This window comes from Thermoplasmata archaeon (assembly GCA_015063285.1).
In the GTDB taxonomy this organism is placed as follows: Archaea; Thermoplasmatota; Thermoplasmata; order Methanomassiliicoccales; family Methanomethylophilaceae; genus Methanoprimaticola.
In genome coordinates this window covers 1-51001 of sequence record SUST01000010.1, presented here as the reverse complement: position 1 = coordinate 51001, position 51001 = coordinate 1, and the positions used below count along the sequence as shown (strand labels likewise).

Annotated in this window: 46 protein-coding genes; 22 read left to right on the top strand and 24 right to left on the bottom strand. The window is 51.0% G+C overall.

What is annotated here, in order from left to right:
• Positions 1-203: 203 nt before the first annotated feature.
• The 3 genes from E7Z62_06620 (at position 204) to E7Z62_06610 (ending at position 5221) form a co-directional block, all read left to right on the top strand.
• Entirely contained in the window at positions 204-2912 is a 2709-nt protein-coding gene (locus tag E7Z62_06620; GenBank protein ID MBE6522780.1) for an MMPL family transporter, read from the top strand.
• 123 nt (positions 2913-3035) lie between these two features.
• On the top strand, positions 3036-4538 hold the full coding sequence (putP, locus tag E7Z62_06615; protein ID MBE6522779.1) for a sodium/proline symporter PutP: 1503 nt from the start codon (positions 3036-3038) through the stop codon (positions 4536-4538).
• 35 nt (positions 4539-4573) lie between these two features.
• Positions 4574-5221, top strand: coding sequence for a hypothetical protein (locus E7Z62_06610; GenBank protein MBE6522778.1), 648 nt, complete (start codon positions 4574-4576; stop codon positions 5219-5221).
• 38 nt (positions 5222-5259) lie between these two features.
• Here E7Z62_06610 and E7Z62_06605 read toward each other — a convergent pair whose 3' ends face one another.
• Positions 5260-7311: an Ig domain-containing protein gene (locus E7Z62_06605; GenBank protein ID MBE6522777.1), complete on the bottom strand. Its 2052-nt coding sequence runs from the start codon at positions 7309-7311 to the stop codon at positions 5260-5262.
• 105 nt (positions 7312-7416) lie between these two features.
• Here E7Z62_06605 and E7Z62_06600 point away from each other — a divergent pair, with 105 nt between their 5' ends.
• Positions 7417-9225, top strand: a complete 1809-nt coding sequence (locus E7Z62_06600) for an ABC-F family ATP-binding cassette domain-containing protein (GenBank protein ID MBE6522776.1) — start codon at positions 7417-7419, stop codon at positions 9223-9225.
• Between the two features lie 125 nt (positions 9226-9350).
• Here E7Z62_06600 and acnA read toward each other — a convergent pair whose 3' ends face one another.
• Positions 9351-11987, bottom strand: a complete 2637-nt coding sequence (acnA, locus tag E7Z62_06595) for an aconitate hydratase AcnA (protein ID MBE6522775.1) — start codon at positions 11985-11987, stop codon at positions 9351-9353.
• Between the two features lie 121 nt (positions 11988-12108).
• Between acnA and E7Z62_06590 the strand changes: the two genes are divergently transcribed.
• From E7Z62_06590 to E7Z62_06575, 4 genes are read left to right on the top strand one after another with little or no spacing between them, the layout of a single operon-like run.
• Entirely contained in the window at positions 12109-12804 is a 696-nt protein-coding gene (locus tag E7Z62_06590) for a helix-turn-helix domain-containing protein (protein ID MBE6522774.1), read from the top strand.
• The gene (locus E7Z62_06585) at positions 12804-13856 is read left to right on the top strand and encodes a hydroxymethylglutaryl-CoA synthase (GenBank protein MBE6522773.1); all 1053 of its coding nucleotides are present in this window, start codon (positions 12804-12806) and stop codon (positions 13854-13856) included. Before E7Z62_06590 ends, E7Z62_06585 begins: the two co-directional genes overlap by 1 nt.
• A 4-nt stretch (positions 13857-13860) precedes the next feature.
• Positions 13861-15030 carry a thiolase domain-containing protein gene (locus tag E7Z62_06580; GenBank protein ID MBE6522772.1) on the top strand — a complete coding sequence of 390 codons (1170 nt, stop codon included), beginning with the start codon at positions 13861-13863 and terminating at the stop codon, positions 15028-15030.
• Positions 15030-15434, top strand: coding sequence for a Zn-ribbon domain-containing OB-fold protein (locus tag E7Z62_06575; GenBank protein ID MBE6522771.1), 405 nt, complete (start codon positions 15030-15032; stop codon positions 15432-15434). The genes E7Z62_06580 and E7Z62_06575 overlap by 1 nt, the downstream gene beginning before the upstream one ends.
• 70 nt (positions 15435-15504) lie before the next feature.
• On the opposite strand, the gene E7Z62_06570 is transcribed toward E7Z62_06575, so the two are convergent.
• Positions 15505-15963, bottom strand: a complete 459-nt coding sequence (locus tag E7Z62_06570; protein MBE6522770.1) for a hypothetical protein — start codon at positions 15961-15963, stop codon at positions 15505-15507.
• A gap of 135 nt (positions 15964-16098) precedes the next feature.
• Here E7Z62_06570 and E7Z62_06565 point away from each other — a divergent pair, with 135 nt between their 5' ends.
• Positions 16099-17031: a homoserine kinase gene (locus E7Z62_06565; GenBank protein MBE6522769.1), complete on the top strand. Its 933-nt coding sequence runs from the start codon at positions 16099-16101 to the stop codon at positions 17029-17031.
• Position 17032: 1 nt separating this feature from the next.
• A complete protein-coding gene (locus tag E7Z62_06560; GenBank protein MBE6522768.1) occupies positions 17033-18250 on the top strand; it encodes a threonine synthase in 1218 nt (405 codons plus the stop codon).
• Positions 18251-18253: 3 nt separating this feature from the next.
• On the opposite strand, the gene E7Z62_06555 is transcribed toward E7Z62_06560, so the two are convergent.
• From E7Z62_06555 to E7Z62_06530, 6 genes are read right to left on the bottom strand one after another with little or no spacing between them, the layout of a single operon-like run.
• Complete coding sequence (locus tag E7Z62_06555; protein ID MBE6522767.1) at positions 18254-20536, bottom strand: DEAD/DEAH box helicase; 2283 nt, start codon at positions 20534-20536, stop codon at positions 18254-18256.
• 5 nt (positions 20537-20541) lie between these two features.
• The gene (locus tag E7Z62_06550; GenBank protein MBE6522766.1) at positions 20542-21105 is read right to left on the bottom strand and encodes a hypothetical protein; all 564 of its coding nucleotides are present in this window, start codon (positions 21103-21105) and stop codon (positions 20542-20544) included.
• A 2-nt stretch (positions 21106-21107) separates the two neighbouring features.
• A complete protein-coding gene (gene hypD / locus E7Z62_06545; GenBank protein ID MBE6522765.1) occupies positions 21108-22196 on the bottom strand; it encodes a hydrogenase formation protein HypD in 1089 nt (362 codons plus the stop codon).
• Positions 22196-22576 carry a hydrogenase maturation nickel metallochaperone HypA gene (locus E7Z62_06540; GenBank protein MBE6522764.1) on the bottom strand — a complete coding sequence of 127 codons (381 nt, stop codon included), beginning with the start codon at positions 22574-22576 and terminating at the stop codon, positions 22196-22198. The genes hypD and E7Z62_06540 overlap by 1 nt, the downstream gene beginning before the upstream one ends.
• 43 nt (positions 22577-22619) lie before the next feature.
• Positions 22620-23306 (bottom strand): endonuclease III, encoded by a 687-nt coding sequence (locus tag E7Z62_06535; protein MBE6522763.1) that lies wholly within the window; start codon positions 23304-23306, stop codon positions 22620-22622.
• A complete protein-coding gene (locus tag E7Z62_06530; GenBank protein ID MBE6522762.1) occupies positions 23285-24517 on the bottom strand; it encodes a bifunctional folylpolyglutamate synthase/dihydrofolate synthase in 1233 nt (410 codons plus the stop codon). Before E7Z62_06530 ends, E7Z62_06535 begins: the two co-directional genes overlap by 22 nt.
• A gap of 27 nt (positions 24518-24544) precedes the next feature.
• Here E7Z62_06530 and E7Z62_06525 point away from each other — a divergent pair, with 27 nt between their 5' ends.
• Both E7Z62_06525 and E7Z62_06520 read left to right on the top strand, forming a co-directional pair.
• Entirely contained in the window at positions 24545-25429 is an 885-nt protein-coding gene (locus E7Z62_06525; protein MBE6522761.1) for a RimK family alpha-L-glutamate ligase, read from the top strand.
• Positions 25430-25433: 4 nt separating this feature from the next.
• The gene (locus tag E7Z62_06520; protein ID MBE6522760.1) at positions 25434-26228 is read left to right on the top strand and encodes an ATP-grasp domain-containing protein; all 795 of its coding nucleotides are present in this window, start codon (positions 25434-25436) and stop codon (positions 26226-26228) included.
• On the opposite strand, the gene E7Z62_06515 is transcribed toward E7Z62_06520, so the two are convergent.
• The 3 genes from E7Z62_06515 to E7Z62_06505 all read right to left on the bottom strand — a co-directional run bounded on the left by E7Z62_06515 (position 26207) and on the right by E7Z62_06505 (position 27735).
• Positions 26207-27034: an asparagine synthase gene (locus E7Z62_06515; protein MBE6522759.1), complete on the bottom strand. Its 828-nt coding sequence runs from the start codon at positions 27032-27034 to the stop codon at positions 26207-26209. The genes E7Z62_06520 and E7Z62_06515 overlap by 22 nt on opposite strands.
• Before the next feature lie 101 nt (positions 27035-27135).
• Positions 27136-27570 carry a tRNA (pseudouridine(54)-N(1))-methyltransferase TrmY gene (locus E7Z62_06510; GenBank protein MBE6522758.1) on the bottom strand — a complete coding sequence of 145 codons (435 nt, stop codon included), beginning with the start codon at positions 27568-27570 and terminating at the stop codon, positions 27136-27138.
• 9 nt (positions 27571-27579) lie between these two features.
• Entirely contained in the window at positions 27580-27735 is a 156-nt protein-coding gene (locus E7Z62_06505; GenBank protein MBE6522757.1) for a hypothetical protein, read from the bottom strand.
• 664 nt (positions 27736-28399) lie between these two features.
• Between E7Z62_06505 and E7Z62_06500 the strand changes: the two genes are divergently transcribed.
• The 4 genes from E7Z62_06500 (at position 28400) to E7Z62_06485 (ending at position 33296) form a co-directional block, all read left to right on the top strand.
• Positions 28400-28810 carry a hypothetical protein gene (locus E7Z62_06500; protein ID MBE6522756.1) on the top strand — a complete coding sequence of 137 codons (411 nt, stop codon included), beginning with the start codon at positions 28400-28402 and terminating at the stop codon, positions 28808-28810.
• A gap of 103 nt (positions 28811-28913) precedes the next feature.
• Complete coding sequence (gene nikR, locus E7Z62_06495) at positions 28914-29354, top strand: nickel-responsive transcriptional regulator NikR (GenBank protein ID MBE6522755.1); 441 nt, start codon at positions 28914-28916, stop codon at positions 29352-29354.
• An 81-nt stretch (positions 29355-29435) separates the two neighbouring features.
• Complete coding sequence (locus tag E7Z62_06490; GenBank protein ID MBE6522754.1) at positions 29436-30866, top strand: hypothetical protein; 1431 nt, start codon at positions 29436-29438, stop codon at positions 30864-30866.
• Between the two features lie 135 nt (positions 30867-31001).
• On the top strand, positions 31002-33296 hold the full coding sequence (locus E7Z62_06485) for a DNA topoisomerase I (protein ID MBE6522753.1): 2295 nt from the start codon (positions 31002-31004) through the stop codon (positions 33294-33296).
• 667 nt (positions 33297-33963) lie between these two features.
• Here E7Z62_06485 and E7Z62_06480 read toward each other — a convergent pair.
• The 7 genes from E7Z62_06480 to E7Z62_06450 form a co-directional block, all read right to left on the bottom strand.
• Positions 33964-35388 (bottom strand): nicotinate phosphoribosyltransferase, encoded by a 1425-nt coding sequence (locus tag E7Z62_06480; protein ID MBE6522752.1) that lies wholly within the window; start codon positions 35386-35388, stop codon positions 33964-33966.
• A gap of 8 nt (positions 35389-35396) precedes the next feature.
• Positions 35397-36662, bottom strand: coding sequence for a phosphopyruvate hydratase (locus tag E7Z62_06475; protein MBE6522751.1), 1266 nt, complete (start codon positions 36660-36662; stop codon positions 35397-35399).
• A 9-nt stretch (positions 36663-36671) separates the two neighbouring features.
• On the bottom strand, positions 36672-37628 hold the full coding sequence (locus E7Z62_06470) for a response regulator (protein MBE6522750.1): 957 nt from the start codon (positions 37626-37628) through the stop codon (positions 36672-36674).
• A gap of 135 nt (positions 37629-37763) precedes the next feature.
• Positions 37764-37913, bottom strand: coding sequence for a 50S ribosomal protein L40e (locus tag E7Z62_06465; protein ID MBE6522749.1), 150 nt, complete (start codon positions 37911-37913; stop codon positions 37764-37766).
• 74 nt (positions 37914-37987) lie between these two features.
• Positions 37988-38929, bottom strand: a complete 942-nt coding sequence (locus E7Z62_06460; GenBank protein ID MBE6522748.1) for a sugar phosphate isomerase/epimerase — start codon at positions 38927-38929, stop codon at positions 37988-37990.
• The gene (locus E7Z62_06455; protein MBE6522747.1) at positions 38929-39480 is read right to left on the bottom strand and encodes a hypothetical protein; all 552 of its coding nucleotides are present in this window, start codon (positions 39478-39480) and stop codon (positions 38929-38931) included. Before E7Z62_06455 ends, E7Z62_06460 begins: the two co-directional genes overlap by 1 nt.
• Positions 39481-39601: 121 nt before the next feature.
• Positions 39602-40834 carry a methionine adenosyltransferase gene (locus E7Z62_06450; GenBank protein MBE6522746.1) on the bottom strand — a complete coding sequence of 411 codons (1233 nt, stop codon included), beginning with the start codon at positions 40832-40834 and terminating at the stop codon, positions 39602-39604.
• A gap of 77 nt (positions 40835-40911) precedes the next feature.
• Here E7Z62_06450 and E7Z62_06445 point away from each other — a divergent pair, with 77 nt between their 5' ends.
• Positions 40912-41475 carry a CBS domain-containing protein gene (locus E7Z62_06445; protein MBE6522745.1) on the top strand — a complete coding sequence of 188 codons (564 nt, stop codon included), beginning with the start codon at positions 40912-40914 and terminating at the stop codon, positions 41473-41475.
• 33 nt (positions 41476-41508) lie between these two features.
• On the opposite strand, the gene rnz is transcribed toward E7Z62_06445, so the two are convergent.
• Both rnz and E7Z62_06435 read right to left on the bottom strand, forming a co-directional pair.
• A complete protein-coding gene (gene rnz / locus E7Z62_06440) occupies positions 41509-42423 on the bottom strand; it encodes a ribonuclease Z (GenBank protein MBE6522744.1) in 915 nt (304 codons plus the stop codon).
• 9 nt (positions 42424-42432) lie between these two features.
• Positions 42433-42648, bottom strand: a complete 216-nt coding sequence (locus E7Z62_06435) for a hypothetical protein (protein ID MBE6522743.1) — start codon at positions 42646-42648, stop codon at positions 42433-42435.
• A 94-nt stretch (positions 42649-42742) separates the two neighbouring features.
• Here E7Z62_06435 and E7Z62_06430 point away from each other — a divergent pair, with 94 nt between their 5' ends.
• The 4 genes from E7Z62_06430 to E7Z62_06415 are packed head-to-tail and all read left to right on the top strand — an operon-like array spanning position 42743 to position 45822.
• Entirely contained in the window at positions 42743-43390 is a 648-nt protein-coding gene (locus tag E7Z62_06430; protein MBE6522742.1) for a ribulose-phosphate 3-epimerase, read from the top strand.
• 4 nt (positions 43391-43394) lie between these two features.
• Positions 43395-44423, top strand: coding sequence for a flap endonuclease-1 (gene fen, locus E7Z62_06425; GenBank protein ID MBE6522741.1), 1029 nt, complete (start codon positions 43395-43397; stop codon positions 44421-44423).
• Positions 44414-45115, top strand: coding sequence for a deoxyribonuclease (locus E7Z62_06420; GenBank protein ID MBE6522740.1), 702 nt, complete (start codon positions 44414-44416; stop codon positions 45113-45115). Before fen ends, E7Z62_06420 begins: the two co-directional genes overlap by 10 nt.
• Positions 45112-45822 carry a tRNA threonylcarbamoyladenosine dehydratase gene (locus E7Z62_06415; protein ID MBE6522739.1) on the top strand — a complete coding sequence of 237 codons (711 nt, stop codon included), beginning with the start codon at positions 45112-45114 and terminating at the stop codon, positions 45820-45822. The genes E7Z62_06420 and E7Z62_06415 overlap by 4 nt, the downstream gene beginning before the upstream one ends.
• 24 nt (positions 45823-45846) lie before the next feature.
• Here E7Z62_06415 and E7Z62_06410 read toward each other — a convergent pair whose 3' ends face one another.
• From E7Z62_06410 to E7Z62_06400, 3 genes are read right to left on the bottom strand one after another with little or no spacing between them, the layout of a single operon-like run.
• Positions 45847-47424, bottom strand: a complete 1578-nt coding sequence (locus E7Z62_06410) for a methylamine methyltransferase corrinoid protein reductive activase (protein ID MBE6522738.1) — start codon at positions 47422-47424, stop codon at positions 45847-45849.
• A 53-nt stretch (positions 47425-47477) separates the two neighbouring features.
• Positions 47478-48293, bottom strand: coding sequence for a methylthiol--CoM methyltransferase (locus E7Z62_06405; GenBank protein ID MBE6522737.1), 816 nt, complete (start codon positions 48291-48293; stop codon positions 47478-47480).
• Positions 48293-49402 carry an MtaA/CmuA family methyltransferase gene (locus tag E7Z62_06400; protein MBE6522736.1) on the bottom strand — a complete coding sequence of 370 codons (1110 nt, stop codon included), beginning with the start codon at positions 49400-49402 and terminating at the stop codon, positions 48293-48295. Before E7Z62_06400 ends, E7Z62_06405 begins: the two co-directional genes overlap by 1 nt.
• Positions 49403-49721: 319 nt before the next feature.
• On the opposite strand from E7Z62_06400, the gene E7Z62_06395 reads away from it, so the two are divergent.
• On the top strand, positions 49722-51001 hold a 1280-nt coding region (locus E7Z62_06395), incomplete at its 3' end, for an isoleucine--tRNA ligase (protein MBE6522735.1).

Sequence of the window (51001 nt, the reverse complement as noted above, 5' to 3'; positions counted from 1 at the left end):
CTGTGCCGCTTGGATTGCTTTCTCGTCAACCATTGTTATCGTGCGTGTGATTGTAATCCACGATAAAAAGGGATGGTCTCAACAATTATTCGTCAATCAGCGAATATCGATAGATTAAAATGACGATGAAATAGGAAAAATCATACAGATCAACCGACATACGTCAAAAAATTTTCTTATATTATAGGGTAGTCACATGCCGCATGATATTTGACCGCTTAGCTGATGGTATTCAGAATCATGCTAAGGTCATCGTCATCGTCTGGGCAATCATCCTCTGTTTCGCCGGATATTTCGCTATCCAGTCCGGAGAGGTCATGAGCTATGACATGAACGATATGGCCCCTACGGATTCTGAATCCATCAAAGGAATTCAGGTGATGACCCAATATTTTCCGTCATCTTCTGTGAACGAGACCCTTACACCCATCCTCGTGATTTATCTGGAGGATGAAGGTGAGTTGGCCGCATCGTTGCAATTCATACAAGCATTGAACGATGCTGCCTCTACCCAGGAAAAAATCAATGGTGTCGTTCCGATGGACCCGATGTTCGGTCCGGACGGCGACGGAATTCTAATGGCCTATGTGATGGTCGACAGCGAGATTAATACAGAAGTCGTCGATATGACTCCTGATATCCGTTCCTTCATAGCAACGGTCAAGGAAACTACTGGATTCACAGGCAGCACCTATCTGACCGGTTCTCCAGCCATAGGTTACGATATGGAGCATGATGCTCTCGAGGACGTCTCCAAGATCGATCCGTTCACCATTCTCATGATCCTTGTTTTGGTCGGTCTGTTCTTCAGATCGTTCATAACTTCTGCTACACCGCCTCTCACGATCGGTGTGGCCTTCGTCGCCACAATGGCCCTGATCTTCTTCATAGGGCACTTCCTGAACATTTTCTTCATCACCAACATGATGATCCTGGTGTCCATGATGGGTGCAGGATGTGACTATTGTATCTTCATAATCGCCCGTTACAGGGAGGAGATGCGTTCAGGCAAGTCGCATCACGATGCACTCCACAGTGCGATCGTATGGGCAGGAGAGTCGATTACGATCTCCGGAGTATCGGTCATGATCGGATTCGGAGCATTGTCCGTTTGTAGTTATTCGATGATATCCACTATGGGAATCTGTCTCGCATTGGGTATCCTTATGGCGCTTTTGGCTGCACTCACTCTAATTCCGTCGATCCTGCAGATCGTCGGCGACAGGATATTCTGGCCAACTCCGATGAAGGAATACAAGGAGGGCGGAAAAGCAACCAAGGGATGGTATGCCTGGTTCGGACGTCTCGGTGACAGGTACTTCCACGCATCCGCGGAGTTCTCCATCAAGCATGCTAAAGCCATCGCTATTGTGGCGATTCTTGTTTCTGCACCGGCCGCATACGTCGTGGTGAACAATGAAGATTCCTACGATATGATCACCGCCATGCTCAGCGGAGAGTCTGGGGATGGAATGCAATACGTCGCAGAGTATGCCGACCAAGGTATGGTCATGCCCAATTACTCCATCATAGAGTATAAGGACCCCATCGCTACCGTCAATGTTTCCGAAGGCAAACAGTTCGGATCATTGCACTGGACAGACAATTGGCATAATATACAACCAGATTTGGACGCTTTGTGCAAGTATCTTGAGGATACGGATGAGAACATAGCATCGGCAGATGGAGCGTTCCTCTGGGATGACATGTTGGCGGAGATCGAGGAAGCGGGCATCACAGATACGGATGCCAAGATCCAATACATCAGAGATAATGTATCGGCAAAGACTGGCCTCGTGTTCAATATGATGCTAGAACAGTTGACCAGCACGCCCATGATGAAGGTCGAATACATCTTCGAAGGACCTGCAGCTCTTATGGACGGTATCTTCGCCAGCCCTACTATAGGTCTTACCATTGATTGGGAAGCAGAGGTGGAGGCGGCAAAGGCCGCTAGCCTCACAGATCCAAAGGCAATGGTGGACTTCGTGGTGGCCGATCTGGAGGACAAGTACCCCGATCAGAAGATGATAATAGAGGTCACAATCAATTTCGGCGTCAGGAACGTCATGGACGATGACATACTCGTGAACGATACTTTCACACCCATGGTCGATTACATCATGAACGTCTTCCCGTCCACGGTAGGGGGAGACTATGTAGTAGATGGTGAACCCACCTCCGGAAACGTCACATTCATCACGATCCTGACGGCAACCACCGAGCCTGCCATGTCGCCTAGGTCCATGGACTCCATCGAATTGATCGAAGAGACCATGGTGAAGTACGTCGCCGATCATGCGGATGTGGTGGTCCAGAAATGGGACACCGGAACCGCTGTGGTCATGTTCGAGGTATCCGAGCAGGTTAAGGAGCAGTTCACCATGATAGAGGTCCTCGTGATAATCCTGATCATCCTGATGCTCTTGGTGGTCATGAGGTCCTACCTGATCCCGCTGAGGTCCGTGCTGACCATCATGATGTCAATCGCATGGACCCTCGCCGTCCTGCACCTGGTGTTCGTGGACCTTATGGGACAGGAGGTCCTCTGGATGATCCCCATCATCCTTCTGGTCATCTGCCTCGGATTGGGAATGGATTACGACATCCTTCTGACTACCCGTATCAAGGAGAACGTCAGGGGCCATGGTATGTCCAACGACGACGCCATACGCCATGCTGTCACCCATACGGGTTCGGTCATCACAATCTGCGGACTGATCATGGGTGGTGCCTTCGGTACCCTTATGATCTCTGGAATGACCCTGCTGCAGGAATTTGGATTCGCATTGTGCTTCGCGATCCTCGTGGACGCGTTGATCGTGCGTACCTACATCGTCCCTGCTATCATGCATCTCCTCGGAGATTGGAACTGGAAAGGTCCTGGCGTGAAGCTCGAGAAGAAGCAGTGAAACCGAGGGGTTCTCACCCCTCATCTTTACCTTTTAAACGCCTGTCCAAACATCTGACAGACACCTACTCATTTTTTATTTGATAATAAGGATAAGGCAGACAGGTGTATTGATTTGGATTTCATGGTTCTAATCGCCTTCATCCTATACTTCGCTTTAGTGTTGGGTGTCGGTTATTACTTCTATAAGAGATCCCACAGCATGGAGGATTACTTCCTCGGCGGACGTTCTATGAACCCTTACGTCACAGCTATGTCCGCACAGGCCTCTGATATGAGCAGCTGGCTGCTCATGGGTCTGCCCGGAGCGGTCCTGCTGTTGGGTATCGGAGAGGCATGGATCGGTATCGGACTCGCTATCGGTTCCTATCTCTCTTGGCTGCTTGTTGCGAAGAAACTGAGGATCCACTCCGAGGTTTCCGGAAACGCTCTTACCGTACCTGAGTTCTTCTCTAACCGTTTCAAGGATGAGAAAGGAGTTCTGAGGATTGTCGCCGCTGTGATCATCCTGTTCTTCTTCGTTATCTATGTTGCATCCGGTTTCAAGGGAAGCGGTGTGATCTTCACCACGATCTTCCCCGAGATAGGGCTCGAGGTCGCAATGGCGATCGGCGGAATAATCATCGTCGCATACACGTTCATGGGTGGATTCAAGGCGGTCGCGTGGACTGACTTCTTCCAGGCGATTCTGATGGTTGTCGCCATAGTCGTCGTTCCCCTTGCCACCGTCGGTAACACCACTGGCGGATGGGACGCCATCTCTGCCGGTCTGGATGATCTCGGCACCGAGTTCATGAATATCATGTACGACGGCGGAGAGCAGATGACATTCATTGGAATCCTCTCTCTGTTGGCGTGGGCCTTCGGTTACTTCGGAATGCCGCACATCATTGTCAGGTATATGGCCATACGCGATGCAAAGGAAGTTAAGGTCGCAAGGCGCGTATCCCTTATTTGGATCGTACTCGCATTGAGTTTTGCTATTCTTGTTGGAGTCGTTGGAAGGGGATATCTCATAGTCCAGTACGGAGGCATTCCAGATGATTTCAACGCAGAGCACATCTTCGTGTTCCTGAGCGGCGATCTGTTCCCTGCACTCATCGCAGGTATCATGTATGCGGCCATCATGGCGGCCATCATGTCCACAGCGGACTCTCAGCTGCTCGTTGCATCATCGTCTATCGTGAACGATATCCTCGGTAAGACCAAGTGGGCGGCGGCTCAGGAGAACATCGAGAACAAGCTCATGTGGATCTCCAGAGGAATTGTCATCGTCATTGCTATCGCGGCACTGCTCCTGGCGCTCTTCGGAGGCAGCAACATCATGGGTCTCGTGTCCTATGCATGGGCGGGATTCGGTGCGGCTTTCGGACCGTTGGTAATCCTGTCGCTGTATTGGAAGAGGATGAATTTCCAGGGTGCAGTCGCATCCATGGCGGTCGGTTTCGCGACCGTCATTCTTTGGAATACTTTCCTCGCCAGCTCCACTGGAATCTACGAACTGCTCCCCGGATTCATATTCGCGCTGATTGCGGGTGTGATTGTCTCTCTGGTGACTGCAGAGCCGCCTGAGGAGATTGTCCAGGACTTCGAGAAGGCTAAGACCCTCGAGCAGGAAGCCCACTAAACCTTTCAGCCGTCCTTCGGGACGGCATCTTTCTTATGAAACGCATAGCAGATTACGACACGATCCTCGAAACGTACGAGGATGAGATCACGCTCAAAGGCTCCCGCTTCATTGGTATCCTAATGCCTTGCAAGACGGAGGATGAGATCCCCGTCTGCTTGGAGAAGGTGTCGGAGAGATACCGTAACGCCACACACTACTGTTACGCGGCCGTATTCAACGGTTCCGAGAGGAAAGAGAAGTCAAGCGATAACGGTGAGCCCTCAGGTACCGCAGGGAAGCCGATACAGTTCATGTTGAAGGGCTCGGAGTTATCCGATATCATCTGCATTGTGGTGAGATACTTCGGAGGCACCCTGTTGGGCACAGGCGGATTGGTGCATGCCTATTCTGAAGCATCGAGGATTGTTCTCGATAAGGTGTCCAGACATACTCGCACCGCATGTGCTGTCTACCGTTTCACTCTCGATTACGGTTATTACAGCACGTTCGAGAGTAAATGTCGCGATCTCATGGCCAGGAATCCTCAATGTGATTACTCGGACAAGGTCAATGTGAAGGCGTGGATAAGGATTGACGATGATGAGGATTTCATCAGAAGAATAACCGATCTCACAGAAAGGCATGTGATGCTCAAGCAGTCTGATGATGAATACATCGAGGATGCTTTTGTTAGAAAGTGATGAAAAGAAGAGGCGGTTACGACCGCCTCAAGGGTTTCTCAACGGTAGTAGTCGTTGTTGTAATAGTCGTCGTACTCGTTCTTTCTGGACCTTCCCGGGAACCTGGGCTTCTTTGGAGGCTTGTTTGGGTTGTCGAAAAGGTTCATGAACTTCTCTGATGCCATGGGGTGGAACTCAAGGAATGCAACTCCTCCGCCCAATCCGAGGACGATTACCAAGAACAGTGCTACGAAGACGATGTCAAATCCAGCCGACGAAATGTACTCGCTGTCATGGAACATGTACATGAAGGTGGACATGTGCGGAGGTTCGAAGACCACTGCACTCTCATCTTCCTCTTCATCGGTTACGAACTTGTAGTTCCTAAGCAGCAATGCATCGCCGTCACCGTAGACCAATGCAACCTTCAGTTTTGCCGCATCCTCGCCCTCTGCGAGTTCATGTGGAATGGCGATCTTAGGTCCAGCTGAACCAAAACTGGTCGGGTTCTTCTGACCATCTTTTGTCATGGAGATCTCAAACACATAGCATTCTCCGAACTTGGGATAGGTCTCCGGAGGAATTTCGGTAAAGGTTATTCCTGCTGTTTTGCCCGAAGCGTCGATGTTGTCGATAGCGTCCTCGTCGAAGTAGATGGACCCATTGAGTGTTACGATGGCCATCTCCCTTCCTTTGGCTTTTTGGAGTGCATGTACGATGTCTGAGCTCATAGAAACTGATTCTTGGAATAGAGCAAGGACTGAAAATGAAGGGTAGAGTCCTTTAGCTGAAATCTCTTGGATCTTTACGATCAGAGCCTCAGGATTGAGAACGTTGCCAGAACCGTCTATGGTTCCCATTATGGTATATGTTTTCAATACAGTTATTGCACAAGAATCTGTGAAGTTACCTTCATCCGTTTTCACTGTTATGGTGGAAGTTCCCGGTGAAACCGCTTTTACATGACCTTTTTCATCCACTGTGGCGACTGAAGTGTTACTTGATGCCCATGTTACCTTTAGATTGGTAGCATCTTTTGGAGAGATTTCGTAAGTGAGTGTTTTTTCTTCATCAACTTCTAATTCTTCGGCTTCTTCTTTTAGATCTACTCCAGTAACCGCGACACGTTCTACTTTTATTGTACTGTTGGCCGTTTTCTTTTGGTCTTCAGTAGTTACTGTTATTGTTGCTGTACCCTCTTTATCTCCCGGGATTCCTTCCAGGACGATTGTAACTTTATTGCCAGATAGGGTCTGAGATACTTTTTTGATTAAGCCTGTGTTGTCAATCGAAACAGTGATGTTCTTATTTGTGGCATCCGCAGGAAGGATTGTAGCCGTCAGAGTGACCTGATGGCGCATTTTGACAGATGCTGTTGACGGATCAAGAGTTACGCTTGTGACGTGGATGTCCTTTACTTCTACTGTGATTTCATCAGTTTTCGATGCATCAGCAGAAGTGACCTTTATTTTAGTCGTCCCTTCTTTAAGAGCCTTGATTTTTCCATCGGTGATCGTTGCCACGGACGGTTCGCTGGAGGTCCAGGTCACATTTTTGTTATAAGCGTTAGTTGGCGTGAATTTTGCTTTCACAGTCTTTTCTGCTGCTGTATCAAGAGTTATTTTTTTGCCAGTTATTGACTGTCCGCTTTCGTTAACGATTTCGACACTTTTGACTCCCACTGTGACGTTTACTGTGAACGTTTTGGATGGTGGAGAAGTTGTCTTGTCATTCAATTGGACCTTGATTGTAGCTGTAATCTTGCCAGTACTGGATGAAATCGTTCCTGATGTGACGGTGATTGTTGACTTTTTGTCTGATGAGATGGGCGATGCATCTACAGAAACTGCGTTACTGCTGCTGGAAACTTCTACTGTGTAGCCGTCACCGACCTCACTAAATGTAGCTATTACGCTACTGTCAAAAGAATTGTCTTTCATGTCCACAACGCTTTTTGACAATGTTATTGATGCCTTAGCATCCACATCTTCTACACCAATAACTGTGAAGAGCGCAATTGAAGCTACGATCAAAACAACGACTAGAGCTGCAATTTTGGGGCCTTTGCGGTCGACAAAGCTCTTAGTTGTCGTTGTCGGTTTTTCTGACATGTATGGCGCTTATTACTAGGTATATTAAGGAATTTTCGGCCGTTGGCACATACTTTTTACAAATCACGGGCCAACTTTTTGTAGGAGCAATATCTATGGCCGTTTATGCTCATAAAAGCCCAGGCGATCACTAAGGCATTTGGACCACAGAAAGTCCTCAAGGACGTCAGTCTGCAGATCAACGAGGGCGACAGCATCGGACTCATAGGTGTGAACGGTGCCGGAAAGAGCACATTCCTGAAAATCATGCTCGGCGAGATGAAGCCCGATACCGGGGAGCTCATCCGCAACACTCACAGGATCGGTTATCTGGAGCAGTTTCCCGAATCCTCACATGAGTACACCGTCCGCGATGTTTTGGGAAGGCCATACGGCCACATAGAGAACATCAAGCGCCGTCTCAAGGAGATCGACGAGATCATGATGGCCGGAGGCGACATAGACTGGAATGCCCTGGCTGAGGAGAACGCGAATTTGGAATCCCAGCTGGCCAAGTGCGATATGGATGACGAGGACAACCAGAAGAGGGCTTTGGAGAAGGTCGGACTTTCTGATGAATTCATGGATAGGACCATGGACTCCCTCTCAGGAGGCGAGAGGGCGAAGGTCATGCTGTCCAGAATCGTTGTCCAGGCAGAGGAATGCGACCTGCTCGTGATGGACGAGCCCACATCGCATCTCGACATCGATACCGTCGAATGGCTAGAGGATTATCTTCTCGATTCCCACTGCGCAGTCCTGGTCATCAGTCATGACAGGTATTTCCTCGACAAGATTGCCACCAGGATGCTGGAGATCGAACACGGCAAGTCCAGGGAGTACAAGGGCAACTATTCCGATTTCATCATGAAGAAGATGCTCGACCTTGAGAGGATGCGCAAGGAATATCAGCACTACATGTCCGAGAAGAGGCATCAGGAGAGCATCGCCAAGCAGATGTACATCGACAATCCGTTCCTCACGGTCCACAAGACCCGTCAGAAGATGATCGACAAGATGGAGGAGAAGGAGAAGCCGGAGAAGATGGAGGAGATCACCGTCAGGATACAGGCGGCACACAAATCTGGAAAGAACGTCCTGATGACCAAGGATCTCTCCGTAGATTATTCGGGGAAGATGATTCTGGAGCATGTTGACCTGGATGTCCACAAGGGTGATAAGATCGGCATATTCGGTGCGAACGGACAGGGCAAGTCCACGCTCCTGAAGGCTATTCTCGAGGAGATCCCTTCCAAAGGAGAGCTTTGGATGGCCCCCGGTGCGAAGATCGGTTACTATTCTCAGAACCATGAAGGGTTGGACCTGAAGCTGTCAGCAGAGGAGCAGATCCTCACCGTAATAGGAAAGGAGCGCAGGGGCGAGGCTAGACAGATGCTCGCCAGATTCCTGCTGTTCGGAGAGGATGTGGAACGTCCGATGTCCACCTTGTCGGGAGGACAGAGAGCCCGTGTGGCGATGTGTCTGCTCCTGTTGGATGAGACCAACTTATTGATCCTGGACGAGCCTACGAACTATCTGGACATTCCCGCGAAGCATGCCATCGAGGAAGCTTTGGTGGAATACGACGGGACTGTCATAACCGTTACCCACGACAGATATTATCTGGACACAGTATGCACCAAGATGATTGAGGTCAAGAACCACAGGGCGATATGCTTCTCAGGAACATATTCCGAGATGAAAGGCAGGAAGAACACTAAGGAGATTGTCATGGATGCTGATGAGTACCGTGTACTGGCGCCATTCACCAATTGGGTGACGGGCAAGAAGTATGTCAAAGGTGACCGCGTCCTCGTCGCACCTGCCGACCAGAAGAGCTTCCAGTGGGCCATGGATCAGGGCAAACTGAAGAAGACCGGCGGACGCCAGCGCAAGAAGGTCAATGTACTGGATGCGCCCAAACAGGGTTCTTGAGGTACAATCGTCTGATAGTTTTCACAAAATTTCTTGAAAAGATTGTCATCTTGGGATGAATGACCTCAATTACAAATCCGTTTGTAAAGGGAGTGAGGCCGCCCAAATGGGCGACCATATTATGATCACTCGTTTGCCATCCTTCTCAGCACATACTGAAGGATGCCGCCGTTGGCAATGTATTCGACTTCTGCGGGTACGTCCACTCTGCAGATGGTCTTGAACTCGAGTTTCTTGCCGTCCTTGTAGGCCGTGACGTATATCTCGCCCTTAGGCTCGAGATCTGACAGGTCGATATCGAATGTCTCTGTTCCGTCGAGCTGGAGAGTCTCGCAGTTCTGTCCCGGGAGGAACTGGAGGGGAACGATTCCCATTCCTACAAGGTTCGATCTGTGGATCCTCTCGAAGGATTCTGCGATGACTGCTCTGATTCCAAGGAGGAACGGCCCCTTTGCCGCCCAATCCCTCGAGCTTCCGGTTCCGTACTCTTTTCCGGCCAGGACGATCAGGGGGGTCATGTCCTCTTCGTACTTCTGAGAGGTCTCGAAGATAGTGCCCACCGATCCGTCGGGCATGTACTTGGATTGGCTCCCTTCGCTGCCGGGGACCAGCTGGTTCCTGAGCCTGATGTTGGCAAAGGTGCCCCTGACCATGACCTCATGGTTGGCCCTTCTCGATCCGTAGGAGTTGAAATCCTCCTTCTTCACGCCTTTGGACAGCAGGTATCTTCCGGCGTCCGAATCCGCGGAGAATGCTCCGGCGGGAGAGATGTGGTCGGTCGTGATGGAGTCGCCTAGTTTGGCCAAAACCCTGGCCCTCTTGATGCTCTTGATCTCCGGTTCCTCGAATATCTCGTCGAAGAACGGGGGGTTCCTGATGTATGTGGACCCCTCGTCCCAGTTGAACAGAGGGGAGTCGCTGCACTGGACCGCATCCCATCTGGCGGATCCCTTGAAGATGTCGTTGTATTTCGCAATGTAGGTCTCCCTTGTGACGTACTTGTCCGTGATCTCCTGGATCTCCTCGTCGGAAGGCCAGATGTCCTTGAGGAACACCTCCTTGCCGTTGACGACGGCCAGAGGCTCTCTGTCCATGTCTATGTCGACCCTTCCGGCGATGGCGAATGCGACTACCAACGGAGGTGATGCGAGATAGTTCGCCTTGACCAAGGGGTGGATACGTCCTTCGAAGTTCCTGTTGCTCGAAGCGATGGCGGCGACTGCAAGGTCGTTAGCTCTGATCGAGTTGCTCACCTTCTCGGAGAGAGGTCCGCTGTTCCCGATGCAGGTCATGCATCCGTATCCGCAGACCTGGAAGCCCAGTTTCTCCATGTAGGGGAGCAGTCCCGAGTTCTTCAGATACTCGGTGACCACCCTGGATCCGGGTGCGAGGGAGGTCTTGACGTACTCCTTCGGTTTCAGTCCGAGCTCAGCTGCCTTCTTTGCCACCAATCCAGCTGCGATCATGACCGAGGGGTTGGCGGTGTTCGTACATGATGTGATGGAGGCGATGACGAGTGAACCGTCGCCGAGCTGGTCGGAGAAGGGCTTCCTCTGTTCCTCCACACCCAACGCTTTTAGCGTCTCTGCGAATTTCTCCTTCATCTCGGAGAGCAGGATCCTGTCCTGGGGCCTCTTGTGTCCCGCAAGGCATGGCTGAACGGTGGAGAGGTCGAGCTCGATGGTATCGGTGTACTCGGGTTCTCCGTCGTACCACATCGTCTGCTCTTTCATGTACTTCTCTATCGTATCGATGTGCTTCTCATCCCTTCCGCTGAGCCTGAGGTAATCGATCGTCTTCTCATCCACGGGGAAGAATCCCATGGTAGCCCCGTACTCGGGACCCATGTTTGCGATGGTAGCCCTGTCGGCGAGGCATAGATTCTTGTAACCGGGCCCGTAGAATTCCACGAACTTGCCGACAACGCCCTTCTTCCTGAGCATCTGGACCACAGTGAGGACAAGGTCCGTGGCGGTGATCCCGGGGCCGAGCTTGCCAGTGAGCTTGAATCCGATGACATCGGGCAGCTTCATGTAGCTGGGCTGGCCGACCATGACTGCTTCCGCCTCGATTCCGCCGACTCCCCATCCGACAACTCCGAGACCGTCGATCTGTGTTGTGTGGGAGTCCGTTCCGAAGCATGAATCAGGATATGCGATCTTTGCGCCGTCCTTCTCTTTGACATGGACGAGCGGTGAGAGGTATTCTAGGTTGACCTGATGGCAGATTCCGTTTCCGGGCGGTACCGCGCGGAAGTTCTTCAGGGATTTCTGGGCCCACTTGAAGAGTGCGTATCTCTCCTTGTTCCTCTGGAAGTCCAGCTGTTCGTTGAGCTCCTGAGCGTCGTCCCTTCCTGCGTAGTCTGTGTTGACCGAATGGTCGATGACAAGGTCCACAGGGATCATGGGGTTGATGAGTTCAGGGTCTTTGCCCATGCTCTCAACGGCATTCCTCATTGAGGCCAGATCCGTAATGGCAGCTCCTCCGGTGAGGTCCTGCAAGAGTACCCTAGCGGGAATCCAAGGGATATCCCTGTCGGTATTCTTCTCCGGATTCCATGAAGCGGCGGTGAGAACATCTTCATCGGTGATGACGTCACCATCCCTCTGCCTGAGCATCGATTCCACGATTACCTTGATTGAATACGGCATCTTGGAAAGGTCCTTGATGATGCCTTTGGCCTCTAATTCCCTGAGACTGTAGATCCCGAGTTCGCCTTCCTCGGTCTTGATCGTCTTCCTGCATTCTCCGATTTCGGTCATGCCTTTACCTCTTGCGCTCCCTATAATTCTATTATAAATAAAGGGAACGAGGGGTGTGTATCGTCGATTGACGAATCGAATATACGTCATCATTATATATCGACCCTGGCTACCTATGCTCATGGTTGAAGAATTCAAACAGAAGATAGCGGGAGAGATCACGCTGTCTCCTGACCCCGGGAAGACCATCAGGAAATGGAGGGAGGAATTCGGTCTGTCGCAGCACCAGCTGGCGGACAGTATGGGTATCTCTCACTCCGTTGTGAGCGACTATGAATCCGGAAGGAGGAAATCCCCCGGTGTCGCAGTCATCAAGAAGATGGTGGAATCGTTCATCAAATTGGATGAGGAGAGAGGGTCTCCGGTTGTTTCGAAGTACATACCCGAATACAAGCTGGACTGCATCCTCGCATCCGATGAGTTCCCGGTCGGAGTAGATATGAAGACCTTCATCTCCAGCATCGGAGGCAAGGATCTGAATATGGATCAGGTCCCTTCCAAGGTAGTCTACGGATACACAATAGTGGACTCGGTGAAGGCCATTCTCAGTTTGGGTTCTGAAGATTATATGAAGATGTACGGATGGAACATCGAAAGGGCACTGATATTCACGAATGTCCATTTCGGCCGTTCACCGATGATAGCTATCCGCGCCCACCCGCTCACTCCTGCGGTGGTCGTTTACCTTAAACCAGATGCCGTTGACCCGTTAGCGGTCAAACTGGCCCGTTTGGAGAAGATCCCCCTGGTCACTACGGACCTGGAGGTACCCGCTTTAGTAGAGAGACTTACAGCGCTCAAAGAGGTTGAGAACTGATGGATGTAGGAATTGTGAGTTATGGAGCATATGTCCCCAGATACAGAATCAAACCCGAGGAGATCGGAAGGATCTGGGGAGTGGACGGAAAAGGGATGGGAAAGGGTCTGATGATCAATCAGAAGTCCGTACCATCTCCAGATGAGGATGTCGTCACCATCGCCACGGAAGCGGCGAGGAACATGATGGCGAGGGTCCCCGAGGTAGATCCAAGGGATATCGGAGCGATGTATGTCGGTTCCGAATCGCATCCTTACGCAGTCAAACCGACATCCACGATCGTTGCAGAGGCAATAGAGGCGACACCCAACATGACCGCCGCTGACATGGAATTCGCATGCAAGGCGGGTACAGCAGGCATCCAGGTCTGCATGGGATTGGTAGGATCGGGAATGATCAGATACGGTGTCGCAATCGGAGCCGACACCTCCCAGGGAGCCCCAGGAGATGCACTCGAATACTCTGCTTCGGCAGGAGGTGCCGCATACCTGATCGGAACTGAGAAGATCATCGCTAAGATCAACAAGACACTCAGTTTCACCACGGATACACCTGACTTCTGGAGGAGAGAGGGACAGCCCTATCCCAAGCACGGAGGAAGGTTCACGGGAGAGCCTGCGTATTTCAGGCACATCACATCGGCAGCCAAGATGATGCTCGAAGCGATGGGAACGAAACCTGAGGATTACACATACGCCGTCTTCCACCAGCCTAACGGAAAGTTCCCCACGAGGGTCGCAGCACAGCTCGGATTCACCCCCGAGCAGATCCAGTACGGACTGCTCACCCCTGAGATCGGAAACACATACAGCGGAGCCGTCCCCTTAGGACTCGCCAATGTGTTGGACCATGCCAAGCCCGGAGACAGGATCTTCGTAACATCCTACGGATCCGGAGCCGGAAGCGATTCGTTCGACATAACAGTCACAGATGAGATAACTAATTACAAGAGGGACAAGGCACCGGTTCTGGAGAAGATCCTTGCTGACCCGATCTACCTAGATTACGGAACGTATGCCAAGTTCAAGGGCAAGATCGTCATGCCGGAGTGATATCATGAGGGAAGTAGCAATCATTGGAGTAGGAATCACCAAGTTCGGTGAGCTTTGGAACAAATCCTTCAGGGCGCTCGGTATCGAGGCAGGTGCGAAGGCAATCGAGGACGCCAATCTCTCCGGAAGCGAGATCGATGGTGTGTTCATCGGAAACCTCTCCGCAGGACGTTTCATCAACCAGCAGCACATAGATGCGCTGGTTGCAGATTATACCGGAATGGCAACCAGGCATATACCCGCAACAAGGGTGGAGGCCGGAGGAGCTTCCGGAGGAGTCGCATTCAGGCAGGGAGTCATGGCCGTGGCATCCGGAATGCACGACATCGTAATGGTCGGAGGAGCGGAGAAGATGACGGATCTCGACGATGCATCCATCAATTCTGTCATGGACGCGACCGCAGATTCCGAATGGGAGGCCGAGATGGGAGCGACATTCGCATCCCTTCACGCCATGATAGCCCAGAGGATGATCTATGAGGGCACAGCGACACGCGAGGAAATCGCGTCCGTAGCTGTGAACAGTCACTTCCACGGAGCATTCAACCCCAACGCACAGTTCAAGAAGGCGGTCCCTATCGAGACCGTTCTGAGGTCAGGTCCTGTAGCGACACCCTTGGGAATGTTCGATACCGCACCTATCTCGGATGGAGCCGCATCCGTCGTTCTCTGTCCCTTGGAGGATGCCAAGAAGTACACCGATAAATACGTTAAAGTCGCGGCATCCGCTCAGGCCAGCGATACTCTGGCGCTCTTCCAGAGACCTGACATCACATCCTATGGTGCTACCGTGGCCGCATCTCAGAAGGCTTACGAGCTGGCGGGCATCACCGCTGCAGACATCAACGTCGCAGAGGTCCACGATGTCTATTCAGTCGGAGGAATTATGGCCCTTCAGGACCTTGGATTCTATAAGAAGGGAGAGGCCGGAAAGGCGATGCTCGAAGGCCAATGCCACTTCGATTCCGGAAAGGTCGCGATCAACACCTCCGGAGGACTGAAGGCACGCGGACATCCCATCGGAGCCACTGGTGTGGCGCAGATCGTAGAGATCGCCCACCAGCTCAGGGGAACCGCAGATAACAGGCAGGTCAAGGACGCGAAGTACGGTCTTGCACAGAACGTCGGAGGAACCGGTTCTGCTGTTACCGTCAGTATCCTGGAGGCGATCTGATGGCCGGAGTAGCAAGAGAGTGGAGGGAGATCCCCGGAAGGTACAACCTGAAGGGAACGAAGTGCGGTAACTGCGGAAAGATCTTCTTCCCCGCACGCAGCTTCTGTCCCAACTGCCGCAGGGCCAGCATGGGCAAGATGGAAGAGTACGATATCTGCAGGACCGGAAAGGTATTCTCATTCTCTATAGTCCACGAGGCTCCTGAGTCCAACAACCTTCAGAAGCCCTATGCGGTCGCAATGGTGCAGACCGACGACGGAGTGATGATCACCGCCCAGCTTGTGGATGTCGAATTCGACAAGGTCCAGATCGGAATGCCCGTTCGCGCTGTGCTCAGGAAGCTGAGCACCGACGGCGAGTCAGGTGTCATCCGCTATGGATACAAATTCGTCCCGAACGAGTGAGATTCCTTAGGAGGGGGAGACCCCTCCATCTTATTTTACACCTAAGTACGGCATCAGCCCATTCATTGGATCAGACTTTCAGAAGTTCCACCATGGCGACATTCTCAAGTGCCTGATCCTCATAGGAAACAGGTCCTTTGACAAGGCCTAGCTTCTGTGCCTTGGTATCCGTGGCCTCGATGAGCGAATCATCCTGGACCATTTTGATGGAATCCAGTTTGGGATCGTCGATGTCCAGGAGGATGGCCACGTATTCGTTTCTTCCATCCTTCGGTTTCATCTTTGACAGTGCTTTGGAAATCTGCCTTTCCCATGCGGCGTACAGAATGATCTCGGTAAGGAGCGTCTTGGAGCGATTCGTTCCTTCCGAAAATGATCTCTCAGCGTGTCTGGCCGCTGACAGAAGATGATCCTTCCCAGCCACCATATCTGGATCTAGCAGGACAACATCCCCTCCCATGGAGGTGAAGTGCTTCACTATGTCGTCGAAGCCGGCGTCTCCGCGCATGCCGATTACCTTGAAATCCATGTTCACCTCATTCACATGTCGGATATAACCGTCTTCCCTTCCGTATCGACGCTCTATTGCCCTTTCTATTTCGTCTAGAATGCTTCGCCACCCTTTATTTATAAGAAGAAGAATCACGCGAACATACGTGATGCTATGAGCGACGAATGGGTTAAAATTGCCGCACCAGCCACTTCAGCGAACATCGGAGCTGGCTTCGACACCTTCGGTATCGCATTGGAATCTCCCTGCGAGATCATCGAAGGCAGAAGGATCGAGTCCGGGATGAGGATCGTAGAGGTCAAAGGTCCCGGAGCGGAGATGATCCCCACAGACCCTGAGAAGAATTCCGTCACTATAGCAGCAAAAGAGTACCTAAAGCTCGCAGGGGAGGACTTCGGTATCGAGGTGAAGATCACCAAGGCCATCAGACCATGCAGCGGAATGGGTTCATCTGGGGCATCGGCCGGAGGAGGAGCATACCTCGCTCACGTCCTTGCAGGCGAGAAGCGTCCGATCAAGGACGTAATAATCGCAGCGGCAAAAGCGGAAGGTTCTACCTCAGGCGGTTTCCATGCGGACAACGTAGCTCCCTGCATCCTGGGTGGATTCACCATCATAAGGTCCAACGAACCCTTGGATGTTATGTCGGTCAAGCCTCCGGAGAATCTCGGAATCGTTGCCGCACTCCCTGATGTGATGGTCCCCACAAAGGAGGCCAGAGCAGTGCTTCCCAAAGAGGTATCGATAAAGGACATGGTATTCCACATCGGACACTCATCATCGCTTGTCTTCGGCATGATGTCCGGCGACATCGATCTGATCGGAAGATCCATCGCAGATGCGGTAATCGAACCCGCCAGGCAGAAACTCGTACCTCATATCAAGAAAGCAGAGGCTGCAGCTATGGCCAACGGTGCGATCTCATCTTGCATCGGCGGCTCTGGACCGTGCATATTATCACTTTACAACAAGGACAAGACCGACGGCAAGGCAATCGCTGAAGCCGTCGCGAAGGTCTATTCCGACAACGGAATGAAATGCGAAACCTGGATCACGAATTGTGGTCTCGGATGCAGGAGGATTTGAAATGGCAGAACACAAAGTAATCTGTTGGGATTGCGGAGCAGAGGTCTACGACCCCTTCGTCAACACCTGTCCCAAGTGTGGCGGTCTCCTGACCGTCAAGATGGATCTCGAGAAAGTCAAGGAAATGAAGCCCCAGGACCTCCACAAGACACAGATCGGTGTCTGGAGGTACGCACCCTTCATGCCCGTGGACCCCGCCCACAAGGTGTCCATCCAGGAGGGAGGGACACCTCTGTACTCCACTCAGGCACTCGGCGAGGAGATCGGATGCAAGAACACATTCGTCAAGTTCGAGGGACTCAACCCCACCGGATCCTTCAAGGACAGGGGAATGACCATCGGCGTATCCCACGCAAAGGAGCTCGGAGCTACCACAGTCGGATGCGCATCCACTGGAAACACCTCAGCGGCACTCGCAGCATACGCTGCCAAGGCCGGAATGAAGTGTGCTGTGTTCCTGCCTGACGGAAACGTCGCTATGGGAAAGCTCGCTCAGGCACTGTTCTTCGGAGCAAAGGTACTGGCCATCGATGGAAACTTCGATGACGCACTCGCACTGGCAAGGAAGATGGCGGACGAGAGGAAACTGTACCTTCTCAACTCCATCAACCCCTACCGTCCCGAGGGACAGAAGTCAGTCCTCTTTGAGATCATGGACCAGTTGAACTACGAGATTCCAGATAGGATCATCCTGCCTGTAGGAAACGCGGCGAACATCTGGGCCGTATACAAGGCATGCATGGAGCTGAAGGAGGTCGGATGGATAGACAAGATCCCGATGCTCACCGGTATCCAGGCTGAAGGTGCCGCACCCGTCGCAAGAGCATTCGCAGCGAAGAACGAGAACTTTGAGCCCGAGCACAACCCCGAGACCATCGCTACTGCGATCAGGATCGGAAACCCTGTCAGCGGAAGGAAGGCACTGAAGGCCATATACTCCACCGGAGGATACTGTACCACAGTCACTGACCAGGAGATCATCGAGGCACAGCAGCTCCTTGGAAGGAAAGAGGGTGTCTGCGTCGAGCCCGCATCCGCTGCATCCGTTGCAGGACTCAGGAAGCTCATCAACCTCGGAGTGGCTGACAAGGATGAGCGTGTGGTCTGCATCTGTACCGGAAACGGTCTGAAGGATCCCAATGCAATCATCGACAACTGCGCACCCCCGATCAAGTGTGGTAACTCGGTTGAGGATGTTGAGAGGATCCTCTCTCAGTGATAATCAGAAATCGAAGAGGTTGGTCTGTTTGCGACCATCCTCTTCGGCCTTTTTTGTCTTGTCTTTCTTTTTGGGTTTCTCTTCCTGTACCTGGATCTCACCGTAATCAGCTGCCATCTCCTCGAACATCGCTTCCTCTTCAGAGGGCGATACATTCTCGATGACCTCGACACTTCCGCCTGCCTGCTCTTTCATCTTCGAGGCCAGTACGGAACCGATCTTGGGGATGTTGGCCAGTTCCGCCTCGCTTATGGCTGCCACATCCGATCTGGAGCGAATCCCGTGGTTGAACAGTATCCTTGCTCTGTTCCTTCCCACACCTCTGAATGCGACAAGGTCAATGAGCTCATCCTTCACACCGTATCTGACACGGGTCATCAGAGGGCGGATCTTCTTGATAGCGGAGGGGTTGAACATGTATGCTATCTCGCTCATCGCGTAGATGATCCAATCCATCATGTCGACCTTGGACCTGATGTCTCCAGGACCTATGCCCATGGTGTCCGTCATGGCATCCTCGTCCATCTCCTCGATCCAGTCGTTGATAAGAAGCGCTACCTTCAGGTCGCTGTTGAAGTATTCCTCGTCATAATCCTCTATGTCGTCGGGATCCACCAGCATGTGGTCCCAAATCTCGTCGCCGACAGTATTGAGTCTGTCCATGTCGGCCTTCTTCGGATACATGCCGAGGACATCAGGGGTCATCGCTGCTGCCAGCAGGATTGGGAGAATCTCGGTATTATCGTCGATTTTGGTCACGGCTTCCCTGAGGATGGATGCAGAGGCGGGATCTATGTACAGGTCGGATACCCTCTTACCGAAGGAAGTGATTCTGATGCCGTCCCCTGTGCTCTTGGCCATATCCTCATCGATCAGAGAGCGGACAATGCCTTCCACCACGCTCTCTATCCCGAACAGCTGAGATACGGTCCCGAAGAAAGTCTCCTTCAGGAAATCGATTATACTCTCCTCGCTGTCCGCGTCCCCTGTGGCAAGGAGTCCTAGCACATGGCTTCTGAGGATCTTCTCGTTGAACAGTTTCGAGGTGAGACGCTCTGTATCGTGCTGGACGTAATCCTCCATAAGGTGGTCGAAGTCTGTTTCGCTCTTGGCTATCAATACCGCTTCTCCATACGGATCGTATCCGGGTCTTCCCGCACGCCCGCACATCTGTTTGATCTCCATCACGGAGATCGGGGAGTTCCCGTAATTCGTCTCGTAACGTGTCGTATCCCTCACGACGACCCTCCTTGCAGGCAGGTTAATTCCTGCTGCTAGTGTGGGTGTGGCCACGATGCACTTGATCTGTCCGTTGCGGAAGTTATCCTCGACATACTTCCTCTGTCTGGAAGTGAGGCCTGCGTTGTGGAATGCTATGCCGCATTTGACACAGGATGACAGTTTCCTGCCTGTGGCCGTGGATTCGGAATCCCCTTCCAGGAGGGCGGCCTCTGCCTGTGTGAGGCTTCTTCCGGCGAGCTCGCTCATTTTCTTGGAATACTTGACAGCCAATGCTTCCGTTGAACGTCTGGAGTTCACGAAGATGAGGCTTTGACCTCCGTCTTGGATCGCTTGTTTGACGATGCTCCATACATCTTCCCCATCGGATCCAACTTCTCTAGAGGTCCCGTCATCGAACTTTATGCGCCCATCATAGTACACGCCTTCCTTAAGAGGGATAGGTCTCCAGTCGCTCTCAACTAGTTTGGCATGCAGCCATTCTGCAAGGTCGAACGCGTTCGACATCGTGGCGGATAACGCGATGATCTGAAGGTCCCTGTTCCTGCGCATAAGTTTGGTCAGGATTACTTCGAGAGTCGGCCCTCTTCCGGGGTCATGTATGAGATGGATCTCGTCGGCGATGACCAGTCCCACATCCTTCATCCATTCACTGCCGTGACGGATCATCGAATCCGCCTTCTCAGACGTCGCGACCAGGACATCGGCATCGGCCAGGTTCCTGTCGTCAGAATCCAGGTCGCCGGTGCTCATATGTGTTCTTATGCCCAGTTCCTTGAATCTGTCAAAATCATCCTTTTTCTCGGAGGCCAATGCCTTGAGAGGTACGATGTAGAGTACCTTCTTCCCTTTGGAGACCATGAGCTCCAGAGCAGGGATGTAACCGATCAGCGATTTACCGCTCGCGGTCGGGATGGCCACGACGAGGTTGTCTCCTCTCAGGGCTATGGGAATAGCCTCGGCTTGGGGCGGATGCAGGTTAACGAAACCCTTATCCATCAGGGCCTCTGCGACCCTGTCGGATATCTCAAGCTCGTCGACCCTCATGGGGATCACTGTTTGCAGAGTTCCCTTATGAGCTCCTCGATCCTGTCGGCATTCTCGTTGCCGACACGGGCACCCTTCCTCTCCAGATAGATCCAATCCCTGTCCAGACAATCCTTCTCGAATTCGGGGTTGGTGACGGCTATCAGCTTGCCATTGTCGATGTGGTCGGCCTCGAGGAACAATCTGAACATCTCCTTCGGGATGCAGAAGATGACCTTGTCGAATGGTCTTGTGAGATATGACACCTGATCGACGAACTGCTTCTTCTCATCCACCGCCATGAACTCCTCCCTGGTGTCCATGGTCTCGTCGTATCCAGTGATCATGTAGTTGCCGGGGACAAATCCGTAACGTGCTGTGATAACTCCGTAGGATACGTCACAGAGCTTTCCTCCCTTCTCATCCTTGGCCAGGTCCAAGCGGGCAACGAGGTTCTTAACTTCCGTTGCGCGTCCCTCGAACATCTCGAATGCCGAGAGCAGTTTGTTCTTGTCCTTGAATACCTTGGAATCGTTTGTGACGATGAGTATGCGCTTGTTGAGATGGAGATCGGTCATTAATTGTGTCATGTTCAGAGCCTCTTGTTTCCGAGTCTGTATGAGATGCTGCAGTTTCCTTCGGCAGAGACCATACAAGGTCCCATTGGGTTGGTGGGCTTGCAGACCTTGCCGAACATCGGACACTGTTCGGATTTGATCAAGCCTCTGAGGACATCTCCGCATTTGCATCCCTTTGCCTCGGCATCGACCTCGGGGGTGTTCTTCAATATGTCCTCGTGGACCTTCGTTGCGTCGTGATCGGCGAACTGGGGTTTCAAGGCCAGAGCGGACTTGGGTACCAACGGGAATCCCCTCCAGTGGCGGTCAACGGGGTCGAAAGTGTCCTCGATGAGCTTCATCGCGATGGGATTGCCTTCCTTCCTTACCAGTCTGGTGTATTCGTTCTCGACCTCATGTCTTCCGTCCCTTATCTGCTTGCAAAGCATGTAGACGGACATCAGCAGGTCAAGGGGTTCGAATCCAGAAACGACCTGGGGCATGTTGTAAGGTCCTTCGGAGAACGGTTTGAACATGTCCGTTCCGGTGACAACTGCTACGTGGCCAGGCTCTATGAGTCCCTGGATGTGGGATTCGCCCAAGTCGAATATGGTCTTGAGCACAGGGGGGCAGATCCTGTGGCAGCTGTAAATACTGAAGTTCTCAGGACATTTGTCTTTGTGAAGAGGGACACAGGTGGATGGGGCGGTGGTCTCGAATCCCACACCGACGAAGACCAGCGGTTTGTCGGGCTGGTCCCTTGCCATCTGTACTGCGTCGTCGATGGAATAGACGATCCTCACGTCGGCGCCTTCGGACTTTGCTTGGAATAGCGAACCGATGGTGGTGGGGACCCTCATGAGGTCTCCGAACGCTGTGACCGTGACTCCGTTCCTGGCCAGTGTTATGGCATCTGCGATCTCCTGGCTGGTGGTCACGCACACCGGACAACCAGGTCCTTGGGCGATCTCGATGCCGACATCGTTGAGCATCTGCTCCAGTCCGAAACGGACGATGGTGTCCTGGTGTGTTCCGCATATGTGCATGAACTTTGCTTCGACACCCATGTTCTTGATCCCTTCCAGGATCTTCTTCGCTGTCTGTTCGTCCCTGTATTTGAACATCATTCTGCCTCCTCGATGTCCATGCATTTGACAACGCATGATTGACCTTTCACGACGTTGACCGGGCCTCCGCAAGCCGGGCATGCCAAAACCGGGATCGAGTGTGTGTCGAAATCCGGGTCCTTGAGGATTTTGGCCGGTCCTCTGAAATTGCATGTTTTGCACTCAAGCTCTATCGGTTCATGCTCGATTATGAATTCGGAGCCTTCAAGGATCGTACCGCGTGTTACGATCTCGTAAGCGAAGGACATCTGTTCCTCTCCTAGATTGGTGAGGTCCCCGATGGTGACCGTGACGCTGTTGACCTTCGTCACCTTGTACTTCTGCAGTTCCTTTATTACCGCATCGACCAGGGTGGCTACGACAGATACTTCATGCATCAGGCAGGTTATACGCTGGTCGCAATAAAAGATGATTGTCCTTTTAGGACTTTTTCTTAGAGGATTCTTTCATCGTCTTTCTGCCGTGCTTGCAGTAATCAATGATCTTGCATCTCTCGCAGTGGGGGTGGTTTGGAAGACATACGACCTGCCCGTGCCTGACCAGATACCTGTTGATGTCCGACCAGCGGTCTTCGTAGGTCATGTCCATCAGCGCGTACTCGGTCTCCTCAGGATTCTTGGTGTCTACCAGTCCCATGAGATTCGCTATCCTGTGGACATGGGTGTCCACACATACGGAGGGTATGTCCATGGCATAGGATCTGACGCATGCCGCGGTCTTCCTTCCCACCATCGGGAGTTTCATCATCTCCTCGGTATCGGATGGAACGATTCCGTCATATTCATCCCTGAGGATCTGACAGCATTCCACTATCGCCTTTCCTTTTTGTCTGGGGAAACCGGCTGGGCGGACGAGTTCGGCGACATCATCCACATCAGCGTCCGCAATCGCCTCTATTGTCGGATATTTGCGGAAGAGGTTGTCAGAGGCCTTCCTGGTGTTGTCATCCTTGGTACGCTGAGAGAGGATGGTCGCGACGAGGACATGGAAGGGGTCGCAGGGCCACTCTGGATTAAGGCCTTCCGAGTTCCTGCCCGGATATGCCCCTCTGTTGTAATCCTGCGAAAGGATGTCCAGTATCTCGCTCATCTTTTCCTTCTTAACCATCTTAAGCAATCCTCCGCCGTCCTGAAGGAGCCGGTGACGAGTACCGTTCCCCTTTGATCCAATGCAGCCTCAACGGCTTTCGGTACCGTACTGTATAAGGCTACGTCGTCATGATATTTCTTGTAATGGGATGCAAGAGCCTCAGCGCTTGCTGCTCTGGGCGAATCCGGGGAGGAGATCAAAACCTTGGTCGCGATCTTTGATAGGTTTCTTGCTACTCCATCCATATCCTTGTCGTTCAGCATGGCCGTGACTAAGATGACCTTACCGTAGATCCTCCCAATGTCCATGGACAGGAACTCCGCGCCCTTGACTGTATGTGTAGCGTCCAGAATAATTGGCAGATCATCAAGTTTCTGCATCCTGCAGGGCCAGAAGGCCTCATCCAGACCTATTGTAATGAATTGTTTGATCTTCGCCGAATCCTTCAGACAGAGCAATGCCTCGATAGCCAATACCGCGTTCCTTCCTTGGTAAGATCCCGGGAGGCCCAGTCTGTAAGTTTTACAATCATAACGTATCAATGTGTGATCGGGTGCACAGTTCAGGACATCGATATCATCGGGGTCCACGCAGGTGAGAGGGCAGCCGAGTTCTACCGCTTTGGTTTCTATGACCTTCAGTGCATCTCCGGTGTTTATCGTCACGCACGGGATCCCGGGTTTCATTATCCCTGCCTTCTCTGCGGCTATGGATCCCAAATCGTTTCCAAGGTATTGAGTGTGCTCCATGCCGATATTGTTGATCACGGTGACGTCAGGTTCGAGCACATTGGTAGCGTCCAGTCTTCCGCCCATGCCAACCTCTATGATCGCAATGTCCACACAAGCCTCCTTAAATGCAAGGAAGGCACAGGCAGCGAGAGCTTCGAAGTTTGTGCATCCGCATGTCCTTTCCGATGTCTCTTTTATCACCAGAAGACTTTTCTCCAGCGCCTCGTCGGAGATATCGCTCCCGTTGATCCTGATGGATTCATTGACGGAGATGATGTGGGGCGAGGTGAACATCCCAACTCTGTAGCCTGCGGAGATGAGTATCGATTCGAGCATGCAGCATACCGATCCTTTGCCGTCACTTCCCGCAACATGGATCGTCCTGTAGGCTTTCTGCGGGGAACCGAGGGCATCCAGTATGCACGTGATGCTTTCAAGGCCGGGCCTTATGCCGCGTGTAGAAAGACTCTCGAGCCACTCTTTCCCTCCGCCGTTCATAGCATACCGTATCCGCTGTGATTTTTAATGATTAATGCGTATTGTAAAGTGATGAAAGGGGCAATAGTCATCAGCGGTTATCTGGAAGGGAAGAAGTTCAGGGAGCCTGCAGAGATGCTTACAGATGCCGGAGAGAGGCACGGTATCCCTATGGAGACTCTTCTGAACAGCGATCTGTCGGTACCGATAGGGGATTCGGATTCCTTCGCAGAGAAACTGGGCGATATCGATTTCATAATCTTCTGGGATAAGGATGTCAAGCTGGCCAGGAATCTGGAGGTCTGCGGATATCCTGTCATCAATTGCTCTGAGGCGATAAGGATATGCGACGACAAAGCACTGACGCATCTCACTCTGGCCGAGTACGGCATCCCATCCATCAAGACCGTTTCCAGTCCGATGACATTCGGTTATCCATATCAGGATTGGCTTGTCAATGTGGTCGAGCAGATAGGGTTCCCTATGGTCGTCAAGGATTGTTTCGGATCCTTCGGCCAGCAGGTGCATTTGGTCCGCACCATGAACGAACTTCGTGACCATGCACAGGGAGATGTGCCTAAGATATTCCAGGAGTATATCGAGTGCGACGGCAGGGACATCAGGATCGAAGTTGTTGGAGAGAAGGTAGTGGCATCCGTCATCAGGACCGCCGCATACGGGGATTTCAGATCCAATGCGACGATAGGAGGCATAATGGAGAAGTACGAACCTACGGAAGAGGAGGCCCATTTGGCAATCGAAGCCGCATCCGCAGTCCAGGCAGATTTCGCGGGAGTGGACATAATCAACTCCCCTAACGGACCCGTGGTCTGCGAGGTCAACTCCAATGCACACATCAAGAATCTGTTCGACGCCACCGGGATCAATGTCGCAGATTGTATAATCGAATACATTGTAGAGCTTATGCAGTGATACTTTGAGATGCTGGATTCTCTATGAACGTCAGGATTTGGAGTCCAACCGTTTCTTCGCTGAACGTTTGATGGAATCCGGCAACGATCTAGGTATGGAGTGCAGCATCGTTACGACGGATGAGTTGGATTTCGACGATTCACCCGATATCGTGGTATCCCGTATCAGGGACAGCGATGTTCTGTCCCAATTGGAGGATTACGGAAGCACAGTGTTCAACAGGTCATCGGTTTGCAGAATTTGTAACGATAAGGCATTCACATACGCATTTGTGAAGAGCTTGGGGATTCCGATACTGCCATTCTCTTTTCCCGGGCAGACCCTTCCGCCGGGACCGCCGTGGGTAGTAAAATCATGCATTGGCCATGGCGGTACAGAGGTTTTCAAAGCCGAGACAGAGAAGGAAGTTCAGCAATTGGTCGCACAGATGGATGGAAGGAAGCCCATAGTCCAAAGCTTTGCATCCGATCCCGGGAAAGATATGCGCGTGTATGTTCTGGGAGGAAGGATCATCGCATCGGTATTGCGCTCATCAGATGCTGATTTCAGAGCAAATTTCAAATTGGGCGGAAAGGCCGAACTGGTGGAACCGCCGAATCAGGTGATCAGAATTGTGAAAAAGATAGTCCCCGAACTGATGGCCGATTTCATCGGCATCGATTTCGTGTTCGGGGACGGTCAGGTTTATCTCAACGAGATAGAGGATGTCGTCGGTACCAGGATGCTTTACTCCCTGACCGACATGGATCCTGCCAGGATGTATATGGGATACATCGCTCACTCGAAGATCTCTTTGTAAATCTTGTCAACGAGTTCTGCATAGGTCAGACCCTTGTCGGATGCGACCTTGCGGACCAGATCCATGGTACCCGATCCATATTGTGCGGCTTTCTTCTTCTTTTCCGCTATGAACGGGTATCCAAGGTCCCTGGCCACCTGCCTGAGCAGCATCTTCCTGTGATCCTGGTCGGTGGGTATGAGCTCCTTCAGATCCATAGCGTTGACCTGCATGGTAACCAGCGAATCGAGGTAAGGATACAGGATCTTCTTACCGTAATGATCCGCGACCTTGGTCTCATGTGGTACTGTTGAGGAGATAAGCTTACCGAGATCGGCCTTCCTCATCCTGTCCAGTTCATCTTCGCTGAGCCCGATGTATTTGGAGTATCCTGCGAAGAGCTCATCGGAACCCTGTCCGCTGAGCACGTATTTTTCACGGACTGTCCTGCATACGAAGAACAGAGGCAGTTCGAATGAAAGGGTCAGAGGGCTGGATGTTCCTGTGATGGAGACCATCTCTTTGAGCCTCGCTTCTATGTTTTCCTCGGTAAGAGGTATATGGAGCCAAGGCAGACCGAGTCTCTCGGACATTTCCTGCGCCATTACGACATCGTATGAGTTGTCCTTTCCCGCTGTGTACAGTGTGACGGACCTAGCATACTCTTTGGCGATTGCGGCGACCAGACCGGAATCAAGTCCTCCGGAGAATGCAACAGCGACATCTTCTCCCTGGACCTGACTCTTGACTGCAGACACCAGAGCGTTCTCGAGATTCTCAGATTCAACTGACATGAGTGACGAATTGGGGAACACCGTTAAAAACATATCATTCTGGATTGCCTTAATCGTGGGACACAGCACATAAACAATTGTTCAGCGGATTGATGATGAACTCATTGAGTGATGCGAACCTACAATCTGTGTGTTCATAGATTTCTGCGGTCGAATTCGATCTGCACCATGGTGATGCAATGGTCAGCATGGTAGCTGCGAGGTCCGACGGAGACATTTATGCATGGATATGAGTGCAGAGTACTTTCTTCCGATTCGGTAAGGTCGGTATTGTCGCCCAGGATGAAGCAGGGATGTTCCGGAAATTCGAAATCGATGATGTCTTCGCCGTCTTCCCTGAGATAAATAAACGATGCCCCATTCTCTGACAGTTCGTGAAGGACTTCACCGAAAGATGCTTTGGACACATACACTCCGGGGCTGACTGTCGTCCATGTCCCCCTTTCCGCTTTTTTGTTCAGAGCAGCCCGTATGATTCCTCCAATACTCCTCTCATCCGGATTCAATCCCTTGAGTTCAGTGCCGCACACTCTGATCGTCTTAGGAGCGTCCTTTCCGCCTTGGAGGATTAGTAAAGCCTAGGGCTCTTTTCTGATTCCATTGCTTAGGCAGAAGGTGGTGGCTAGACATCTCGCTAATGTGTCGATGCCCCCTCCTGAACCCGGGAGATCATTGAATTCAAAGTCGCCAGTAGTCTTAGCACGGTGGCCTATGATGATGAATATACTTTGCATGGATGCACCCTTCGTTCTTGAAGACTAAAGTCTGGCCGGATATCTGTCATCACTGATGGTTATAACATGGTGGCAGGGGGGCTAGGCCCCTCTGCCGAGTAGTAGGTTTCGCAGTGGCTTGACCCACTACTTGGTGACTGGTGAGGTAGGGAATGACCCCTGCCCCCACCAGTCTGTGCCGTCGCGGGAATGACCCCTGCACCATAACGGTGCGACATGACGTCTGGCGGCACGACACGCGATCACGCGATACGTACCTTTCGGCGCGATACCGCGCTCTCCGGGGATGGACCCCCGGCGCGTGCCCCTAACAGCCGGTTGACCGGCTTCATTACTGTGGAGTAATGGTTGCGTTAGTCAAAACGAACTACTCTCTGACGATATATAAAACAAATCGTATTATGCTCAGAGAAAGTGTAAATCGCGAAAGGGGGCAAGAGATGTAGATATCGATAGGCAATTGAGAATACATGATATCGATAATCAAGCATACTCAGGCCTGGAAAGGAAGGGCCGAGTCTTATGAAGCTCTCAGATTGGAACGGTAAGCCGTACAATACAAAAACTGGTTGATACATTTTAAACCTAAACGGAAGAGAAATCAGACTCTCATCTGGGCATATAATAAATAATCGCCAACTAATTTACTGTCCGGCGATAAACCATGGGATTTTTTGAAAAGACCCTCGAGAAGACAAAAGCATCGACAAAATCCATATCGAGTAAGTTCAACGAGACAAAGGATACTAGCAAGATTCAATCTCAGATAAAGTCCGAGAAAGAGAAAGTCAAAGAATGCTACGAGACTATCGGAAAGGAATACTATCGCTTCACATACGACGGTGACGAATCTCATAAGGACTGCTTCGACTCACTGGTCCAGAAGATCAACGACTCCAGGAAACTCATCGAGGAATGGGAGGCACAGCTCGAGGAGATCAGGGCTAAAGGGTCCGAGGAGAGGGAGAACATCAAGGCGGACAGGGATGCGAAGCTCGAGGAGATCGAGGCGTCCGATGCCGAGGCAAAGGCCGAGAAAGAGAGAATCAAGAAAGAGAAGGACGACACTTTCTGATTCCTAAAACACGGATGGCCATTCGGCCATCTGGCCTTTTATTTGTCTCCATACAATCTTAATTAGTAACACGTTTTTATCGTAGAATACACATTCAGTATGCATGACAGGCGTTACGCGCATAGGAGTTTCACTCGAACCGAACCTTTTGGAAGCTTTTGATGAGGACATAGCAAAGAAAGGCTATAGCAGCAGATCGGAAGCATTGCGCGATCTTGTCCGTGATTCCCTTGCAGAGAACGAATGGAAGAATGATGATGAGTGGATGGTAGGCACTATTGTCATGGTGTATGACCATACCAATTCTACTGTGGGCGATAAGCTCACGGACATCCAGCATCAGCACCACGGTCTTGTCAAGACGTCTGTCCATATCCACCTTGACGAGGATAAATGTATGGAGATCCTGATCTGCGAGGACAGGCTCAAGAACCTGAAGAATTTTGCTTCAGAGGTAACCAGCATCAAAGGTGTCCTAAGGGGCAGGCTCACCATGGTCGCACCGTCTACTGGCAACCTCCATCATGTAGGCCACAGGCACTGAGGCATCTCGCTTCAAATGACTGTAGTATCTGCGATATCTGGGTCCAGCAACTGTAAATATCTTTATTGGATTATACATCCAATGAACGGTATTACTGTAATCAAGGCAAAGACAACTATAGCGATCCTTGTTCTATTGGTTGCTTCCTTTGTTGTCATTTGTAGCACTGTGGAGGATTCGGATGCATCAAGCAGCGACTATAGATTCAGCGGAGAGCTGATGGAATCCTTGTCATCGTCAAATGGTATCAATGATGTAACAATCGATACAGTTTGGTCAAAGGAGAATGTCCGCGGTTATGCTGTCGCGGGAGAGTACATCTATGCTTCCTTTAAGACCGGCGATCTCCAAAAGATAGAGATCAAGACCGGACAGGTTGTCAAGACTGTACCTACCGGCAAGGATAGCGGTGTGGATTATGTCTCTGTCGGTGACAATTATGTTTTGGACCCGGCTTCCGGAAACGTATATGACCTCGATCTCAACAAATTATACAGTCTCGGGACATCTTCCGATCAGGGTTACTATGACGACGGCTATTGGTATGTGGTAAAAGCCGATAAGACCTGCACCTGTTTCTCTGCCAAGGATGAGGACAAAAGCTCTGCGGACAATGTTCAGAGTCAGAAATGGTCGCAGAAGTTCTTCTTCTACATCGATTCATTCACATTAACGGTTTCATTAGCATTCGGGGACAAGTGTCTGTTCTATCCAGGTATAGGGGAATCGGATACCGCCAAACGTATCGTCTACAGTGTGGACAAGGCTACTGGAGATTTGAAGGACAGCTTTGAGATGACCGAAATCCAGTCAACGTTTTGGAACAGCGGTTTCATCCAATGCTTCGACGACACGGTAATAGTGACGACCCATTGGGATTCCATGTTTGCCCCTCCAAGGCTAGGGGACGATTACAAGACCATATTCCTGATCGATGTCGGCTCTGACGGTAAGTTCAAGTCGGATACTGCGAAGTATTGGTCCAATGGTTACAATGATTCCTATGGTTCCTGTATGATCGTTGTCGGGGGCTTGGGTTTCGCGCAGACCGGATTGAGTTTCAAAGTATTCGATATGAAAGACGGCAAGATCAAGGCCACTACTGATGTGGACAGCCGTCTCGGAAAGACATACAGCAACATCGCGGTGGCAGCGGGAGATGATGGATTCGTCAGAGGATACGTGTCTCCGGCGGGAGCGCCCAATCCCTTGAGTCCTGTTGACGGATTGATCTGTTTCGAATACAACAAAAAGACCGGGGATATCAGGAGTTTCGATATCAAGGTCGGAACCCCCCAGACTGATAACACCAATCCGATCAAGATAGGGCCAAACGGAGAGGTCATCTTCGCAAAGAATGATGGGAAGCTGTACTGCATAACATCCACGATACAGCCTAGTTCGGGATTCGATATGCCTATCTGGGCTATCGTTCTGATAGTATTGCTCGTCATCGCTGTTATTGCCGCAGTATTCTTTGTAAGAAAGAAAAAATCAAGCATAGATGGTTGAGATAAACAAAGCCGGCTCTGAGAAGGGCCGGCTGTTTTCCTGTATTTTCCTATATACTTTGTATATAGCCTGAAAAACTCTGCTGAACCGACCACCCAACTAAATAAATACGTTCTGGATTGTTGTGGTAAGCTAATGAGAAAGCTCATCATCACTGAGAAGGCGAATGCCGCAAGAAGGATCTCGACCATTCTGTCGGATGGTAAATCCACGTCATCATCTAGCAGCGGAGCTACTGTTATTTCCTTCTCAGCTGGAGGCGACGACTACGATGTCGTCAGCCTCAGAGGTCACATCATTGAATTGGACTATCCTAGGGAGTACAACGATTGGGGCGCAATCAAGCCCGCAGATCTTGTGTATGCCCCTCAGGTCAAGACGGTCCGTGTGAAATCCATTCTCAGCTCTATCAGGGACCTTGCTTCCAAAGCGGACGAGATAATCATCGCAACCGACTACGACAGGGAAGGAGAACTCATCGGTATGGAGACCGTAAAGGCCATCGATGCCGATATGACAAAGGTCAAGAGGGCAAAGTTCAGTGCACTGACCAAGGGTGAGGTCGAAGCAGCCTTCAACAATCTTGCCGACCCCGATGAGAAACTGGCCGATGCCGCTGAGGCAAGACAGATCGTAGACCTGTCCTGGGGTGCCGTTCTCACCAGATTAATTTCATTGTCATCCGGACAGGTTGGAAATAACTTCATGTCCGTCGGTAGGGTCCAGAGCCCTACTCTGAAACTGCTTGTCGACAGGCACGAAGAGATCGAAAACTTCGTCCCTGTCCCCTATTGGAATGTAATAGGCAAGTTCGGAATGCTTGCTTTCAAGGGCGATCATGAGAAGAATCCCTTCTGGAAGAAAGAGGATGCCGAATCCGTCCTTGACAAGGTCAAGGGATGCAAGACAGGTACAGTGGCCAAATACGTCTCCGAATTGAAGGACGAGTACAGGCCCGCGCCTTTCGATACCACCATGATGCAGGTGGAGGCCAACAAGATCGGTATCCCTCCGACCACAGCCATGAAACTGGCCGAGGATCTGTACACCGGAGGATACATATCGTATCCCCGTACCGAGAACACCGAGTATCCGAAGAGCCTTAATCTGAGGTCTGTGCTGGACAAGCTCAAGGATTCCGATTTCAAGGCAGAGGTCTCAGAGATACTCTCCCAGGAGAAGATATACCCCTCCAAGGGAAAGAGGACAACAACGGACCATCCGCCTATATATCCTACAGCCGGAGCAACCTCCGACAAGATGAAAGGGGACAAGTGGAAGCTCTACGAGCTCATAGTGAGGAGGTTCCTCGCAACCGTAGCACCCAACGCAAAGGCGGAGGTGACGCAGTGTGTCATCGATGTCGAAGGGGAGAGATTCGAGTCCAATGGATACGTCCTAAAGGAGCCCGGTTGGAAGAAGTATTACAAGAAATACCTCCCGGCCAATGAGAGCAGGCTCCCTGTTCTCAAAGAAGGAGAAGAGGTCGATGTCAGATCCATGAGCATTGTGGAATCGGAGACCAAACCGCCTTACAGGTACAATCAGGGTTCTCTCATTCAGGAGATGGACAGGTTGCAGCTTGGTACCAAGAGTACAAGGCACGACATCATCGGCAAACTGTTCTCTAGGAATTATGTGCAAGGTAACTACATGATCCCCACTCCGAGCGGAATAGCGCTCACCAAGTCGCTTGAGAAGCACGGTGGAGGCATTACCGAGCCTGACATGACCGCCAAGCTGGAGTTGGATATGCTCTCGATTTCCGAAGGCAAGAGGACATTGGATTCCGTAGTATCGGAATCTCAGGATATGCTGCACGATGTCGCAGTAAAGATCTCCAATGAGTCCGAAGACATCGGAAAGGAGATCAAGGATGCGCTGCATTCACAGCAGCATATCGGAGTCTGCCCCACATGCGGTAAGAACATGTCCGTGAAGAGATCGAAGAACGGTAATTTCATCGGATGTGACGGATATCCCGATTGTAAGCGTGCATATCCGCTTCCCAGAGGAGCTCTCATCCAGACAGTTGATACGACATGCCCAGTTTGCGGCCTGCCTCAGTTGAAGATCATCAGAAGGGGCAATCCTCCTTCAGTTCAGTGTATCGACCCCAAGTGTACTAGCAATGTCGCAATGAACGATCTCGGTCTATGTCCTACATGTAACAACGGTCACATCAGGGTGATGTTCTCTAAGGCGGGAAGGAGGTTCGCAGGATGTTCTTCATGGCCGACGTGTACACAGACCTATCCTCTGAGGCCCAGGGGTACTGTAACACCTCTCGGTAAGGCATGTGCGATCTGTAAAGCACCAATGATCAAGGTTGGTACTCTTGAGGAGTGTATCAATCCCGATTGTCCCGGCAAGAAGAAGACTGTGCGCACTTCAAAAGCTCCTGTCAAGAAGAAATCATCAACAGAGTGATATGCTGCTTTATTGGATGTGTCATCCAATCCAATTTATAAGGTGTTGTGAAACGTTTTATAGTAAGTAACTTGACCTTTTTATACAGTAACACGAAAATTAAATTAGTGTTACGCTCTAACTTTCTTAGAATTAATAACTTTCCTCTGTGATTATACCATCATAGAGGTTGTTTAGGTAATCGATCTCTTCGGAGATTCTCCGGTTCCGACAGGTAGTGCACTCAAGGTCTTTTCCTAGGGCTAGCTTGAGCTTCATCTCTGAGCGGTCGAGTGCGACGATACGTCCGCATGCACAGTATACGCACATCTCATCTTTCGACGAGAACTTGTCCAATCTAATCCTGGACTGTGCATGCGGAATGTAACTTCCAACGTTACACGTATCTCCATCCATCTAATCGGTCCCCCAACTTGCAGTTAACTCCGGCTATGATTGCAGTCCTATAAGGCCGGAAATACCTGCAATACAGCGACTGTCGATTTCCAATATAAACCCTTAGATTAACATTCTTAGATTAACGGAGTTAGTCATTTTTTTCTTTCTTTATTTGTACATTTTTGTATAGTTATCTTTATATATGTAAAATTGAAGAAATTAACGGCACTTATGCATATAAAAACCCTATTAGTCTACGAAAATCGTATTTCCGCCACGCCTTTCGAAATCATCTAGATTCGTTGATTAGGTCGTTCTTTATGTCCCATAATTTCTGAGATAGATCTACATAGTATTGATGGGGGTTTGCAAAACGTTTTACCTCTTCCCAAAGGGTGTTTAATTCATCAGAGCAGTGTTTGCGGATCTCTTGCAATGAAGGTAGGTCATACACAAGTTTGCCGTCCTCTATGATCTTTACCATGAGTTCTTTGGCGGTGTATTCCTTCATTGTCTTCCTCTTCCAAGTTGCGGCAGGATCGAAGAGCTCCAATGGTTTTGTTGTATCAATAGTTTCATCATGTACGCAGATGAGATCTGCAACGGCCATACCATCCTTTCCGTAGATTCTGTAGATCTTTTTGAAATGAGGCGTCGTGATTTTCTCAACATTCTCAGAGATCTTGATCCTCGGTACTATTTTGCCATCTTCTTCAGATGCAACAAGTTTGTACACCCCGTTCAGAACAGGGTCGCTATGGGATGTGATGAGATTATCGCCGACACCGAAGCCGTCAATGACGGCCCCTTGGTCAAGCAGGTCTTTGATCAGATTCTCATCGAGAGCATTAGAAACGATTATCTTGCAATTCGGCAGCCCGGCGTCGTCAAGCATCTTCCTTGCTTTCTTGGTAAGGAAGGAGAAGTCTCCCGAATCGAGGCGGATGGCGCATTTATTGATGCCTGTGGCCTTGAATGCTTTAATTGCGTTGGGAATGCCGCTGTTTAGCGTATCATAGGTATCCACCAACAGAGTGGCGTTATCTGGATACAGCTCGCAGAATTTCACGAAAGCCTCATACTCGGAATCGAACATCATCACCCAAGAATGGGCCATGGTTCCGCTTGCAGGGATTCCATACCATTTGTCGCTGACCGTGCAGGCGGTACCGCCGCAGCCTGCTATGTAAGCAGCTCTGGCGCCCAGAACGGCTGCGTCTGTACCTTGGGCCCTTCTGGATCCGAATTCTAGGACGGTCCTTCCTGCAGCGGCCCTGACGATACGGCTCGCTTTGGTAGCGATAAGGGTCTGGTGGTTGATTGTGAGCAGGGCAAAGGTCTCAAGTATCTGGGCCTGGGCTATGGGTGCCCTGATGGTGACAAGAGGCTCTCCGGGGAACACAGGAGTTCCCTCGGGGATAGCCCACACGTCACCTGTGAATCTGAAATCCTTCAGGTATTGAAGGAATTCTTCTGAGAAAGTGTTCTTGGAACGTAGGAACTCCACATCGTTGTCTGTGAAACGGAGGTTGATGATGTAGTCCACCAGCTGCTCAAGGCCTGCGAATATGCAGAAACCTCCTCTGTCGGGGACAGTCCTGAAGAATATGTCGAAGTACACCATACGGTCGTGCAGACCGTTCTTGATGTAGCCGTTCGCCATCGTGTACTCGTAGTAGTCGCACAGCAGAGGGATGTTCCTGTCATTCTCCATATGATACCTCAGATGTGGAATTTAGATAGGCCGGGGAATTTGGCCTTGGAACCGAGTTCCTCCTCGATCCTCAGCAGACGGTTGTATTTGGCCGTCCTTTCCCCTCTTGCGGGAGCACCGGTCTTGATCTCTCCAGAACCCCATCCCACGGAGAGGTCCGCTATGGTAGTGTCTTCGGATTCTCCCGATCTGTGGGAGACCACGACGTTGTATCCGTTGTCGAAGCTCATCTGTGCGGCTTCTCCGGATTCAGTGATGGTACCGATCTGGTTTACCTTGAGCAGAAGGGCGTTGGCTGCACCCTGTGCTATTCCTTTGGAGAGACGCTTGGAGTTGGTGACGAAGAGGTCGTCGCCCACGATCTGCACATGCTTTCCTACCTTCTTGGTAAGCTCGGCGGTGGTCTCGAAGTCGTCTTCGAAGAACGGATCCTCGATGCTGATCAACGGATGGTCCTTCGTGAGCTGCACGTAGTGGTCGGCCAGCTCTCCTGCGGACAGTTTCATTCCGTCGACTTCATAGACGCCGTTGCTGAAGAATTCGGAGGATGCAGCATCAATCGCGAGGTAGATATCCTTTCCGGGTGTGTATCCGGCATCAGAGACCGCAGAAACGATGGTGGAGAGTGCTTCGTCAACTGTATCCAGCGGCGGGGCAAAGCCTCCCTCGTCTCCGATGTTGATTGCACCGACCCCGTATTTGTTCTTCAGAATCGATTTGAGATGCATGTAGACCTCGGAGGACATCCTCAGACAGTCTGAGAAAGATTTGGCACCAGCTGGGATGATCATGCATTCCTGTATCTTCAGGTTGCCTCCCGCGTGCTTTCCTCCGTTGATGATGTTCAGCATAGGAACGGGAAGTGTGACGTGATCCTTTCCAATGTGCTGGTAGACAGGTATGTTGTTGCACATGGCACCTGCCCTTGCGACTGCAAGTGAGACGGCCACTGTGGCATTCCCTCCGAGGGAAGTTTTGTTCTCGGTACCGTCCAGTTCGATCATCGCTCTGTCGATGCCTTCCTGGTCGGTGGGGTCCATTCCAGTAATCTTTTTAGCGATGGGTCCGCGGACATTCTCAACAGCCTTCAGAACGCCTTTTCCGCCGTACCTCTCGCCTCCGTCACGGAGTTCGTGGGCCTCCCATGAACCGGTGGATGCACCGGATGGTGCGATTGCGGTGATCTTGTGACCGCCGACTGTCAGCTCTGCCTCGACTGTGGGGTTTCCCCTGGAATCCAGGACTTCTCTTGCCCATACCTTCTCGATTTGCATTTTGTTCCCTCAGTTAGAATACTCGGACATATCTCCGAGCAGGATGTTGCGGTCCTTCGTAGTAAGGATGGTCGGGTCCACCGAGATGACGAATGTCGCCGGTTTTCCTGGCCTTTCCTTGATCAGCTGGTGCAGGAACACCAGGCTGTGGTTCAGACCGTTGCTGTCGATGATCTCGGTGAAATCCTCGATCATGATGATTGGTTTCTCATGTTCCTCTATGAATTTCTTGATGAATACCGTCAGGGTTCCAAGGGCGCTGATGTCCATCGTCTTACCCCTTGCTACGGATGACAGAGTTACCACGTCTATATCCTCATGGTCGTAGTTCTGCATGACCGCTTTTGCATTGTCCGAGGATATCACGAGTGTGGAGTAATCCTTGGGGCTGAAGATGTTGACGAATCCTACTATGTTCACCGGTTCCTTCTCGAAGAAGACGTAGGATCTTCCGTACAAAGGCCCTTCAGCAGCTATGTATTCAGCTACCACTGCGCTCTCGTCCACCTCAATCTTGGGCTCCTTCTTGACAGGACCGTTCCTTTTGATGCGGTTGAGGAAATTATTGGACTTCTTCCTTTTGTTCCTGGCCTCTTGGGCCTTCTCCTCTTCCTTCTTGGAAACGAGGACATTGAGGGCGGCCGCGATATCTGTTGATTTGAAAGGTTTGTTCACGACAGCCTTGATGAATGTGCTGTCCTGAGGTGCTTCTTCGTTCAAGCTTTTGATAAGAACGGTATCCAAGGACAACTCGGGGTTCTTCTCGTGCGCATGGCTCAGGATCTGGAGTCCTTCCTCATCGTTGACAATCGAATCAAGAAGGATCGCATTCGGTTCGAATTCAAGTATCTGGTCGACAGCCTCGCTTATGGAACCAGCTATCCTTACTACGTGACCCTCCTCTATGAGGATATCCTTCAGAATCTCCTGTATTGCAATGTTGTCGTCGACTACCAGGACTTTCATCCATTCAACTCCGTGCGGTGTACGGATTCGGAGTATTTGACTATCACGATGACGGGTCGGAGTATCCGAGTCTAGAGCTATCGCTGAACGGATGGTATCCGGCCATATGGCCGTAAAAACAATGTGAAGCAGAATTCACTGCTTCCTGCTCTCTTTGGCTTTGGGCCTGAGGTTGCTGTATCCGCATTTCCTGCACTTGGATGCCTTAGCGGGGTTAGTGGCATAGCAGTTCATGCATACAGTCTTGTCAAGGAGCCTGGCCTCAGCCTCTTTGAAACGTGCCATTCGATATTCCTCTGAATTCCCGATTATGCATGTAATATAAAAATCCCACTGATTTGTTCCTATGGTGATCTGTATCAATCCAGCAGAGCTCTCTGCTGTCTGAAATCATCCATGGGGTCATGGCCATGACCAGGTAGTTCATGGATCAGAAGATCCGGTTTAATGGCATCGACGATCTCCTTGCAGCGCGGGTCTGAGAAGGGAAGATGCTGGTCCAGGGTTGTGATATGATGATAGGCCCCGCTGATGAAATCAGTCACCGGCCCGCCTTCGTAGAACCTTTCTTCGAATGTCGCTCTGTATTTGGCTGATGCGCTGTAATGGAAGTGCATTGCGGATATGGCGTCCAGAAGATCCTGGCTGTAGCTGTCGATTATCCTGAGGACGGCATCGATGCCCTCCTGTTGGGTGTTGATGTCGGGAAGTGTGTTCATCAGATGTCCGGTATCGAGACATATGCCCCAATTCTCGAATTCGATATGCTTCTCCAGCAGCCTATAGTCGGAGTCGTCCTGTAGTCTTAGTCCCGGCCACCATAGGTTCTCAAAGACCAGTTTGAACGGAGGTTCTCCCTTCGGAAATGCCGATACCGCCGCATTGATCATCTCGCAGAATGTCCTCAGCACGGTTTTGGGGTCGTCAGAATACTTACGTTTGTGGATGTCCGGTATGGAGACATTGGAGGCGTGGATAACCCCGTGGGCCGGCTCCAAAGGGGCAGCGTAACCGATCATGTCCCTTACTGTTTGGATAACGCTTTCTCTGTCCTTTCCGTACATGTAGTACTTGGAGTAGTAATCGCTCATCTCATAGGCCCTGCCTTCCCAGGCTGCGAGCCAATCGGTGGAATATGGGAGATGAACCGATACGGTATAGGGCTTCAGAGCCAAGTCTGCAGGCTGATGTGATGTGAGAATTTCCAACCCATCGCAAGAGACGTCACTGAGCAGACCATTTAGGTCCGGTGAGAGGTCATCCAGATTCTGGTAAACGGAATAGCTGAAGAGGTGTCTCATCAGAACAGTTCTAGAGCTGCGGATACCGCTGCCACGATAGCGGTCTGTTTGTTGTTTCCGCCACCTATGATCAGTGCATCGTTGGGCTTCATGCCGTATTCTTCGCGGATCTTCTTTGCAACTTCAGGTCTCTCAGCATCAAGATTCCAGTCAGGAGGGATGCAGAGGTTTCCGTCCCTGTAGACGATTGTGGTACAGCCTTCTGCTCCGACCTTGATTCCGGCATCTCTCTGCTCCATTCCGTTGTTGACCTTGCTGGCAACGCCTTTGACTATGACTCCCTGCTGTTCAGAACCTATCACTGAACCCTCGAGGAAAATGTCAACCGGCTGGATAGGAATCTGATCCAGGAACGACTGGCCAGCTTTGGTAATGACGATACCTGTCTGCTTGATGGAAATGTATTCCCACTCGGAAAGTGTATCCAAAATCCTACGCATGCTGCCTTCGCCTATACCTACTTCGTCGGCGAGTCTTTTACGTCCGATGCGTTTCCCGTTCGAAAGCAGGTACATAGTCCAGTATACGTTAGCGTCGTTGAATCTGAACATAGGACCGAATTGAGGTGCATCGATTATTTTCAAGTAGTACCACCGTGTTAGTTGGATGGGTGTAGCGCTATATAAACAATATTAAAGAAGGGGCCGTAGGCCCCTTATTATATAAATGGGTTCAGAAGGTCTTTACCTTTCCGTTGATGATCATGTTGGAGACCTTGTCGACGTTATCGAGCCAATCAAATGCGATGGCATCGGCCTCTTTTGCCCAGTTTTTGAAGTTGGGGTTCTTCTCAGCCTCGGGGAGAACGATCTGAACAGAGCAGTTCAGAGGCTGGGAAACGGGCTTTCCGATCTGGGAGAGGATCCTGACCCTGATCTCTGCCTCATCAGTGACCTTCTTGGCGACATCTTCTGCGATGAGCTTGGACATGACGTTGTAGATCTTTCCGATGTGCGTGATGGGGTTCTTTCCGGATGTTGCCTCCATGGACATGGGCCTGTAAGGGGTGATGAGTCCGTTGCACCTGTTACCCCTTCCGACGGATCCGTCGTCTCCCATCTCCTGAGAGAGTCCGGTACAGGTGAGGTAGTAGATTCCTTTCTTGTAGTTGTCACCGGTGTTGATGTCCAGTTTGAAGTCGACCTTCTCCTTTCCGATGATCTTCAAAGCGTTGTCGGTGACGAGGTCGTACATCTCCTCGATGGCGGACTTGTAGTGGGTAGCATCGGGGATGTACTTGTCGACCATTGCACAAGCGATGGTCATGGTGATCTTATTGTCAATCCTGGAGCACATGACTTTAACATCCTGTCCGGTCTCCTTGAGTTTCTTCTTCATTGCACCATTGACGTACTTCTCTGTCTCGAGTGTGAGCTTGTCAGTTATGGAGTAGGGTGCGTATCCGACACCGAAAGAGGTATCATTGGCGAGAACTCCAGAGGTCTTGTAGACTCCTGTGAGGTCATCGGATCCCATTCCGATCTTCGCATCGAGGATTACCTCGGAGTCAACATCGAGGTTGGGGAATGTCTTCTCAAGGTACTTGCGGGCTGCAGCGAGTGCTGTGGGCTTGCAGGGAAGGTCCTTGACGAGCTTTCCGTCGTCGATGAACGTGGTGGCCCTTCCGACCAAAAGCATGTAAACGGGATCGATGATGTGTCCGCCGCCGAATTTGGGTGCTGCGGTACCTGCGGCGAGCTGTGTCTCGTCGGTGTTGTGATGGAGGACGTGTCCGACCTCCTTGATGTACATCTTACAAAGAGCCTTGGAAACTTCCTCTCCGAGAGCGTCTGCGACAGAGTCGGGGTGTCCTATTCCCTTCCTCTCGACGATCTCGACTTTTTTCATAGGGGTGGGGATCTCGTTGAGACCCTCGACATAAATGTTCTTAGCTTTTTTAGGCATGTAAACTCGCATTATTTCACTATTTATATATCTTATGTGTAAAAATATTCTTATATGAATATTATATCGCTAACCGCATGAGATTTCCCCCGGCGACCGATATTAGGAAGATAAGAGTAGGCATGGATGTCACTCAGTCTGAGTTAGCAGAGAGGTCGGGAATCAGTCAAGGCACCATTGCAAAGATCGAACGTGGGAAGATCTCCGCCAGTTATGAAACGGTGGTAAAACTTTTTGAGACACTCGACTCCATGAAGCAGGAGATAGGTCAAGGTTTGACAGCTGTGGATGTCTGTTCTAAGACGGTCGTATCGGTTCAGAGCAACGATACGATACAAGCAGCATCGAATCTAATGAGGGAGAGAGGATACTCTCAATTGCCAGTTTTCTTGGGAGATACCCCAGTGGGTAGCATATCAGAAAGGGGTATTTTCGAGATGATGAGTCGCGAGAAATCTTTAGAAAAAGTCAACAAGACGCTTGTTAGCGAGATCATGGGGGAATCCTTCCCTGTTGTTTCCGACAATACCCCAGTGGGTACAGTGGCCGGTTTGATGAATAGTTACAACGCAATTCTGGTGTCTAAAAGAGGAGTCATCATAGGCATGATAACTAGTGCAGATATGCTCAAACTAATCTGACCAATATAGATAGTTATATACAATAATAAGAGGTCATCCCTTCAGGATAAGCCCGTCAGGTCTGATTTCATAGAGTTGCATATCTTGCGCCGCATAGCTGCTGGGAAAGATATTTCTAGCCTCTGCTTCCAAAGGTGTGGTATCGCGGTAGCGATGGCTCAGATGTGTTAGGATCAGATGCTCTGCACCGCATTCTTTCGCAGTCTCGGCAGCCTGTGCGGCTGTTGAGTGAAGGTGTTCTTTGGCCAAATCCTCGGCATCCGACATGTAGGTGCTCTCATGAATCAGGACTGTGACGCCTTCAGAACCTTTGATCACGGATTGACATGGCATAGTATCCCCTGTATAGGATACCGAGACGCCCTTAACGGGATGACCGATTACCTGTTTAGGAGAAACGCCTTTGACTGTTTCTCCCTTCTTCAATCTAGCCATATCTGGACCGTCGTCGATGCCGAGTGAAACTGCTTTCTCCCTATCGAGTTTTCCGGGGTGGTCCTTCTCTTTGATGACGTAACCCACAGAGGGTATGCCATGTTCGGTCGGATACGTCGATATCAGAGAATTGCCGACCGCGAAGGACTCACCACCTGAGATTTCTTCAACCTGTAAGGGGTATACCGTATCTCCTTCCGTCACGGACATGAATGTTTCGACACAGTTGACGATGCCTTTCGGACCATACACGGTCAGGGGTTCCTTCCTGCCGGACAGACTCATAGTCTGTAACAATCCAGGCAGACCGAATACATGATCCCCGTGGAGATGGGTGATGAGTATCGCTCTAATCTTCATGAAGGAAAACGGCGAGACCATAAGCTGTCTTTGAGAACCTTCGCCACAGTCTAAAAGGAATATGTCGGAGCCGTTCCTCACAGCGATACAGGATGTCGCCCGCGACCTCGAGGGTACGCCGGCGCCTGTGCCGAGGAAGAGCAGCTCCAGCATGGTATCGTTTCACTCGTAGATCGAGTCCAATTCCCTGTCGGTTTTGGTCTGCTTCTTGAACTCCTTGTAGTGTTCTTTGCAAAGGTGAACGCTGCGGAGGTCATTGCTTTTCAGAATCAGCTGGGATTTTGCGACCTGCTTGATGTTGAAAGACCTTTCAGCATCGTTGTCGCATCCTGCTACGTCGCATTTTGCGGCTACGGTGTTGTGCTTAGCTAGTGCCATGATTCCCCTATCTCAATACTGGACTTAATAACCATCGGCATTTAGCTCACGGTCCGACGGATTTTCCTTTATATCCATAGTCGTATTGAGGGTTATGACCATCGTATCCCCGTCGATGCTGTCGGCGGATTTCTCGAAGCTCGGAGAAGAGCTGGTCCGTGTGGAGAAGTCAGGGGCAGACTGGGCCCATTTGGATGTAATGGATGGTATGTTCGTCCCAAACATCACATTCGGCCCCCCTATCATCAAAGCAATGAGGAGGCACTCAAAAATCACCTTCGACGCTCACCTGATGATCGAGGACCCCATTCGCTACATAAATGCATTCGCTGACGCGGGATGCGATATGATAACCGTTCACTGCGAGGCCAAAGGAGACATACACGGAGCAATCTCGGAGATAAGAGCTAAGGGTTTGAAGGTGGGCATATCTATCAATCCTGAGACGGATATAACCGCTTTGGAGGAGTTCCTTCCAGAAGTGGATTTGGTCCTTGTCATGACGGTCCATCCCGGGTTTGGCGGTCAATCCTTCATTGCTGATTGTGTTCCTAAGATCTCATGGGTGAAGGAATGGGCCAAGAAGAATGGCAGGGAGATATTGGTCTCTGTCGACGGCGGAATCAACGAGAAGACTGCCAAGATATGTCTTGATGCTGGTGCTGACATCCTGGTCGCTGGATCCTATCTGTTCAAGATGAAGGACATGTCGGAAACCATTGCCGAGTGGCATAGGAGCTGATAGGGTGGGAGTTAACCTATCGCCCATCGTGACTGCAAAGGAGATCAAACTAGAGGATCTCCGCGGAAAGACAGTCGCGGTCGACGCCTATAACACGATATTCCAATTCCTATCGATAATAAGGCAGCCTGACGGGAAACCTCTGATGGATGCAGAAGGTAGGGTGACATCACATCTTTCAGGTATCCTCTACCGCACAGCAAATCTGATAGAGGCCGGTATCGAACCATCCTTCGTTTTCGACGGTAAGCCCAATGAGCTCAAGGCAGGGACCATCGAAGAAAGGATCGCCAGAAGGGAGAAGGCCAAGCGCGAATATGAGGAGGCGTTGGCGGAAGGGGACATGAAGAAGGCGTTCTCCAAAGCCCAGCAGACATCCAGGATGACCCCAGAGATCCTCGAGACATCCAAGAAGCTCATACAGCTGATGGGTCTGCCCGTCATCCAGGCACCAAGCGACGGAGAGGCTCAGGCCGCATACATGTGCCGCAAGGGAGATGTTTACGCCGCGGCATCGCAGGATTTCGATTCTATATTGTTCGGAGCACCTCTTCTGGTCAGGAATATGACCATCTCCGGAAGGCGCAAGGTACCTGGAAAACAGATCTACAGGGATGTGAACACTGAGATAATCGATTCTCAGGAGATGCTCCAGTCACTGGGTGTCACAAGGGAGCAGCTGGTGGATGTCTGCATGATGATCGGTACAGATTTCAACACCGGCGTCAATGGCATCGGTCCGAAGAAGGGTCTGAAGCTCATACAGAAGTATGGCAGCCTGGAGAAGGTCATGGAAGAGACCGATATCGACATTCCCGATTACGAGGAGGTCAGGGAGATATTCCTGAACGGCCCCAAGTCGGATGAGTACAATGTCAAGATCGGGAACATCGACAGGGACGGCGTTCTGGACCTGATGACCGAGTATGGTTTCTCCGAAGACAGGGTCACCAATGTGATCAACAAGATCGAGGCGGCACGCAAGGCGGAGTCCATCAGGAAGAAGCAGAAATCGCTGGATGCATGGTTCTGATGATAGATTCACATCTTCACGGCATAGAGGCGGTACCTGAGAATTATTCTGATTTCTCTGAGCTCACTCGCATGGTCTCATGCGTAGCGAAGGTGGATGAATGGGATAAGCAGATGGCCATCGAGGATCCCCGGATGATCAAATCATACGGTGTCCATCCCTGGTATGCGGAGGATTGGACGCTTGAGAATAAGAAGCGTCTCTTCGATCTGCTGAGTTCTGATCCCAATGCACATGTGGGGGAGATCGGACTCGATTCCAAGAGAGGACAGATTCTCGGTCAGACGATGGTACTTATACAGCAGCTAGATATCGCAGAATACTTCGGAAGGGTTGTCTCGATACATGATGTAGGTTGCGAGAAGATGGTCTTGGATACACTCAAAGGAAGGAATCTCAAGGGCATCATACTGCATTCATACGGTTCGGATAGCTATGTGAAGCCTTATTCGGAGATGGGTTGCTATTTCTCGATATCTCCGAGGCTGCTTTCCAGATCGGATATCAGGGTCAAGAGGCTAATGGAGGCGATACCTGATGACAGACTGCTTCTGGAGACCGATTCGCCGGCATGCGGAAAGGAATTCAAAGGCATGAGGGATTTCTCTGAAAGACTGGGAAGTATCATCGGAAGACCATCAGATGAGCTGCTGTCATTGGCAGAAGTGAATCTTAGGAGGCTGTTTCCATGAGTGGGATGTCGGAAAGGACCTCTCTGCTGATAGGCGAGGCAGGTGTGGAACGCTTGAGGAACTCATCGGTCCTGCTTGTCGGGTGCGGAGCGGTAGGAGGATATGCGCTAGAGGGTCTGGTCCGTGCCGGTGTCGGAAAGATCAGAGTGGTGGACCATGATGTATTCTCGGAGAGCAATATGAACCGTCAGATACTAGCCACCACGAATACGGTGGGAGTTCCTAAGGTAGAAGCGGCTTGCGAGAGGGCCAAGTCCATCAATCCCGAAATTCAGATTGAGCCGTTAGATATACTAGTAAACCCGGAGACGGTCTCTGAGATATTAGATGGAGATTTTGACATCCTCGTGGACGCCATCGATACACTGGGGAATAAGATCGCATTGCTTTCAGCCGCTTCAGACAGAGGGATCGTAACGTTCTCGTCGATGGGTGCTGCACTCCATATTGATACGCAATCTGTGAAGATAGCTCCCTTAATGAAGACCAATACATGTCCCCTCGCTGCTTCACTCAGGAAAGCGCTCAGGGATAAGGACACTTTGAAGATCACCGCAGTCTATTCAGTCGAACCCCCGGTCGTCAAGCCTTCTGAAAGGGATGTGCACGGAAAGAGCATATTGGGCTCGCTTCCGACCGTTCCCGCAGTGTTCGGAATGACCTTGGCGAACGAGGCCATAAAATACATCCTGTCCAGAGAATCCTGATCAGTTTGGTATTGATGATGATAATCAGGCATTCATCTTGAATGCCGAGTAATCAAATTTATGCTCAGGACAGTTCTCCTGACATCTTTGGCAACTGGTCCCGAGACAATGTCCGGTACGAATTGTGAATGTTCCTTCGCTGTAGGAAAGTGCTTTTTCAGGACATCCTCTTACACATTTCTCACAACCCGAGCAATTCCATGAAGACGACATTAACGGGGATATGTCCAATATGTCCAGAGATTCACCGACCTCACGTATGTCGGTATCGCATACCCTCGTAACATCAGTGGGTGTTTGTCTGTCCAGATAGCCTTCCACGCCGTAGCGTTCCATGGCACGTCTGTAACGATTCAATGGCATGCCGTCGTTCCAATAGCCGAATTCATAGGTGTACAGGTCGCGGAAAGTGTCGCAAGATGCGAACATTATGTGGTCCGTGACCAGCTTCTTGCGGAGATCTTCCAATTCAGCAAGCATATCCGGGTTGAAAGCCAGATCTTTGGCAAGTTCGAGCGAAGTATTGCCGACCTGTATCACGTGTTCGCTGTCAGGAGGCACCAGACCAACAGCCTTGGCTTTCACCGGATCTACATAAGTCCCCGATGCCCCAGCCATGTACATCTTTTTGATGTCCTGGGGATCGACACCTGCAGTGATCATGAGGGTTAGATGTCCCGCACGGATGGCTCCCAGTGCCTTTCCCGCTTCTTTGTAGTCTTCTGTTGAGAATTTTATCTTCCGGGTTATACGAACGGAACCATTGCTGATCTCCGAGTCATTCACGCGCTCGTCTTGTTGGCATGCATAGACCAGAGCTACAACCCCAGTTCCTGTGATTCCCTCGGGGGCCAAGCCTTCGTTATGGGTGATGTCGCTGCGAATGTTAAGGACAGGACCGTCCTTGGCGAACAGCCTCTCATCTAGCACCTTGGATCTCCATCCCTGCGGTGTACGGACCAGATCGCTCAACGCTCCAGGACCGGCAATCATGCCGTTCCCTATCTGCTGTCCTTCCATGGCAGGACCTGCTGCGGCCGATCCAGTGTAGATTTTGTCTTTCACTTTCAGAGCCATCTCTGCGTTGGTCCCGTAGTCGGTGACCATACAGTAGTCGTCATCCAAAAAACCTGACTTCAGCATCATTGCGAGGGCATCAGCCCCAATCTCATGACGTACCGCGGGAGGGATGATTATCTGGACTCCAGGCATGCCGATTATCTTGCCGTCAGCGACATGCCCTGCTCTGTCCTTTCTTTCGACGCCCTCTATTTTGAGTTTGTTGTCCCCTGCATATGCTAGGTCGCGGATATCAATCCCCTCGAATAAAGAAAGTTGTATGGGATTGCCGCAAACGGCTATGCGGATAGGGGGTTCCGATGTCAGTTTGGATATTATCTGCTTTACCGCGTCCACCAGTATCTGATGCGCTAATTCTTGGCTGTACTGAATGGCAAAGGACATGTGGTCCATGACATTACAGCCAGGAATCGGGTTCCTGGTAGTGATGCAAGTACGGATTACCTTGCGGATCTCCAGGTCCAAAAGCTGACCCCTTATCCCGCTGGTCCCGATATCCAAAGCTATAGCCGTTCCGTTCATGTCATAAAGATAAAATGGGTCAGGAGGAGAACCTCCTGCCCTTTGGGTTTGTTTCAAGCCCTGAGCTCTTCCCAGGTCTTTCCTTCCATGATCTTGGCCGCGGTGTGGACAGTCTCAAGTGGAGACTTGGTGTAGAGGGAGTTCCTGAAAGTATCCACGAATGCCTTGGAGACTGCTGCTCCTCCGCACGCAACGGATACCCCGGTCTTCTCCAGTTCTAACAGGAGGGACGTGTCCACGAGTCCTGGTTTAGTGGTGGACATCAGAGTGGATCCGCACACCAGTTTCACGTTGTTCTCCTTGACGATCTCCAGAACCTTCTCCTTCGGCACATCCCTTCCGATATCGATCACGGTATATCCGTTCGCTCTGAGGATGGCCGCGCAGATGTTCTTTCCGATATCATGCAGGTCACCTGCTGCGACGAACGAGGCGATGATTCCCTTGCTCGGAACCTGGCCGATCTTGTCCTGACAGATCTTGATTCCTGCCTGCATGGCGTCATTGGACATCAGGATCTCAGGAACGAACGACAATCCGAGGTCGTACATCTCACACTGCACAGTGATTCCGGGCATGAGTGCGTTGGTGACGATATCGACAGGATCCTTTCCTGCTGCGATCTGTTCCTTCACCTTCGGTTCTACGATGGCCCTCTTTCCATCCAGAACGGCTTGCGATATCTCGCGGTATTCCTTATTCGGCGGGAAGAACTCCTCTTTGAGCTTCTCTGCGCTCTTGGCCTTCTTGTCAGCCGCACTGATGATACCGAGCTCTATGGCCATTCCCTCTTGGACCAGCCTGTTGAACCTGACGGGGTCCTCAATGCGCATCTTCTCTACCATCTGCATCGCTATATCCATCTGCATCAGAATGCACCTCCTTCAATCTTGTAGTCAGCCATGCCTTTGAGATACTTCGCCCTGGCCCTTCCGTAAGCACGTACACAGTCGTCCGCGTCTGCAGGATCAGGTACTGGGGTATCCTTACATGCCTGTACATAGGCTTTCAGATTCTCCAGCGGGGTTCCGTTGGACACATCGCATGCGGTTCCGACGACATTCACGCCTTCACGTATGCACTGCTGGGTTCTTGCGTAGACCTGTTCGGGGGTTCCGTTGGGCATCAGGTCGATAACGTCGAGACTTCCGAGACACTGCATCTCATTGCCCAGTTCCTGCCTCACGAACCATGCCGGTGGAGCATCGAACGAGAAGCAGTCCATTCCGCTCTTCTTGATCAATGGCAAGAGCTTCTCCGTGTGTCCGCACATGTGCAGGATCTTGGGTGCACTGACCGCTCTCGCGAACTTCTTGTGGTATGGGAGAACGAATTCCTCGTAGGTCTCGGGAGATATTAGGTCTCCGGATGCTGAGGGGTCAGCAGGGAACAAGATATGCGCTCCTGCTGCAACCTGCTGTCTTCCGTACTCGATACAGAAGTCGGTCGCTGCGGCAATCGCTTCATGTGCCTTCTCTGGATCGGTCACGGTCATCATCACAAGTTTCTCGACACCCATTATGTGTCCAGCAACGGTGAACGGTGCAGTGATCACAGGGATGATCGGAAGGTCTCCACAGTATCTGGTACGAAGGATGTTGATCGCTTCCAACACGACTGCTGCTCTGTCCTTCTCGTAGAACTTATCGTCCCATGTGATGTCCTTCGGGTCTTTGTATGCAGGTCCGGTAACTGGCGGTCTGTCGGGCTTGTCCCAATCTAGTTTACATCCAAGCACCTCTGCTTCCAGAGAGATGTCGAACTGAGGCCTTGCCGCTTCTATTCCACACACCTCATAGGGTGCTGCTGCCAGGTCTGCCATCATCTTGGGGTCCCTGTGGGCCTTCGGCCAAGATGCTCCACACCAATCCATAAGATCTTTAGTAGTTTGTGCTAGAGGGTTCGCAGGAGGTACGTAATCTACGCGCCCTCCGAGTACTCCTGCTAATGCACGCCTTGCCGGTGTCATTTCTACCATTTACTACCACCTGTTAAGAATTTCTAATTCGAGGTTTTTAAAGATTAGTTGGATGGATGTAATGTCCATATTATTTAATCAATTTCAATAGATTAATATATTGAAATACTCAACATTTGTTAATTTGAGGTATTGATAAAAAACTAACATTTATATATTAGTGAAATCGACAACTAATGTTTATTAGTTAGATTAGAAAAGCAATCCTTTGCAATCAGGAAACTTTTTTGATTGTTTTCCCACTCTTCTTCCTTTTATATTATATGGGTATACACGAACCTACACGGAACAAGATAGTTTCCGAAAATGAGGACTAGCAATGATAACGCCGATCCGCGCCAATTATGATGCCAAGGGCATTGAGAAGGACATCCAGGAATACTGGAAGTCCGAGCACGCTTATGAGAAAACCAGGGAAGCTAGGAAGGACGGGAAGAAATTCTATTTCGTCGATGGACCACCCTACACCACTGGAGCGATTCACCTGGGTACCGCGATGAACAAGACCGTCAAGGACATTATGATAAGATACTGGAGCATGAACGGGTATAATATCCGCGACCAGCCCGGTTTCGATATGCACGGGCTTCCCATCGAGGTCAAAGTCGAGAAGAACATCGGCGTCCATTCCAAGAAGGACATCGAGGAGCTTGGTATCGATAAGTTCGTTGAGACCTGCAAATCCTTTGCACAGGGTCTCCGTGAGGACATGACAGAACAGTTCAAACAGCTGGGAGTCTGGATGGATTGGGACAACCCCTATCAGACCATCAAATTGGATTATATCGAGTCCGCATGGTGGACCCTTCAGAGAGCATATGAGAAGGGACTCCTCAAGGATTCATCAAGGGTTGTCACCTGGTGCCCCAGATGCGAAACCGCACTAGCAGAGGCAGAGATCGAGTATTGGGACGAGACGGACCCTTCGATCATGGTCAGATTCCCCATCAAAGGCGATAATGCGTCGCTGCTCATATGGACAACTACGCCTTGGACACTCGCAGCGAACATGGCCGTTGCAGTTCACCCTGATTTCGATTATGCAAGGGTGAAGATGTCCGGCCCGAAGGGTGAGGAGGAACTCATCATACTCGAATCTCAGGCAGATTACGTCATGCAGAAAGGCGGATACGAGAACTTCGAAGTCATCAAGAGGATGAAGGGACAGGAATTGGAAGGCATCGCATATGAGCCTGTCTTCCAGCTCGACGTCCCTCAGGCGGATTGGAATTACAAGGTCGTCACTGCCACATATGTGGAGCAGGACAACACAGGTCTTGTACACACTGCGCCCGGTCACGGACCGGACGATTACGAGACAGGTAAGAGGTACGGAATCCCTCCGTTCTGCCCCGTTGCAGAGAACGGAAGGTACACCGATGAGTTCCCCATGATGGTAGGAAAGAAGGTCAAGACCGTACATGACGACGTAATCAAGTATCTTGATGAGACTGGGAGACTGTTCAACTCCAGCAAGATCAAGCACAGATACGGACATTGCTGGAGATGCAAATCGCCTATTATCTACAGGAATACCCGCCAGTGGTTCGTGGAGGTCCCTAAGGTCAAGGATCAGATGCTCTCCGAGATCGACCGCGC

Bases quoted from the DNA above. Each gene is read 5' to 3' on its own strand.
- E7Z62_06620 (MBE6522780.1), top strand. From the start codon at position 204: ATGATATTTGACCGCTTAGCTGATGGTATTCAGAATCATGCTAAGGTC.
- putP (MBE6522779.1), top strand. From the start codon at position 3,036: ATGGTTCTAATCGCCTTCATCCTATACTTCGCTTTAGTGTTGGGTGTC.
- E7Z62_06610 (MBE6522778.1), top strand. From the start codon at position 4,574: ATGAAACGCATAGCAGATTACGACACGATCCTCGAAACGTACGAGGAT.
- E7Z62_06605 (MBE6522777.1), bottom strand. From the start codon at position 7,311: ATGTCAGAAAAACCGACAACGACAACTAAGAGCTTTGTCGACCGCAAA.
- E7Z62_06600 (MBE6522776.1), top strand. From the start codon at position 7,417: ATGCTCATAAAAGCCCAGGCGATCACTAAGGCATTTGGACCACAGAAA.
- acnA (MBE6522775.1), bottom strand. From the start codon at position 11,987: ATGACCGAAATCGGAGAATGCAGGAAGACGATCAAGACCGAGGAAGGC.
- E7Z62_06590 (MBE6522774.1), top strand. From the start codon at position 12,109: ATGGTTGAAGAATTCAAACAGAAGATAGCGGGAGAGATCACGCTGTCT.
- E7Z62_06585 (MBE6522773.1), top strand. From the start codon at position 12,804: ATGGATGTAGGAATTGTGAGTTATGGAGCATATGTCCCCAGATACAGA.
- E7Z62_06580 (MBE6522772.1), top strand. From the start codon at position 13,861: ATGAGGGAAGTAGCAATCATTGGAGTAGGAATCACCAAGTTCGGTGAG.
- E7Z62_06575 (MBE6522771.1), top strand. From the start codon at position 15,030: ATGGCCGGAGTAGCAAGAGAGTGGAGGGAGATCCCCGGAAGGTACAAC.
- E7Z62_06570 (MBE6522770.1), bottom strand. From the start codon at position 15,963: ATGGATTTCAAGGTAATCGGCATGCGCGGAGACGCCGGCTTCGACGAC.
- E7Z62_06565 (MBE6522769.1), top strand. From the start codon at position 16,099: ATGAGCGACGAATGGGTTAAAATTGCCGCACCAGCCACTTCAGCGAAC.
- E7Z62_06560 (MBE6522768.1), top strand. From the start codon at position 17,033: ATGGCAGAACACAAAGTAATCTGTTGGGATTGCGGAGCAGAGGTCTAC.
- E7Z62_06555 (MBE6522767.1), bottom strand. From the start codon at position 20,536: ATGAGGGTCGACGAGCTTGAGATATCCGACAGGGTCGCAGAGGCCCTG.
- E7Z62_06550 (MBE6522766.1), bottom strand. From the start codon at position 21,105: ATGACACAATTAATGACCGATCTCCATCTCAACAAGCGCATACTCATC.
- hypD (MBE6522765.1), bottom strand. From the start codon at position 22,196: ATGTTCAAATACAGGGACGAACAGACAGCGAAGAAGATCCTGGAAGGG.
- E7Z62_06540 (MBE6522764.1), bottom strand. From the start codon at position 22,576: ATGCATGAAGTATCTGTCGTAGCCACCCTGGTCGATGCGGTAATAAAG.
- E7Z62_06535 (MBE6522763.1), bottom strand. From the start codon at position 23,306: ATGGTTAAGAAGGAAAAGATGAGCGAGATACTGGACATCCTTTCGCAG.
- E7Z62_06530 (MBE6522762.1), bottom strand. From the start codon at position 24,517: ATGAACGGCGGAGGGAAAGAGTGGCTCGAGAGTCTTTCTACACGCGGC.
- E7Z62_06525 (MBE6522761.1), top strand. From the start codon at position 24,545: ATGATTAATGCGTATTGTAAAGTGATGAAAGGGGCAATAGTCATCAGC.
- E7Z62_06515 (MBE6522759.1), bottom strand. From the start codon at position 27,034: ATGTTTTTAACGGTGTTCCCCAATTCGTCACTCATGTCAGTTGAATCT.
- E7Z62_06505 (MBE6522757.1), bottom strand. From the start codon at position 27,735: ATGCAAAGTATATTCATCATCATAGGCCACCGTGCTAAGACTACTGGC.
- E7Z62_06500 (MBE6522756.1), top strand. From the start codon at position 28,400: ATGGGATTTTTTGAAAAGACCCTCGAGAAGACAAAAGCATCGACAAAA.
- nikR (MBE6522755.1), top strand. From the start codon at position 28,914: ATGACAGGCGTTACGCGCATAGGAGTTTCACTCGAACCGAACCTTTTG.
- E7Z62_06490 (MBE6522754.1), top strand. From the start codon at position 29,436: ATGAACGGTATTACTGTAATCAAGGCAAAGACAACTATAGCGATCCTT.
- E7Z62_06485 (MBE6522753.1), top strand. From the start codon at position 31,002: ATGAGAAAGCTCATCATCACTGAGAAGGCGAATGCCGCAAGAAGGATC.
- E7Z62_06480 (MBE6522752.1), bottom strand. From the start codon at position 35,388: ATGGAGAATGACAGGAACATCCCTCTGCTGTGCGACTACTACGAGTAC.
- E7Z62_06475 (MBE6522751.1), bottom strand. From the start codon at position 36,662: ATGCAAATCGAGAAGGTATGGGCAAGAGAAGTCCTGGATTCCAGGGGA.
- E7Z62_06470 (MBE6522750.1), bottom strand. From the start codon at position 37,628: ATGAAAGTCCTGGTAGTCGACGACAACATTGCAATACAGGAGATTCTG.
- E7Z62_06465 (MBE6522749.1), bottom strand. From the start codon at position 37,913: ATGGCACGTTTCAAAGAGGCTGAGGCCAGGCTCCTTGACAAGACTGTA.
- E7Z62_06460 (MBE6522748.1), bottom strand. From the start codon at position 38,929: ATGAGACACCTCTTCAGCTATTCCGTTTACCAGAATCTGGATGACCTC.
- E7Z62_06455 (MBE6522747.1), bottom strand. From the start codon at position 39,480: ATGTTCAGATTCAACGACGCTAACGTATACTGGACTATGTACCTGCTT.
- E7Z62_06450 (MBE6522746.1), bottom strand. From the start codon at position 40,834: ATGCCTAAAAAAGCTAAGAACATTTATGTCGAGGGTCTCAACGAGATC.
- E7Z62_06445 (MBE6522745.1), top strand. From the start codon at position 40,912: ATGAGATTTCCCCCGGCGACCGATATTAGGAAGATAAGAGTAGGCATG.
- rnz (MBE6522744.1), bottom strand. From the start codon at position 42,423: ATGCTGGAGCTGCTCTTCCTCGGCACAGGCGCCGGCGTACCCTCGAGG.
- E7Z62_06435 (MBE6522743.1), bottom strand. From the start codon at position 42,648: ATGGCACTAGCTAAGCACAACACCGTAGCCGCAAAATGCGACGTAGCA.
- E7Z62_06430 (MBE6522742.1), top strand. From the start codon at position 42,743: ATGACCATCGTATCCCCGTCGATGCTGTCGGCGGATTTCTCGAAGCTC.
- E7Z62_06420 (MBE6522740.1), top strand. From the start codon at position 44,414: ATGGTTCTGATGATAGATTCACATCTTCACGGCATAGAGGCGGTACCT.
- E7Z62_06415 (MBE6522739.1), top strand. From the start codon at position 45,112: ATGAGTGGGATGTCGGAAAGGACCTCTCTGCTGATAGGCGAGGCAGGT.
- E7Z62_06410 (MBE6522738.1), bottom strand. From the start codon at position 47,424: ATGAACGGAACGGCTATAGCTTTGGATATCGGGACCAGCGGGATAAGG.
- E7Z62_06405 (MBE6522737.1), bottom strand. From the start codon at position 48,293: ATGCAGATGGATATAGCGATGCAGATGGTAGAGAAGATGCGCATTGAG.
- E7Z62_06400 (MBE6522736.1), bottom strand. From the start codon at position 49,402: ATGGTAGAAATGACACCGGCAAGGCGTGCATTAGCAGGAGTACTCGGA.